The organism is Streptomyces sp. NPDC000880 (assembly GCF_053599675.1).
Genome location: NZ_JBSFMS010000001.1, coordinates 1 through 56,842 on the forward strand (window position 1 = coordinate 1; position 56,842 = coordinate 56,842).

The 56,842-nt window shown below is 69.9% G+C and carries 50 protein-coding genes and 2 pseudogenes (1 of these 52 cut by a window edge); 27 read left to right on the forward strand and 25 right to left on the reverse strand.

Annotation, left to right across the window (positions count from 1 at the left end; all coding sequences use genetic code 11):
* Positions 1-395: enoyl-CoA hydratase/isomerase family protein (locus tag ACWDO5_RS00005; protein ID WP_450526978.1), on the forward strand; the 395-nt coding region annotated here is incomplete at its 5' end.
* A 48-nt stretch (positions 396-443) separates the two neighbouring features.
* Here ACWDO5_RS00005 and ACWDO5_RS00010 read toward each other — a convergent pair.
* Entirely contained in the window at positions 444-2,561 is a 2,118-nt protein-coding gene (locus tag ACWDO5_RS00010; RefSeq protein WP_450526979.1) for a PP2C family protein-serine/threonine phosphatase, read from the reverse strand.
* Positions 2,562-2,758: 197 nt separating this feature from the next.
* Positions 2,759-6,247 carry a phosphodiester glycosidase family protein gene (locus ACWDO5_RS00015; RefSeq protein ID WP_450526980.1) on the reverse strand — a complete coding sequence of 1,163 codons (3,489 nt, stop codon included), beginning with the start codon at positions 6,245-6,247 and terminating at the stop codon, positions 2,759-2,761.
* A 215-nt stretch (positions 6,248-6,462) separates the two neighbouring features.
* Between ACWDO5_RS00015 and ACWDO5_RS00020 the strand changes: the two genes are divergently transcribed.
* From ACWDO5_RS00020 to ACWDO5_RS00045, 6 genes are all read left to right on the forward strand, one after another.
* Positions 6,463-6,606 carry a putative leader peptide gene (locus ACWDO5_RS00020; RefSeq protein WP_450526982.1) on the forward strand — a complete coding sequence of 48 codons (144 nt, stop codon included), beginning with the start codon at positions 6,463-6,465 and terminating at the stop codon, positions 6,604-6,606.
* A 227-nt stretch (positions 6,607-6,833) separates the two neighbouring features.
* On the forward strand, positions 6,834-7,844 hold the full coding sequence (locus ACWDO5_RS00025; protein WP_450526984.1) for an ABC transporter substrate-binding protein: 1,011 nt from the start codon (positions 6,834-6,836) through the stop codon (positions 7,842-7,844).
* 4 nt (positions 7,845-7,848) lie between these two features.
* Positions 7,849-8,658, forward strand: a complete 810-nt coding sequence (locus ACWDO5_RS00030) for an ABC transporter ATP-binding protein (RefSeq protein ID WP_450526986.1) — start codon at positions 7,849-7,851, stop codon at positions 8,656-8,658.
* Positions 8,655-9,554: an ABC transporter permease gene (locus tag ACWDO5_RS00035; protein ID WP_450526987.1), complete on the forward strand. Its 900-nt coding sequence runs from the start codon at positions 8,655-8,657 to the stop codon at positions 9,552-9,554. Before ACWDO5_RS00030 ends, ACWDO5_RS00035 begins: the two co-directional genes overlap by 4 nt.
* Before the next feature lie 10 nt (positions 9,555-9,564).
* Positions 9,565-10,899 carry an LLM class flavin-dependent oxidoreductase gene (locus ACWDO5_RS00040; RefSeq protein WP_450526989.1) on the forward strand — a complete coding sequence of 445 codons (1,335 nt, stop codon included), beginning with the start codon at positions 9,565-9,567 and terminating at the stop codon, positions 10,897-10,899.
* A 37-nt stretch (positions 10,900-10,936) separates the two neighbouring features.
* Positions 10,937-11,833 (forward strand): TauD/TfdA dioxygenase family protein, encoded by an 897-nt coding sequence (locus tag ACWDO5_RS00045; RefSeq protein ID WP_450526991.1) that lies wholly within the window; start codon positions 10,937-10,939, stop codon positions 11,831-11,833.
* A 90-nt stretch (positions 11,834-11,923) separates the two neighbouring features.
* On the opposite strand, the gene ACWDO5_RS00050 is transcribed toward ACWDO5_RS00045, so the two are convergent.
* Both ACWDO5_RS00050 and ACWDO5_RS00055 read right to left on the reverse strand, forming a co-directional pair.
* Positions 11,924-12,580 (reverse strand): LAETG motif-containing sortase-dependent surface protein, encoded by a 657-nt coding sequence (locus ACWDO5_RS00050; protein WP_450526992.1) that lies wholly within the window; start codon positions 12,578-12,580, stop codon positions 11,924-11,926.
* A gap of 246 nt (positions 12,581-12,826) precedes the next feature.
* A complete protein-coding gene (locus ACWDO5_RS00055; RefSeq protein ID WP_450526993.1) occupies positions 12,827-13,321 on the reverse strand; it encodes a DUF6328 family protein in 495 nt (164 codons plus the stop codon).
* A gap of 171 nt (positions 13,322-13,492) precedes the next feature.
* On the opposite strand from ACWDO5_RS00055, the gene ACWDO5_RS00060 reads away from it, so the two are divergent.
* A complete protein-coding gene (locus ACWDO5_RS00060; RefSeq protein ID WP_307665240.1) occupies positions 13,493-13,663 on the forward strand; it encodes a hydrophobic protein in 171 nt (56 codons plus the stop codon).
* A 99-nt stretch (positions 13,664-13,762) separates the two neighbouring features.
* Here ACWDO5_RS00060 and ACWDO5_RS00065 read toward each other — a convergent pair whose 3' ends face one another.
* The 3 genes from ACWDO5_RS00065 to ACWDO5_RS00075 form a co-directional block, all read right to left on the reverse strand.
* Positions 13,763-15,607, reverse strand: coding sequence for a transketolase (locus ACWDO5_RS00065; RefSeq protein ID WP_450526994.1), 1,845 nt, complete (start codon positions 15,605-15,607; stop codon positions 13,763-13,765).
* A gap of 1 nt (position 15,608) precedes the next feature.
* Positions 15,609-16,937: an NAD(P)/FAD-dependent oxidoreductase gene (locus tag ACWDO5_RS00070; protein WP_450526995.1), complete on the reverse strand. Its 1,329-nt coding sequence runs from the start codon at positions 16,935-16,937 to the stop codon at positions 15,609-15,611.
* Between the two features lie 97 nt (positions 16,938-17,034).
* Positions 17,035-17,262: a DUF6458 family protein gene (locus ACWDO5_RS00075; RefSeq protein WP_307665237.1), complete on the reverse strand. Its 228-nt coding sequence runs from the start codon at positions 17,260-17,262 to the stop codon at positions 17,035-17,037.
* A gap of 257 nt (positions 17,263-17,519) precedes the next feature.
* Here ACWDO5_RS00075 and ACWDO5_RS00080 point away from each other — a divergent pair, with 257 nt between their 5' ends.
* On the forward strand, positions 17,520-19,577 hold the full coding sequence (locus ACWDO5_RS00080; RefSeq protein WP_450526996.1) for a phosphocholine-specific phospholipase C: 2,058 nt from the start codon (positions 17,520-17,522) through the stop codon (positions 19,575-19,577).
* 189 nt (positions 19,578-19,766) lie between these two features.
* Entirely contained in the window at positions 19,767-21,086 is a 1,320-nt protein-coding gene (locus tag ACWDO5_RS00085) for an LCP family protein (RefSeq protein WP_450526997.1), read from the forward strand.
* A 21-nt stretch (positions 21,087-21,107) separates the two neighbouring features.
* Here the strand turns inward: ACWDO5_RS00085 and ACWDO5_RS00090 are convergent, their stop codons facing one another.
* From ACWDO5_RS00090 to ACWDO5_RS00105, 4 genes and pseudogenes are all read right to left on the reverse strand, one after another.
* Positions 21,108-22,517: an NADP-dependent succinic semialdehyde dehydrogenase gene (locus ACWDO5_RS00090; protein WP_450526998.1), complete on the reverse strand. Its 1,410-nt coding sequence runs from the start codon at positions 22,515-22,517 to the stop codon at positions 21,108-21,110.
* 93 nt (positions 22,518-22,610) lie between these two features.
* A complete protein-coding gene (locus tag ACWDO5_RS00095) occupies positions 22,611-23,006 on the reverse strand; it encodes a hypothetical protein (protein WP_450526999.1) in 396 nt (131 codons plus the stop codon).
* A pseudogene (locus ACWDO5_RS00100) lies at positions 23,003-23,131 on the reverse strand (NrfD/PsrC family molybdoenzyme membrane anchor subunit); the annotation flags it as partial. The pseudogene ACWDO5_RS00100 and the gene ACWDO5_RS00095, both read right to left, overlap by 4 nt.
* 102 nt (positions 23,132-23,233) lie before the next feature.
* Positions 23,234-23,500, reverse strand: coding sequence for a hypothetical protein (locus ACWDO5_RS00105; RefSeq protein WP_450527001.1), 267 nt, complete (start codon positions 23,498-23,500; stop codon positions 23,234-23,236).
* Positions 23,501-23,761: 261 nt separating this feature from the next.
* On the opposite strand from ACWDO5_RS00105, the gene ACWDO5_RS00110 reads away from it, so the two are divergent.
* From ACWDO5_RS00110 to ACWDO5_RS00120, 3 genes are all read left to right on the forward strand, one after another.
* Positions 23,762-24,067 carry a DUF6479 family protein gene (locus ACWDO5_RS00110; protein ID WP_450527002.1) on the forward strand — a complete coding sequence of 102 codons (306 nt, stop codon included), beginning with the start codon at positions 23,762-23,764 and terminating at the stop codon, positions 24,065-24,067.
* 87 nt (positions 24,068-24,154) lie between these two features.
* Positions 24,155-25,303, forward strand: a complete 1,149-nt coding sequence (locus ACWDO5_RS00115) for a PAS domain-containing protein (RefSeq protein WP_450527004.1) — start codon at positions 24,155-24,157, stop codon at positions 25,301-25,303.
* Between the two features lie 119 nt (positions 25,304-25,422).
* Positions 25,423-26,229, forward strand: coding sequence for a VOC family protein (locus ACWDO5_RS00120; RefSeq protein ID WP_450527005.1), 807 nt, complete (start codon positions 25,423-25,425; stop codon positions 26,227-26,229).
* A 137-nt stretch (positions 26,230-26,366) separates the two neighbouring features.
* Here the strand turns inward: ACWDO5_RS00120 and ACWDO5_RS00125 are convergent, their stop codons facing one another.
* Positions 26,367-26,546, reverse strand: a complete 180-nt coding sequence (locus ACWDO5_RS00125; protein WP_450527007.1) for a CsbD family protein — start codon at positions 26,544-26,546, stop codon at positions 26,367-26,369.
* 35 nt (positions 26,547-26,581) lie between these two features.
* Positions 26,582-26,959: a DUF2795 domain-containing protein gene (locus ACWDO5_RS00130; RefSeq protein ID WP_450527009.1), complete on the reverse strand. Its 378-nt coding sequence runs from the start codon at positions 26,957-26,959 to the stop codon at positions 26,582-26,584.
* 250 nt (positions 26,960-27,209) lie between these two features.
* On the opposite strand from ACWDO5_RS00130, the gene ACWDO5_RS00135 reads away from it, so the two are divergent.
* Positions 27,210-28,001, forward strand: a complete 792-nt coding sequence (locus tag ACWDO5_RS00135; RefSeq protein ID WP_450527011.1) for an RNA polymerase sigma factor SigF — start codon at positions 27,210-27,212, stop codon at positions 27,999-28,001.
* A gap of 61 nt (positions 28,002-28,062) precedes the next feature.
* Positions 28,063-28,767: an ANTAR domain-containing response regulator gene (locus ACWDO5_RS00140; protein ID WP_450527013.1), complete on the forward strand. Its 705-nt coding sequence runs from the start codon at positions 28,063-28,065 to the stop codon at positions 28,765-28,767.
* A gap of 76 nt (positions 28,768-28,843) precedes the next feature.
* Here the strand turns inward: ACWDO5_RS00140 and ACWDO5_RS00145 are convergent, their stop codons facing one another.
* From ACWDO5_RS00145 to ACWDO5_RS00170, 6 genes and pseudogenes are all read right to left on the reverse strand, one after another.
* The gene (locus tag ACWDO5_RS00145; protein WP_450527015.1) at positions 28,844-30,067 is read right to left on the reverse strand and encodes an aromatic acid exporter family protein; all 1,224 of its coding nucleotides are present in this window, start codon (positions 30,065-30,067) and stop codon (positions 28,844-28,846) included.
* A 60-nt stretch (positions 30,068-30,127) separates the two neighbouring features.
* Positions 30,128-30,373, reverse strand: a complete 246-nt coding sequence (locus ACWDO5_RS00150; protein WP_450527017.1) for a DUF5133 domain-containing protein — start codon at positions 30,371-30,373, stop codon at positions 30,128-30,130.
* A 115-nt stretch (positions 30,374-30,488) separates the two neighbouring features.
* Positions 30,489-30,773 carry a gas vesicle protein K gene (locus tag ACWDO5_RS00155; protein WP_450527018.1) on the reverse strand — a complete coding sequence of 95 codons (285 nt, stop codon included), beginning with the start codon at positions 30,771-30,773 and terminating at the stop codon, positions 30,489-30,491.
* A 112-nt stretch (positions 30,774-30,885) separates the two neighbouring features.
* Positions 30,886-31,089: pseudogene (locus tag ACWDO5_RS00160) on the reverse strand (gas vesicle protein GvpG); the annotation flags it as partial.
* Positions 31,090-31,092: 3 nt separating this feature from the next.
* Positions 31,093-31,326: a GvpL/GvpF family gas vesicle protein gene (locus ACWDO5_RS00165; RefSeq protein ID WP_450527020.1), complete on the reverse strand. Its 234-nt coding sequence runs from the start codon at positions 31,324-31,326 to the stop codon at positions 31,093-31,095.
* Complete coding sequence (locus ACWDO5_RS00170; RefSeq protein ID WP_450527022.1) at positions 31,290-31,664, reverse strand: GvpL/GvpF family gas vesicle protein; 375 nt, start codon at positions 31,662-31,664, stop codon at positions 31,290-31,292. Before ACWDO5_RS00170 ends, ACWDO5_RS00165 begins: the two co-directional genes overlap by 37 nt.
* 71 nt (positions 31,665-31,735) lie before the next feature.
* On the opposite strand from ACWDO5_RS00170, the gene ACWDO5_RS00175 reads away from it, so the two are divergent.
* Together ACWDO5_RS00175 and ACWDO5_RS00180 are read left to right on the forward strand one after the other, a co-directional pair.
* On the forward strand, positions 31,736-32,764 hold the full coding sequence (locus ACWDO5_RS00175; protein ID WP_450527023.1) for a PHP domain-containing protein: 1,029 nt from the start codon (positions 31,736-31,738) through the stop codon (positions 32,762-32,764).
* Positions 32,765-32,909: 145 nt separating this feature from the next.
* Positions 32,910-35,180, forward strand: coding sequence for a SpoIIE family protein phosphatase (locus tag ACWDO5_RS00180; RefSeq protein WP_450527024.1), 2,271 nt, complete (start codon positions 32,910-32,912; stop codon positions 35,178-35,180).
* Positions 35,181-35,197: 17 nt separating this feature from the next.
* On the opposite strand, the gene ACWDO5_RS00185 is transcribed toward ACWDO5_RS00180, so the two are convergent.
* Positions 35,198-38,140: a HAMP domain-containing protein gene (locus ACWDO5_RS00185; protein ID WP_450527026.1), complete on the reverse strand. Its 2,943-nt coding sequence runs from the start codon at positions 38,138-38,140 to the stop codon at positions 35,198-35,200.
* Positions 38,141-38,313: 173 nt separating this feature from the next.
* On the opposite strand from ACWDO5_RS00185, the gene ACWDO5_RS00190 reads away from it, so the two are divergent.
* Positions 38,314-39,210, forward strand: coding sequence for a SigB/SigF/SigG family RNA polymerase sigma factor (locus ACWDO5_RS00190; RefSeq protein WP_450527027.1), 897 nt, complete (start codon positions 38,314-38,316; stop codon positions 39,208-39,210).
* Positions 39,211-39,230: 20 nt separating this feature from the next.
* Here the strand turns inward: ACWDO5_RS00190 and ACWDO5_RS00195 are convergent, their stop codons facing one another.
* Both ACWDO5_RS00195 and ACWDO5_RS00200 read right to left on the reverse strand, forming a co-directional pair.
* A complete protein-coding gene (locus ACWDO5_RS00195; protein WP_450527029.1) occupies positions 39,231-39,677 on the reverse strand; it encodes an ATP-binding protein in 447 nt (148 codons plus the stop codon).
* Positions 39,678-39,688: 11 nt separating this feature from the next.
* Positions 39,689-40,069, reverse strand: a complete 381-nt coding sequence (locus ACWDO5_RS00200) for an STAS domain-containing protein (RefSeq protein WP_450527030.1) — start codon at positions 40,067-40,069, stop codon at positions 39,689-39,691.
* A 106-nt stretch (positions 40,070-40,175) separates the two neighbouring features.
* On the opposite strand from ACWDO5_RS00200, the gene ACWDO5_RS00205 reads away from it, so the two are divergent.
* Positions 40,176-40,346 carry a hypothetical protein gene (locus ACWDO5_RS00205; protein ID WP_450527032.1) on the forward strand — a complete coding sequence of 57 codons (171 nt, stop codon included), beginning with the start codon at positions 40,176-40,178 and terminating at the stop codon, positions 40,344-40,346.
* Positions 40,347-40,390: 44 nt separating this feature from the next.
* On the opposite strand, the gene ACWDO5_RS00210 is transcribed toward ACWDO5_RS00205, so the two are convergent.
* Together ACWDO5_RS00210 and ACWDO5_RS00215 are read right to left on the reverse strand one after the other, a co-directional pair.
* Positions 40,391-41,086 carry a hypothetical protein gene (locus ACWDO5_RS00210; protein ID WP_450527033.1) on the reverse strand — a complete coding sequence of 232 codons (696 nt, stop codon included), beginning with the start codon at positions 41,084-41,086 and terminating at the stop codon, positions 40,391-40,393.
* Between the two features lie 23 nt (positions 41,087-41,109).
* Positions 41,110-41,736 carry an RNA polymerase sigma factor gene (locus tag ACWDO5_RS00215; RefSeq protein ID WP_450527035.1) on the reverse strand — a complete coding sequence of 209 codons (627 nt, stop codon included), beginning with the start codon at positions 41,734-41,736 and terminating at the stop codon, positions 41,110-41,112.
* Between the two features lie 289 nt (positions 41,737-42,025).
* Here ACWDO5_RS00215 and dhaK point away from each other — a divergent pair, with 289 nt between their 5' ends.
* The 5 genes from dhaK (at position 42,026) to ACWDO5_RS00240 (ending at position 48,958) form a co-directional block, all read left to right on the forward strand.
* Positions 42,026-43,018 carry a dihydroxyacetone kinase subunit DhaK gene (dhaK, locus tag ACWDO5_RS00220; protein WP_450527037.1) on the forward strand — a complete coding sequence of 331 codons (993 nt, stop codon included), beginning with the start codon at positions 42,026-42,028 and terminating at the stop codon, positions 43,016-43,018.
* A 60-nt stretch (positions 43,019-43,078) separates the two neighbouring features.
* A complete protein-coding gene (gene dhaL, locus ACWDO5_RS00225) occupies positions 43,079-43,684 on the forward strand; it encodes a dihydroxyacetone kinase subunit DhaL (RefSeq protein WP_450527038.1) in 606 nt (201 codons plus the stop codon).
* Positions 43,681-44,091, forward strand: a complete 411-nt coding sequence (locus ACWDO5_RS00230) for a PTS-dependent dihydroxyacetone kinase phosphotransferase subunit DhaM (protein WP_450527040.1) — start codon at positions 43,681-43,683, stop codon at positions 44,089-44,091. The genes dhaL and ACWDO5_RS00230 overlap by 4 nt, the downstream gene beginning before the upstream one ends.
* A gap of 323 nt (positions 44,092-44,414) precedes the next feature.
* A complete protein-coding gene (locus tag ACWDO5_RS00235) occupies positions 44,415-47,708 on the forward strand; it encodes a right-handed parallel beta-helix repeat-containing protein (RefSeq protein WP_450527041.1) in 3,294 nt (1,097 codons plus the stop codon).
* A 44-nt stretch (positions 47,709-47,752) separates the two neighbouring features.
* A complete protein-coding gene (locus ACWDO5_RS00240; protein ID WP_450527043.1) occupies positions 47,753-48,958 on the forward strand; it encodes a S8 family serine peptidase in 1,206 nt (401 codons plus the stop codon).
* 196 nt (positions 48,959-49,154) lie between these two features.
* On the opposite strand, the gene eccCa is transcribed toward ACWDO5_RS00240, so the two are convergent.
* Positions 49,155-53,084, reverse strand: a complete 3,930-nt coding sequence (gene eccCa / locus ACWDO5_RS00245) for a type VII secretion protein EccCa (RefSeq protein WP_450527258.1) — start codon at positions 53,082-53,084, stop codon at positions 49,155-49,157.
* A gap of 265 nt (positions 53,085-53,349) precedes the next feature.
* Between eccCa and eccD the strand changes: the two genes are divergently transcribed.
* The 3 genes from eccD to ACWDO5_RS00260 all read left to right on the forward strand — a co-directional run.
* On the forward strand, positions 53,350-54,750 hold the full coding sequence (gene eccD / locus ACWDO5_RS00250) for a type VII secretion integral membrane protein EccD (protein ID WP_450527045.1): 1,401 nt from the start codon (positions 53,350-53,352) through the stop codon (positions 54,748-54,750).
* A gap of 13 nt (positions 54,751-54,763) precedes the next feature.
* The gene (gene eccB / locus ACWDO5_RS00255) at positions 54,764-56,278 is read left to right on the forward strand and encodes a type VII secretion protein EccB (protein ID WP_450527046.1); all 1,515 of its coding nucleotides are present in this window, start codon (positions 54,764-54,766) and stop codon (positions 56,276-56,278) included.
* Between the two features lie 409 nt (positions 56,279-56,687).
* Positions 56,688-56,842: the 5' portion of a hypothetical protein gene (locus ACWDO5_RS00260; protein WP_450527048.1), read on the forward strand. Its footprint extends 181 nt past the window's final position; only the first 155 of its 336 coding nucleotides appear in the window; the start codon lies at positions 56,688-56,690; its stop codon lies off the right edge, out of view.

Genomic DNA, 56,842 nt, shown 5'->3' on the forward strand with positions numbered 1-56,842 from the left:
GGCACCGCGAGTGGATCGACGACTGTTACGCCGCCGGATCCGTGGAGGAGATCCTCGGCCGGCTGCTCGACTGCGGCGACCCGGCGGCAAAGGAGACCGCGGAGACGATCGTCACCCGGTCCCCCACCGCGCTGAAGGTGACGCTCGCCGCGCTGCGCCGGGCCCGTCGGCTGGGGGCGCTGGAGCCGGTGCTCGACCAGGAGTACCGGGTCTCGTGCGCGGCTCTCTCGTCACCCGATCTGGTGGAGGGCGTACGGGCAAAGGTCATCGACAAGGACCGCAGGCCGCGTTGGTCGCCCGCGGAGCTGTCGGAGGTGACGGACGCGGACGTTGCCCGGTTCTTCGCGCCCCTCGGGGACGGCGAATTGAGGGCGGCCTCCAGCTCGACCAGGTGATCGTGTGCGCTCGCCCCCGGTCATGACTGATCGTGCGGCCCTGCTCGCTCAGACTTCCGGGCGGAGCAGCAACAGCGCCGTGTCGTCGCTGCGTTGACGGCTGCTCGTCGCGTGGCCGACCAGCGTGTCGGCCAGCGCCTCGAGCGGCTGGTCGGCGGTGCTTGCCAGTAGTGCGGCCAGCTCCGCCAGGGCGTCGTCGAAGTCCACGCCGGGCACCTCGATCAGACCGTCCGTGTACAGGACCAGTACGGATCCCGGAGGCAGCGGCACCGCCGTGGTGGGATAAGCGGCCGACGGGTCGACGCCGAGCAGCGGGCCGCCAGCCAGATCGAGGATGTGGACCCGGCCGTCCGGATCGCGGAGCAACGGCTGGGGGTGGCCGGCGCGGGCCAGCAGGGCACGGGTGGCCGGCCGGTCCAGATGCAGATAGACACAGCTGGCCAGCAGATCCGCGTCGAGATCGATCAGCAGCCGGTTGGTGTTCTCCATGACTTTGCCGGGCAGCTGGCCCACCGCCGTGTAGGCGCGGACGGCGGTGCGGACCTGGCCCATCAGCCCGGCGGCGGTGACGTTGTGGCCCTGCACATCTCCGATGACCGCGTCGCCGGTGCGCATCAGGTCGTAGAAGTCGCCGCCGATGTCCATGCCCTGGGTGCCGGGCAGATAGCGCGCGGCGACCTCCAGACCGGGCAGCGCGGGCAGGGAGTGCGGCAGCAGGGCGGACTGGAGGCCGTGGGCCAGCCGGTGTTTGGTGTCGTAGAGCCGGGCCCGTTCCAGCGCCTGGGCGATGAGGCCGCCGAGGCTGGTGAGGACGGCGCGCTCGTCGGTGGAGAAGTGGTGCGGCTCCGAGTAGCTGAGTATGCAGGTGCCGACGGGCCGTCCGGAGGCGATCAGCGGCAGATAGGCCCAGGCGGCCATGCCGTCACGGGTCGCGGAGCGGGCGGGATAGATGTGCTCCAGCTGTGCGCGCGACTCGAAGAAGGACGGCACTCCGGTCACGAGCGCGTGGGCGCCGGGCGTCTGGGCGGCCAGGGGCATGCCGTCGAACCGCTCGACGACCGCCGCGTCCTGGTAGCCGCGCTGGCCCAGGACGCGTAGCCGCCCGGCGTCGGACGCGAGCATGACCAGCGCGCGGCTCCCGACGGCCGGCATGATCTCGTCCGCGACCAGCTCGATCACATCGGACACGCCGACGGCCTCGGTCAGCGCGCTGGCCAGGTTGAGGATGTGGGATATCGCCACCAGGCCAGCGGGCTGCTGCGACGGTACGTCGTCGGGCATCTCCTGGACGGCTCCGTGGGCCGGGGTGATGTGCACGCTGATGCCGCTTCTGCTCGGGTGGAAGCGGAACATCAGCCAGTCCTGCGGCGGGCGCAGCGCCACGAAGGACGTGGCGTGCTGGCTGAGCAGGGCCGCCCGGTAGCGGTCTTCGTACACCGGGTCGTTCAGCCACGGCAGGGCCGACCACAGCAGGTTTCCCAGCAGCCCGGACAAGGGGAGGCCGAGCAGTTCGCCGGCGGCGGCGTTGGCGTAGGTCACCTGTCCGTTCACGTCGAGGGAGCACATACCGTCCGGCATCCGCGCCAGCATGTGCACGGCCTCGACCGCGCCGCTCGTCGCGTGCGTGGCGGAGGGCCCGAGGAAGTCGGCCTCGGGGAAGACGGGACGGCCCTGCTCTGCGGCGCGCGCCAGCCGCAGGGCGAGGCGGTCGCAGGCGGCGGTGAGACGGCCGACTTCGGTGTCGGATATCTCGGGCGGATGGGAGCCGGGCCAAGTCACGAAGACGGCGCCGTACGGGGTGTCGGCGGTCGCGATGGGCAGGGCGGCGAGGGCGAACGGATAGGGCAGGACCACCGCGATGCGCGGATAGCGGCGGGCCATGTCCTCCTCGCCGGAGACCCAGATCAGGCGCTGCAGGCGCACCGCCTCGGCAACGGGGAGGGGCGAGCCGATCGAGACGCGTTCCCAGGGGGCCGCGAAAGCGCGGGGCAGCCCGGCCATGACGGCCATCTCGAGGACCTGCTCGTCGTGCGAGAGCAGGTAGACGGCTCCGGCGTGGGCCTGGACGTCGTCCATCATCCCGGCGAGCGCGAGCGACAGGAGGGGGTGGGAGCCCTCGCCCCCGCCGTCCGGTTCTGCGGCCCCGGAGGCGAGCGGATCGGACAAGGGGAATCACCTCCTCCGCAAGGCTCACGACCAAGGCTGCCCGCTGCGGGGGCTTCCCGCACGGCGAGCGGAGGTAGCTGGTCCGCCCCCGTACAGCCATGCCTCGCCAGGTCCCGGGAGCGGGGGCCACGGCGGGGCCGCGCAGCCGGCCCCGCACCCCCTCGCGTGCGAGGCCGGCTGCGCGCAAGCAGGTCTGTCTAGGCCGCCCGGCCCACCCCCGCTCCCTCCGCCGCTATGCGCACCTCGGTACGTTGCGTCACACCGCCCACCGTCACCGCCAGCGTGACCGTCCCTGGTCGCAGGGCCGTCAGCCGGCCCGTCGTCGGGTCGAACGCCGCCGCGTGACGGTGGCGGGCGTTCTCTGGGGCACCGATGTACAGATTCGTCGAACCCGTCCAGTCCGCGCTCAGCGGGAAGGCCACCGGAACCCTGCGCGCACCCTGAGTGACCGTCGCGCCGGCGTCGTCGCTGTCGCCGGGGCGCAGTGCCGCGGGCGCGTCCAGGGTGAGGCCGTCGACATGTGCGCGGGTCTGGACGGAGACCCAGTCCGGGCCGCTCTCCCACGGCCTGACGCGGCCCGCCGACTGCTCGCCCCGCGAGACCTTGTCGACGCCGACCAGCGACCAGCCGGTGAAGCCGCCCTCGTCCGCCGGGCCCGCCGGATTCTTGCCCGAGTTGCCGTTGATCAGATACGGCACACCGTCCACGTGCTCGGCGTGGAAGACGCCGACATGGCTGCCGATGAGCCCCGCACCCTTGCCCGTCGTACGGCGGAACTCCGCGAGCCACTGCTCGATCAGCGCCGCCTCCTTGCGGTCACCCAGCTGGCTGCCCTTCTGCACGGTCGGGTCGCGCGGCGGCACATGCTCGACGACCATCACCGAGCCGATGTCCGGGTTTTTCGCCGCCACGTCGAGCTGCGCCCGCACCTCCTTGATCTGGTCGAAGCCGCCGCCGCGCAGGGTCAGGCTCGACGTGTCCAGCGTCAGGAAGCGCGTGCCGCGATGGTCGAACGTCCGGTGCGCGGGGCCGAATTCGGTGATGAAGTTTTCTATCTTCCCGCCCATCACCTCATGGTTGCCGGGCACGTAGTACCAAGGCAGCTCGTCCCCCAGCTCTTCGGTCAGCACGCGCCGCGCGAACGCGAGGTCCGCGGGCGAACCTTCGTCGACCAAGTCGCCGTTGACGACGACGAAGTCGGGCCGCGCGCCCTTGATCTCGCGCAGGGTCCGCCGCGCCTGCGCCACGATCGCGCTGTCGGGGTCGCGGGCGACGAACTGCGCGTCGGACATGACCGCGAACTGCCAGTCCCTCCCCTCGGTTTCGGCCTCGGGGTCGATCAGCGGATCGGCCGTACGCGGCTGTTCGGGCAGGTCGACGGCCGGCGGCAGCTGCGCCGTGAGGCCGTCGATCACAATCTTCCCGGTGTACTGCTTGGCGGCAGCGGTCTCGGCCAGATAGAAGCGGTACACCGACAGCGGCGTCGCGGCCCCGGGCGGGACGGCGAAGGTCACCTGCCGCCAGCCGGTCCAGGTGACGTACGGGCCGCGCAGCAACTGGTCGGATCCGGCCGCGTCCTTGAGGTGCAGCGTCGGCCACGCGCCGTTCCCGTCGCCCTTGATCCAGAGCGTGAAGGACTGAGGCCGGCCCGGGACGGCGATCTGCCGCGGGGGGTTGGCGTACGCGGCGCGGGTCGCGGTCGACTGCGTGAAGTCGTAGCTCAGCTCCAGGCCGGTGCCGCTCTGCCCGTCGGGCGTCGCCGCGACCGAACCGCTCGCGCGCGCCTGGCTGAAGGTCCAGGACGCCGCGTCGTCGAAGGCCGACACCGGCTGCTCGGCGAGGCCGACGCTGACGGCGAGGACCGTGGTGACACCGGCAACGGTCGCGGTGATCCGCCCGGCGCCGCCGCCCGTACGGGAAGTGACGGCGAAGGAGCCCCGGCCGTCGTCGCGTATGTCGAACAGCGTGTGGTCGTAAGCGAGTTGCACATCGCCGGGTTCGACGGGCGCGCTGTTGCCCTGCGCGTCGAGGCCGAAGATGCCGAACGTGCCGGTGGCGCTCGTGTCCGCGAGGCCGACGCGCCGGGTGGTCGGCTCGATCCGGGCGAGGTCGTCGAGGACGGTCAGCTCGGTGCTGCCGAGGGCGCCGGCGCGTTCGGCACGTATCTCGGTGGTGCCGCTGTGCCGCGCCAGGAACACGCCCTGGCCGTCGACGCGGCCCACCGAGGGCCGTACGGCGCGCCAACGCGGGGTTCCCGCAGCCGGTCCGTACGTCTCGTCGTATCCGGCGGCGGTGAGCCTACGGGTCAGTCCGGGGAACACCCGCTCGGGATGGCCGCCCCTGACCGGGTCGGCAGTGGGGGCGCTCCCGGCGGAAGTGCGGGTCTCGACCCAGAAGCCGCGCAGCCGTCCGCTGCCGTCTGGCGCGGTGAACGCGACACCGTTGGGGACCGTGCGCTCGCTGCCGTCGGAGGGGCTGTTCTCCACTTGGAGGGCGTCGCTGCCGGGCTCGCGCGCGAGAAGCGTCGACGATCCGCCGCCGTCGAGGTTGAGCGCGCTGTGCGCGCCGGCCTGCTTCATCATCAGGCCGAGCTCGGTGAGGGTGACGCCGCCGCTGTCGGCCTGCCTGCCGTCGACGGTGATGACCTGCATCGCGCTGCCGTCCTTGGAGAAGCCGACGGCGGTGCGGGGGGCGGCGGTGTTGTTGCCCTCGCCCTCGTGATTCTGGGGTACGCCGTCGACGACCAGGAGTTCACGGCCGCCGACCGCAGTGCGCGGGACGGGGCCACTGTCGGTACGCGGCCGGTACTCCAGGGACACCGGGTCGCCGGGCCGCAGCGCGGCGAGGAGTCCGGCACCGGCCTCCCGTCCCGCCAGGACGGTGGTGTCCGGGGCGATCGGCCCGGTGCCGGGCCTGCCGGTGACCGCGACGACTTTGCCGTCCCGTACGAGCGCTTCGGCCACGGGAGTCGCGGCGTCCACGGTCAGGGCACGGTCGGCGGTTCCCCAGGCCGCGGTGTATGCGCCGATGCCGCCGGCCGGGACGTTCGCGGCGTTGTACGCGGTAAGCGGGTGCGCCCCCGACGGCAGCGTCAGGGTGCCGTCGAAGTAGAGCTCCAGGATGCGTCCCGCGCTCCCCGGACCGATACCGACGGCCCGGTTGGCGCCGGTGGCCGGCGAGTGGGTGACCTTGCCGTCCTTGATGCCGGGGCCGTGCGGGGCGCCGGTCTGGTTGATGTCGAAGAAGTCGGCGTTGATGGCGGCGACCGTGCGCCGGCCGGGTCCGGCGTCGTGACCGGCGGCGAGTTCGGAGACGATATGGCGGTCGGCGACCTTGCCCGAGGAGAGGTAGTCGGCCTGTGCGCCGCTGCTGTCGAGATCGACCGAGAGTGCGTCGACCCGCAGCCACTTGTTGGATTCGAGCCGGTCGTACGAGGTGAGGCGGATACCCGGGGCGATCGGCCGGGAGCTGCGCGCGGTCTCGATACCGTCCCCGTCGGCAATGGCTCTGGAACGTCCGGCCGGGGCGCTCGCGGGCGGCGGGGCGATGTGGCGCAGTACTTCGGCCCAGTCACGGGGACGGGGATCGGGGGTGGAATCGGCGACGGCGGGGGATATCGCCCCCGCCGCCAGTGCGGACACCGTCGCGACCAGCACGACGGAACGTCTTGCTCTGCCAAGGCCCACAACTACTCCTGTAGTACGGCTTGTTGGGCACGTAGAAAGCGCTGTCGGCGCACAGCATCGCGGCGCTCGGAGGAACGCACCAGGGGTCACGGGAACACCAGGAAGAACAGGGACTGTCACGGGCGTTGCCGCCAGCACTCGATCTTTGGGGGCCAGGCGGTGCGCGAGGCCGAGGGGCGAGCAACAATCGCGCAAGAAACCCGTAACAATTCACCATGCGAGACGATTTGCGAAGTGCATTGACGTGTCCGGAAGTCGCTGCCATTCTCTGCGGTGTGAGTCAAGCTGACATTCTCGTATCGCGCCTGCACGTCGATCTCCGACGGCACGCCAGCGCACTCTGTGCCGCTGGCCGCTGAAACACGTGCAGCTGACTTCCTTCTCCGCGCCCAGCCCCTGCTCCGGGGCGCTCCCGGCGGGCTGAGCACTCCTTCCCCCGCAGCGCGGTAATTCTTTCGGCAGGACCTTCGCAGAATTCATCTGCCGATTTACACAGACCGCTTTACCTGAATGAATCGCGCCCTTTCCGCATTCTCCATCGCGCGAAGTTTCAGGCATCTCCGCGTATCCCGAAACGGAATGACTGATGACCACATCCCGACGCACCTTCCTTGTGCTCTCCGGCCTCTCCGCGCTGGCGGCCGCCGGCTGCGGCACAGCGAGCGGCACACGCAACACCACGACGCTCCGCTACCAGGGTTCGGCCGGCGCGGTCACCCCACCCGAACTCGCCGCGTCCCTGGGCTACTTGGGCGATCTGAAACTCGACTGGGTGGGGAACACCATCAGCGGCCCGCAGGACATCCAGTCCGCCGCGTCCGGCCAGTCCGACTTCGGCGGCGCGTTCAACGGCGCAGTGGTCAAGCTCGCCGCCCGCAAGGCGCCAATCAAGGCGGTCATCAGCTACTACGGCTCCGACAAGTACGCCTACAGCGGCTTCTACGTCGCCGAGAAGAGCGCCATCCGCACGCCCCGCGACCTCTTCGGCAAGAAGGTCGGCATGAACACCCTCGGCGCCCACCACGAGGCGATGCTCGACATCTACCTCAAGAAGAACGGGCTGAGCCGGGCGGAGGCCGAGCAGGTCGAGCGGATCGTCGTGCCACCCGTCAACACCGAACAGTCCCTGCGCCAGGGCCAGATCGACGTGGCCGTCCTCGGCGGCATCCTGCGCGACAAGGCGCTGGAGACCGGCGGGGTACGGAAACTCTTCAGCGACTTTGAGCTGCGCGGGGCCTTCAGCGCCGGCACCTATGTGCTGACCGAACGCTTCATCAAGCAGAACCCGGAGACGGTGCGGACCTTCGTCACCGGAGTGGGCAAGGCCCTGGACTGGTCCCGTACGACACCCCGCGACGAGGTCGTCGCCAAGATGACCGGGATCCTCGCCAAACGGAAGCGCAACGAGAGCGCCGACGCGCTCAAGCACTGGCATTCCTACGGTGTCTCAGAGCCCGGCGGCCGGATCGCGGAGAAGGAACTGTCGGTCTGGGCCGACTGGCTGACCGAACGCGGCGAAATCGAGTCCGGGCAGGTGCGCGTCCGCGATCTCTACACCAATGAGTTCAACAAAGACCGTGCCAAAACGGGGAGTTGATCCCATGACCACGAAAATCAGCTTCAGGGGCGTCGGCAAGACCTTTCCCGTACGCGGAAAGCAGCAGCGCGTCGTCGCACTGGACAGCATCGATCTCGATATCGCCGCCGGTGAGTTCGCCGTCATCGTCGGCCCGAGCGGCTGCGGGAAGTCCACGCTGCTCGACCTCCTCGGCGGTCTGTCCGAGCCCACCTCGGGGCAGATCCTGCTGGACGGTGAGCCGGTCACCGGACCCGGCCTGGACCGGGGCACCGTCTTCCAGCAGTACGCCCTGCTCCCCTGGCGCACCGCCCAGGGCAATGTGGAGTTCGGCCTGGAAGCCACCCGCGTACCGCGGCGCGAACGGGCCGAGCGGGCCAGGGAGTATCTGGCGCTCGTCGCTCTCACCGGCTTCGAGGACCGGCATCCGCACGAGCTGTCCGGTGGTATGCGCCAGCGCGTCGCCATCGCCCGCAGCCTTGCCTACGACCCCGACGTGCTGCTGATGGACGAGCCGTTCGCGGCTCTCGACGCGCAGACCCGCGAGTCCCTCCAGGACGAGCTGCTGCGGATCTGGCAGCGCACCGGCAAGACGATCGTGTTCATCACCCACGGCATCGACGAGGCGGTCCATCTCGGTCAGCGGGTGGCCGTACTCACCTCGCGGCCCGGCCGGATCAAGGAGGTCGTGCCGATCCGGCTGGGGGACCGAAGCGCCCACGAAGATCCGCGCTCCAGCCCCGAGTTCGCGCACCACCGCCACGAGATCTGGAGCCTGCTGCGCGACGAGGTCAGCCGGGCCCAGCAAGAGGAGAGGGAGGCCGCAACGCCATGAGCATCACAAGCATCACCACCGAGAAAGCGCTCGCGACAGCCGCCGATGTGTGCGGCGCGGTGCAGCGCACCGATCCGGCGCTCGCGGCCCCCGGCCGCACCCGCGCGCTGCCCGCCCTCCTCCGGCGCGCGGGCCGGGCCCTGCTGGGGGTCATCACCCGGACCGTGGCGATCGCGGCGCTGATCGCGGTGTGGGAGACCGCACCCCGGCTCGGCCTGGTCGACCGGACGTTCCTGCCCCCGTTCTCCGAGGTCGCCGTCGCCTGGTGGGAGCTGCTGCTCGACGGACAGCTCGCCGAGCACGCGCAGGCCAGCCTCGGCCGCTCGCTCACCGGATTCGGGCTGGCGGTCGCCGTCGCGGTGCCGCTCGGCCTGCTGATCGGCTGGTACCGGCCGGTTGCGGATCTCCTGAACCCGCTGCTGGAGATCTTCCGCAACACCGCCGCGCTCGCGCTGCTGCCGATGTTCGTCCTGCTCCTTGGCATCGGCGAAACGTCGAAGATCTCCATCGTGCTGTACGCGTGCACCTGGCCGATCCTGCTCAACACCATCAGCGCCGTACGCAACGTCGATCCGACCCTGCTGAGGCTGGCCAAGTCGATGAATCTGCCCGCGCCGAGGATCTTCCAGAACGTGATCCTGCCCGCCTCCGTGCCGACGGTCTTCACCGGCATCCGGCTGGCCGGCGCTGTCGCGATCCTGGTGCTCGTCGCCGCCGAGATGGTGGGCGCCAAGGCCGGGCTGGGCTTTCTCGTCAACGCCTCGCAGTTCAACTTCGCGATCCCCGACATGTACGCCGGGATCATCACCATCTCCGCCATCGGCGTGGCTTTCAACCAGTTGCTCGTGGCCCTGGAACGCCGCTTCACGTCCTGGCGCACCCCGACCGGAAGTTGAGGATCCGACCATGTCCGCCGACACTCCACGCCAGTTCCATCTCAACGCGTTCCTGATGAACGCCGGTCATCACGATGCCGCCTGGCGCCATCCGCGCACCCAGCCCGAGCGGATCACCGATCTCTCGTACTTCCAGGAGCTGGCCCGTACCGCCGAACGCGGCAGGCTCGACTCGCTCTTCCTCGCGGACGGCGTCGCTCTGTGGGGCAATGCTCGCCACAACGCGGTCGGCGGTTTCGAGCCGCTCACGCTGCTCTCGGCGCTGGCCGTCGCCACAGAGCACATCGGCCTGATCGCCACCGTCTCCACGACGTTCAACGAGCCCTTCCATGTGGCCCGCAAGTTCGCCTCGCTCGACCACATCAGCGGCGGGCGAGCCGGCTGGAACATCGTCACCTCCGGAAATGTCGCCGAGGCCAGGAACTTCGGCCTCGAGGAGCATCTGGAGCACGCGCTGCGCTACGAGCGCGCCGCCGAGTTCCTCGACGTGACCAAGGAGCTGTGGGACAGCTGGCTGGACGACGCGCCGGTGATCGACCGTGAGCGCGGCCTCTACTCGCAGGAGGGCGCTGTACGGCCGATCGAGCACCGCGGCACCCACTTCCGGGTCGACGGGCCGCTCAACGTACAGCGCTCGCCCCAGGGACATCCACTGCTGGTGCAGGCCGGGTCGTCCGAGGACGGCAAGGAGTTCGCGGCCCGGTACGCGGAGGCGGTGTTCACGGCCCAGCAGACTCTCGCCGACGGCCAGACCTTCTACAAGGACCTCAAGTCGCGGCTCGCGAAGTACGGCCGCACAGCGGACCAGTTGAAGATCCTGCCCGGCATCTGCCCGATCATCGGCGGGACCGAGGCCGAGGCGCTGGCGCTGGCGGACGAGCTGACAGGGCTGCAGGTCCCGGAGTACGGGCTGCAGCAGCTGTCCGGGATGCTCGGCACAGACCTGAGCGGACTGCCGCTGAACGGACCGCTGCCCGAGCTGCCCGAGGAGCAGGACATCAACGGCAACAAGTCCCGCTTCACGCTGGTCGCGGAGCTCGCCAGGCGCGAGCAGCTCACCATCCGCCAGCTGATCGCCCGGCTCGGCGGCGGCCGCGGCCACCGGGTCTTCGCCGGTACGCCCGAGCAGATCGCGGACCAGCTGGAGCAATGGTTCACCCAGGGCGCGGCAGACGGCTTCAACATCATGCCGCCGTATCTGCCGGGCGGACTCGACGACTTCGTCGACCAGATCGTCCCCCTGCTGCAGGACCGGGGGCTGTTCCGCACCGAGTACAACGGTCGCACCCTGCGCGACCACTACGGCCTTGAGCGCCCGGCAGGCCGGCCGGGCCTTTCCCACTGATCCCCGTTCACTCACCGCCGGAGAAAGGCAGTTCAGCATGACCAGCACCGGTTTCGACATCCGCCGGATCGGCGGCCGTATCGGCGCCGAGATCCTCGGCGTCGACATCTCCGCCGACCTCGACCCCGCCATCGTCACCGAGATCAACGCGGCGCTCATCGAGCACAAGGCGCTCTTCTTCCGCGACCAACAACTCGACGACGCCGCTCAGCTACGGTTCGCCTCGCTGTTCGGCGAGCTCACCACCGCGCACCCCACGGTGCCGTCCGTCGAGGGCCAGCCGCACATCCTGCCGGTCGACGGCGACGAGGGCATCCGCGCCAACCAGTGGCACACCGATGTCACGTTCCTGCGCACCCCGCCCAAGGCGTCCACGCTGCGCAGCCTCGTTGTCCCGCCGTACGGCGGCAACACCCTGATCGCCAACTCGGCGGCCGCCTACCGGGATCTGCCCGAGGCGCTGCGCGAGCTGGCCGACCGGCTGTGGGCAGTCCACACCAACGCGTACGACTATGCCGAGCCGAAGACCGAGAAGGCCGCCGAGCACCGCAGGCAGTTCGTCTCGAGGAAGTACCGCACCGAGCACCCGGTGGTGCGCGTCCACCCCGAGTCGGGGGAACGCGGCCTGTTCATAGGTGGCTTCGCGCAGTCTCTGGTGGGCCTGTCCCCGTCCGAGTCCCGCGACATCCTGCGGATCCTCCAGTCGTACGTGACCCGCCCGGAGAACGTCGTGCGCTGGACCTGGGCGCCGGGCGACCTGGTCCTCTTCGACAACCGCAGCACGCAGCACTACGCGCCCGACGACTACGGCGATCTGCCGCGTCTGCTGCACCGGGTGACGGTCGCGGGCGATGTCCCTGTCGGCGTCGACGGAGGGCTCAGCCGGGTCGTCGAGGGTGACGAGGCGGCGCATTACACACCGGCCGCGGCCTGACAACGAAGCGGGGCGGGTGGGCAGTCTCCCGACGGTCAACCCGCCCCGCTTCGGCGACGCGCCGCGTTCGTCCGCGGCAGCGCGCCGGGGTCAGTGCTGGGCGCTACGGCGCTTGCGCGCGGCCCACATGATGCCGCCACCCGCGACGATGACCGCGGCGGCAGCGCCGGCGATCAGCGGAGTGGAGCTGGAGGAGCCCGTCTCGGCCAGGTCACCCGAGTTGGAGCTCGGCTTGGCCGCCGGTGGCACCTCGGCTGAGCTGGTGGCGGTGCTCGGCGCGCTGCTCGGCGTGGGAGTGGCCGTGGTGGGCGTGTCCGAGGGAGTCGGCGTGGCCGACGGAGTCGGGGTGGCCGGCGGGGTCGGGGTGGCCGGCGGGGTCGGAGTGCTGCCCTCGCAGACCGGCGCCTTCTTGGTCTCGTCGCGCGAGAAGTTGTCGCCGTCGCCGGCCTTCACCACGAGGCGGACGGTGAGCTCGCTGCTGTGCTTGGGCAGCTCGAGCTTCTTGTGGAACTCCTGCTTGAACGTCTCGGTGGGCAGCAGGTCCTTGCCGTCCACGGTGACCCTCACGGTGTTGTCGATCTGGGAGCTGTACTGGGTCAGGTCGATCTGGACCTCGGTGCAGGTCACCGACCACACCGGGGTGTGCGCCTGCGCCGGGCCGGCGCCCAGGCCGACGCCGAAGACGCCGGCCGTCGCCACCGCTACCAGAGCCCCCGAACGGCGCCACGATCTCTTCATTACTGTCACAAAAAATCCTCCACGGTTGCTGCGCCACCACCCATACGGCGGTGCGCGCACAGTACCGTCACGCTCCCAGGGGTTTGCACCCACCCCACCCCTCTCTTACGCCTCCCAACGCGCCGGGCATTCCACGGAGTTGTACCGAAAGCGACCTGGGAGCATTTCGTCCGGTCCGGGCAGATTCCCGCTGAGGACACATGAGGACAGGGGTACACGCGCCCCGCGGCCGTCGGCTCGTCAGCTGTCGACCTGTCAACTGTCGCTCCGATGAGTGGCGCGGGCCCACGCCGGAAGAACCAGCCAGCACAGGACGAACCACACGACCACCCCCACCACCAGCCAGAGCGCCAGCGTGTCGTCGACGACCACGCGCAGGATGAGCAACAGGGCCGACGCCATCGTGCACAGCAGGAGGAACAGTCCGACCACCGTGAGGCGAGAGGCCCAGACGACCGTCTGGGGCTTCAGCCGTTGGCCGGTGACAAGCCGGTGGAAGGACACCGGGCCGATCAGAGCGCCCGTCGTGGCCGCCCCCAGCAGCACCGTGACCGTATAGATCGTCCGATTGGTGTCGGAGAGATCGGCGAAGCGCGACTGGAAGGCGACCGTGAGCAGAAATCCGAAGAGGACCTGCACACCGGTCTGGGCGACCCGCAATTCCTGCAGGAGTTCAACCCACAGCCGGTCCGCCCTTTCCTCCGGTGTTTCGTCCCGACCGCGATCACGCTCTTCGTCGGATTTCCCCATCACCGGACACCTCCATATTGCGAACCGTACTCACACCGAGTCAGCTCCTTATATCGCACTCTCTGGGCCGCGTGCCCACAGTCGCACGCGTCAAACGTGCGTCAACCCTGCGGCTGAACCGACGTGTAAGCAGAAGGATTCCGGGAACCCGATCGCATGGAGGTGCAGAAAATGGTTCCCATCCTGCTCGTTCTGCTTCTGGCACTCATTCTCTTCGGAGCCGGATTCGCCGTAAAGGTGCTCTGGTGGATTGCACTCATAGTGCTTGCCATCTGGCTCCTGGGATTCCTGATGCGGAGCACGACGTCGACAGGGACGAGGTCCCGCTGGTACCGGTGGTAGACGGCGAGTTGAGCGAGAATTCAATACGTCCGCCCTGTGCAGGGCGGCGAGTCGGCGGCCGACGGGGCCACGTCCCCGTCGGCCGCCGACTGTGCCCGCTCAGCGCACCACCGATTGTTCCACCAGCAGCCGAACTCCCGCGGCGATCGACTCGGCGTCGATCCCGGCCACGTGCAGCTGCTCCTCCGGCGTCGCCGACCCCGGCATGATCCGCACGCCCAGCCGCACCAGGCGGGGCATCGGGCGGCCGTAAGTGAAGGCTTCCGCCACCGCGTCCCCGATGCCGCCCTCCGGGCGGTGGTCTTCCACCGTCAGCAGGCACCCCGTCGCATCCGCCGCCTCCTGGAGCGTCACCGCGTCCACCGGCTTTACCGAGTAGAGGTCGACAATGCGCACGTCGATGTCTTCCTGCCCCAGCAGTTCGGCGGCCCGTACCGCCTCATGGACGGTCACTCCCGCAGCGACGACCGTTACCCGGTCCCGGTCCGAGGACCGCAGCACCTTGGAGCCGCCCACCGGAAACTCCTCGTCCGGACCGTAGAGGACCGGCATGTCGCCCCTGCTGGTGCGCAGATAGCTCACGCCGGGCAGCTCGGCCATGGCCGCGACCAGACGGGCCGTCTGGTTCGCGTCGCACGGATAGAGCACGGTGCTGCCGTGCACAGCGCGGAACATCGCCAGATCCTCGAGCCCCATCTGCGAGGGGCCGTCCTGGCCTATCGCGACGCCCGCGTGCGAGCCGACGAGGTTGATCGCGGCGCGGCTGACTGCTGCCATCCGTACGAAGTCGTGGGCGCGCGTCAGGAATGCCGCGAAGGACGACGCGTACGGGACATAGTGGCGGGCCTGCATTCCCACTGCGGCCGCGACCAGTTCCTGTTCGGCGATGTAGCACTCGAAGTAGCGGCTCGGGTGGGCCTTGGCGAAGTACTCGGTGCGTGTCGAGTCGCCGACCTCAGCGTCGAGTGCGACGACGTCACCCCGCGCAGAGCCGAGCGCGGCGAGGGCCTTCCCGTAGGCCGTACGAGTGGCGACCGAGTCGCCGACCTCGAACGCCGGCAGGGAAAGTGGCCCGCCGAGGGTGGTGTGCAAAACCCGTGCCTCGGGGGGCTTGCGGACCTCGACCCGGATGAACCGCGGCCCGCCCAGCTCCTCGATGGCCGCGTCCGCATCGGGCAGTGGCTTGCCGTGCAGGCCTTCCCGGTCCTCGACGTCGGCGACCCCGCGCCCCTTGCGGGTGCGGGCAATGATTGCGCTGGGCTGCCCGATCGTGGAGCCGGCCTCCGCCAGGGCGGCGTCCACGGCGCCGACGTCATGCCCGTCGATCTCGATGGTGTGCCAGCCGAACGCGCCCAGCCGGCGGGCGTATGCCTCCAGATCCCATCCGTGACGGGTGGGCCCGCGCTGGCCGAGCCGGTTGACGTCGATGATCAGAGTCAGATTGTCGAGATGTTCGTACGCCGCGTGCTCGACGGCCTCCCAGACGGAGCCCTCCGCCATCTCGCTGTCGCCCGCCAGCACCCACACCCGGTAGGGGATCTGGTCGAGCCGCTTGCCCGCCAGCGCCATGCCCACACCGATCGGCAGCCCCTGGCCGAGTGATCCGGTGGCCACGTCCACCCACGGCAGCCGCGGAGTCGGATGCCCTTCGAGGCGGCTGTTGAGGCGGCGGAAGGTGAGGAGTTCCTCGTCGTCGATGACGCCGGCCATTCGGTAAAGGGCGTACAGGAGCGGCGAGGCATGACCCTTGGAGAAGATCAGCCGGTCGTTGCCCGGATGGTCGGGCCGGTCGAAGTCGTAGCGCAAATGGTTGGCCAGAAGGACGGCGGCCAGGTCCGCGGCCGACATGGAGGACGTCGGATGCCCGGAGCCCGCCGCGTCGGCGGCGCGAATCGAGTCGACCCGCAACTGCTGTCCCAGTTCCGCCAGTTGATCCTTGCGCATGTCACTCCTCCTTGACGGGCCGGCCCGTCACCCGGGCCAGTTCGGGCGAGGCTGTGTCGAGCGGGACCGACCAGGAGCGGACGAGCCCCAACTGGACGGCCTGGCGCGGCAGCACGGCGTCCAGCAGCCAGTCGGCGGCGACGCGCACCCGGTTTCCCGGCATGGCGGCCAGGTGGTAGCCACGGGTCACGGCTCCCGCGAGCGGCCCGGACAGCGGTACGCCCAGGGGGTTCGCGGCGGCCTGCACGCCGCCGAGGTCGACAGCGAAGCCCATATCGTGGTGTTCGTAACTGCGCTGCTCACCATGGCCGAGGGAGGCGGCGACATTCCGGCCGGCCACCTTGCCCTGGCGCGAGGCGTGCTGAGCTGTCATCGGGGTGTACTCGCCCGGCCTGGTCAGGTCCGGCACGGCAGCCGCGTCGCCGCACGCAAAGACCTCGGGATGACCGGGCACGGTCAGCTTGGGGTCGACGAGGAGCCGTCCGCGTTCGACGGCCAGTCCGACTTCGGAGACCAGCGGGTCGGGACGTACGCCCACGCACCAGACCATCGTCCTGGTCTCGACGAACTCTCCGTTGTCCAGCAGGACCCCGTCGCGGGTCGCCTCCTTGACCGAGGTCCCGGTCCGCACGTCGACGCCGCGCTTGCGCAGCACGCGGTCGGCTGCCGATGACAGCCTGTCGTCGAGCCCGGGCAGAACGCGGTCGGCAACGTCCAGCAGCATCCAGCGCGGGCGCGGGCTCGGGCCCTTGCCCAGGGCCTGCTTGCGGGCCAGCGCATCGGTGAACAGCTGGCCCTGGGCGGCGACTTCGGTACCGGTGTAACCCGCGCCGACGACCACAAAGGTGCGGCGGGCGGCACTGACTTCGGCGGAGGTGCCGGTCGATGCCAGTTCTATCTGGCGGGTGATGTGGTCACGCAGATAGAGCGCTTCGGGGATCCCGCGGAAGCCGTGCGCGTGCTCGGCGATGCCCGGTATGGGAAGCAGTTTGTTGACGCTGCCGACGGCGAGGACGAGGCGGTCGTACGCCAGCTCGCCAGGAGTGCCCTCCGGGTCGGTGTAGTGCACACTCCGTTTGTCCAGATCGACCGCCCCGGCCTCGCCGAGCACCAGGCGCACTCGCGGCAGGGTATCGGGGAGCGAGACGGTCACCCGGCGGGGTTCCAGGATGCCCGCCGCGACCTGGGGCAGCAGTGGCAGATAGAGAAAGTAGTCGGTGGGGTTGAGCACCACCACCTCGGCTTCGTCCCGGACTGTCCGGGAGAGCGTACGGGCGGCTTGGAAACCGGCGAATCCGGCTCCGACGACAACGACACGCGAACGGCTCACGATCGCCTCCGGTGCGGACGAGGATGTGGATCGGCGGAAGGGCTCCCGGGTGCCCCTGCGCCACCAGGCCAAACCCGGTCGCCGGCCGCGCCGAAGCTCACTCGTAGCGGCGGCGGTCCCGCTCCTCGTCGACCAGCGGGGTCGATGGCGGCATGATCACGCGCCGGCGCTTGGCAATGCTGGTGAACGTGGCGACGCCGATGATGCCCACGGCCATCAGGATCAGGCCGATGACGTCGAGGTTGGCGCCCTTCACCTGCCAGTCGGTGGCGAATGTGAGGATCGCCCCGACCGCGATCAGGATGATGCATCCTCCTAAGCCCATACGTCTCACCTTCCCTGCCGTACTGAACAGTGACCACGTCCGGGTACCCCTGTCCGGACCGGCCATGCCTGCGGAACGGACCTGCCTGCGGGCGGCAGGGGCCCGTCCGCGACGGGGCCCTCACACGGCCCCTCCAGGGTGTTCGCGGCGAGTACCTCGCCTTTTCACGCCGGCGTCGCCAACCCTTCCCTTCCGCTCGCTCCTCTTGGACACTCCGCTCACTCCTGTTTCCTCACACCACAGAGGACTCCACACTCATGTCTGAACTCAATCGGCGCCGGTTCCTTCAGATCACAGGCGCGACCGTGGGATTCGCGGCCCTGTCGAACAGCATCGACCGTGCCGCCGCCATCCCCGCCAGTCGCCGCTCCGGCACCATCAAGGACGTCGAGCACATCGTCGTGCTGATGCAGGAGAACCGTTCCTTCGACCACTACTTCGGTGCCCTGAAGGGCGTACGCGGATTCGGCGACCCGCGCCCGGTGACCCTGGCCAGTGGGAAGTCGGTCTGGCACCAGCCGGACGGCGACAAGGACGTGCTGCCCTACCACCCCGACGCCGAGGACCTCGGCTTGCAGTTCATCGATGGCCTCAACCACGACTGGGCCGGCGGCCACAAGGCCTTCAACGAGGGCAAGTACGACCAGTGGATTCCCGCCAAGACCGCGGGGACGATGGCATACCTGACCCGCGAGGACATTCCGTTCCACTACGCGCTCGCCGACGCGTTCACCGTGTGCGACGCCTACCACTGCTCGTTCATCGGAAATACCGACCCCAACCGCTACTACATGTGGTCGGGCCACACGGGCAACGACGGCAAGGGCCGCGGGCCCGTCCTCGGCAACGAGGAGGCCGGGTACGACTGGACGACCTACCCCGAGCGTCTTGAGCAGGCGGGAGTCTCCTGGAGGATCTACCAGGACATCGGCGACGGTCTGGACGCGCCCGGGAGCTGGGGCTGGATCGAAGACGCGTACCGCGGCAACTACGGCGACAACTCGCTGCTCTACTTCGACAAGTACCGCAACGCCAAGCCGGGCGACCCGCTCTACGACAGGGCACGCACCGGGACCAACGCAAAGGCCGGCGACGGCTACTTCGACATCCTCAAGGCCGATGTGAAGGCGGGGAAGCTGCCGCAGATCTCCTGGATCGCCGCCCCCGAGGCCTTCTCCGAGCACCCCAACTTCCCCGCGAACTACGGCGCCTGGTACATCTCCCAGGTACTGGACGCGCTCACGTCCAACCCCGAGGTGTGGAGCAAGACCGCGCTCTTCATCACCTACGACGAGAACGACGGCTACTTCGACCACATCGTTCCACCGTACCCGCCGTCCTCGGCCGCCCAGGGCCTGTCCACCGTGGACACCGCACTCGAACACTTCGGCGGCAACAGCAAGTACGCCTCCGGAGTGTACGGTCTGGGGCAGCGCGTGCCCATGCTCGTCGTCTCCCCCTGGAGCACCGGCGGCTTCGTCTGCTCGGAGGTCTTCGACCACACCTCGATCCTCCGGTTCATGGAGAGCCGCTTCGGCGTGGGCGAGCCGAACATCTCGCCGTGGCGGCGCGCCATCTGCGGCGATCTGACTTCCGCCTTCGACTTCGACCTCAAGAACACCAAGCCGGCCGCGCTCCCGGACACCGACGGGTACGAACCGCCGGACAACGAGCGGCACCCCAGCTATGTGCCGAAGCCGCCGGCCAACCCCGTGCTGCCCAAGCAGGAGAAGGGTTCGAGGCCGGCGCGCCCGCTGCGGTACGCCCCGCTGGTGGACGGAACCCAGGCGCCCTCGACCGGGCGCTTCACCCTCACCTTCAGCGGTGGCGCGAGCGCGGGAGCGCACTTCCTCGTCACGTCGGCGAACCGTACGGACGGGCCGTGGACGTACACCGCCGCGGCCGGCAAGAAGCTCTCCGACACCTGGAACACGGCCGCCTCCAAGGGCGTGTACGACCTGTCCGTACACGGCCCGAACGGCTTCCTGCGCACCTTCAGGGGCACGGGCACGACCGCCGGCCCCGAGGTGACAGCCCGCCACATCGCTTCGAGCGGCCGCCTCGAGCTGACCATGACGAATGCGGGCAGCGCCGACTGCCACCTCACGTTGACGAATGCGTATGGAGGGAAGAAGCAGACGTTCACGGTGCGCCCGGGCGGACGCGTCGTCCACACGGTGGATCTGCACGGCAGCAGGCGCTGGTACGACCTGAGCATGGTGTCCGACACGGACAGAACGTTCCTCCGCCGATTCGCAGGGCACGTCGAGAACGGCCGACCGGGAGTGAGCGACCCGGCGATCGTCACCGGCTGAGCAACCGACCGACCGCCGTCCGAAGGGGCCGCCCGCACTGCTGCGGACGGCCCCGCGCCTGCTCCGAATGGCGCCCGAAGGCCGCCGGTCGACCGACACCTGGTCGGGGATTCGCCGCCAAATACACGCCCGGGCAATCATTCCGTGATTCCGTCGGACAGTTGAATTCCGACATCGGAGGAGTGCTCTGTGCGCAGTTTCACTGTCACGGCTGTTCTCATCGCCTCGCTCGCCTCGGGTGGGTCCCTCTGGGCGGCCGACAGGTCCGCTTCCCGCTCACCTGTCGCCGGTGAGGCCAACGGCACCAATGTCCTCGTCGTCGGAATCGACCGTCGCACGGGCATGTCCGCCGAGGACAAGAAACGACTGCACGTCGGTGGCAAAGAATGTGATTGCACGGACGTGATGATGGTCGTGCATCTCGCCGAGGAAGGTCGGCGGATGAGTGTGGTCTCCATTCCCCGGGATTCCTATGTGGAGTTCGCCGATCACGCACATGCACGGCACCTCGGGAAAATCAATGGCGCCTTTGCGCACGGCGGCGGAGATCTCGCGGTACGCACCGTAGAGAAAGCGACCGGACTGCGCATCGATCACTATCTGGAGACGGACTTCACCGGATTCGCGGACACCGTGGACCGACTCGGCGGAGCGAATGTGTGTACGGACAAACCCCTGCAGGACCTGGGTTCCGGGCTGAAGCTGGCCGCGGGGACACACCAGCTGAACGGCAACGGCGCCCTGCGTTACGTCCGCGCCCGGCACCTCTCGCCACCCGGTGACCTGGGCCGGGTGCGCCGTCAGCAGCGTCTGGTCATCGAGATGCTGTCCCGGCTGAGAGCTGAGGGAGCCTTCGCCAACCCGGTAGCTGCAGTCCGCACGGCCCTCACGCTGCGCACCTCCGTACGCACGGACCCGGACACCAGCCTCATCGACCTGATGAAACTGGGCTCGCACTTGCGTCGTCTGGAAGCGGATCAGACGGAGTTCGCGACCGTGCCCATCTCGGATTTCGATCACCGCGTACCGCAGTGGGGCTCCACGCTGCTCTGGGACAAGGACCGCTCCGCCGCCCTGTGGGCCGCCCTGCGTGCGGACCGGCCGATTGTCGGCGACTCCCGGATCCGGCCCAGCATGGACGTCCCGGTCGAGGTTCCGCCGGCCTCGCTCCGCCTCCGGGTCACGGATCAGGAGGTCGCGAACGCGCTGCGGGCGAACGGCTTCGTCGTGGAGTACGTCCCGCGCAAGCCCAACGAGCCACGCCCCGACGGCCCCACCGCCATCACCTACGACCCGGTCTGGGCCCGCCACGCGCCCACGATCGCAGCCGCGCTCCCCGGCGCCGTCCTGCACCCCGTCGCCGGGTACGGCCAGGTCTTCGACGTCGCGGTCGGGTCCGAGGCCACCGCCGTCGTCAAGGTCGTCCACGACCGAAGCAGCGTGGAGGGAGCGCCTGTCCAGGGCGACCGGCTGCGGTGCGCGACGCCGTCGGACACGCCCGCCGGGTGACCGGGCGCCTGCCTGCCTGGCTCAGCTCTTGTCGTCGGGCTCGGCGCCGTGCCACACCGTGGTCACGTTGCAGAATTCGCGGATGCCGTGGCCCGACAGCTCCCTGCCGTAACCGGAGCGCTTGACGCCGCCGAAGGGCAGCGCGGGGTGGGAGGCCGTCATTCCGTTGAAGAAGACGCCGCCGGCCTCGATGTCGCGGGCGAACCGCTCGGCCTCCGCCTCGTCGCGCGTCCACACATTGGAACTGAGCCCGAAGGGCGTGTCGTTGGCAACGGCCAACGCCTCGTCGGCGTCGGCCACCCGGTAGACGGTGGCGACCGGGCCGAAGGCCTCTTCGTGGTGAATGCGCATGCCGGCGGTGACGTCGACGAGGACGGTGGGCTCGTAGTACCAGCCCTGGGCCGGCTTCTCGGGGCGTCGGCCTCCGCACCGTGCCGTCGCGCCGAGGCGCAGGGCATCGTCGACGAGCGCCTCGATGTCCGCGCGGCCCTGTTCGCTTGCGAGCGGGCCGACATCGGTGGACTCCTCCATCGGGTCGCCGACGGTCAGCTCCCCCATCCCCGCGGTGAAGCGCTCGCAGAAGTCGTCGTAGACGTCCGCGTGGACGATGAACCGCTTGGCGGCGATGCAGGACTGGCCGTTGTTCTGCACCCGGGCGGTCACCGCCGTCCTGGCCGCCCGTTCGATGTCGGCGGACGACATCACGACGAAGGGGTCGCTCCCGCCGAGCTCCAGTACGGTCTTCTTCACCTCGTCGCCCGCGACGGCGGCGACGGAACGGCCGGCCGGCTCGCTGCCGGTCAGGGTCGCAGCGGCAACCCTGCGGTCACGCAGAATGTTCTCGACCGCGCCCGATCCGACGAGCAGCGTCTGGAAGCAGCCCTCCTCGTACCCGGCGCGGCGGAAGAGCTCCTCCAAGTAGAGAGCTGTCTGCGGCACGTTCGAGGCGTGCTTGAGCAGGCCGACGTTGCCGGCCATCAGGGCCGGGGCGGCAAAGCGTACGACCTGCCAGAGCGGGAAGTTCCACGGCATCACGGCGAGGACGACGCCGAGCGGGCGGTAGCGGACGATCGCCCGGGAGGCACCGGAGTCCTTCAGATCGGCGGCGGAAGGGTGCTCATCGGCGAGGAGCTTCTCGGCGTGTCCCGCGTACCAGCGCATCGCCCTGGCGCACTTCGCCGCCTCCGCGCGGGCGGCGGCGATCGGCTTGCCCATCTCGGTGGTCATGGTCCTCGCGATGTCCCGCTGATCCTCGTCCAGCAGCTGTGCGGCGCGGCTCAGCAGGTCCGCCCGCCGGGCGAAATCCGTTGTGCGGTGGCGGGCGAAGGCGTTCACCGCGAGCGCGAGTCGCCGGTCGATCTCCTCAGCTCCCAGCGCATCGAAGGTCTTGAGCGTCTCACCGGTTGCCGGATTCACGGTGGCGATGGGCATGGGACTGTCCTCCTCGAACTCGGTCCTTCGACATCTGGCGCGGTACGGAGGTCCCGCAACGCGGAACGGAGCCGGAGTCCGGCCGGGCTACCGCTACCGGCCTCCGCTCTCCAGCCGCAGCTGGACGTCCTTCTCCTGATCGCCGGCGGCCATGCCCTCTTCGGTCACCTCGAACGCGACGGCGAGTGCGTCCCTCGTCCGGTCCACCGCCCAGTAGCCGCCCTGGACTCCGACCTGGACGGGGGCGGAGAGCCGGGCGGGCTTGTCCGGATCGGGCGCCGGCTTGTCCGGAGCGTGCTCGGGCGCCACGTCGAAGGTCGCGGTCCACACGCTCAGATGCGGGTGGGGCGTGTACTGCGGGGCGTCATCGTCAGCCCGGTCCGAGACGAATGACTGCGCCAGTTCGCGAAAGACGGTGTCGGCGTCCTCCTTCGAGCAACCGCTGAGCGTCACCTCGACCGGCGTCGTGTGCTCCTGTGTGCTGTTCACCTTGGTTCCTGCCTCTCCGAACGCTGTTCAAGTGCCGCCCGCTGGGGGCTGACGGTGTACCGGGGGTCCTCGGCCGAGGCGATGCCTGCGGCGAAGACCCCGAAACGCTCGCGACGGCGGCCGGCCGGCTGCTATGTCCGAGGAGCACGGCGCGTCCTTGCGGTCTTGTGTCTCACAGGGGTGTCACCACCAGACTCCCCCGGTGATCGTCGGTGTGCGACCTGGCCTCAGCCGGAGGGTTCGTCCGGGACCGGCTGTTCGGGGTGTACGCCGCCGCTGCGGGGCGCACCGCGGCGGCCAACCCCCGTCTCGTCCATGTCGGGGATGCTCTGGTCGGGCTCGTTCATCTGCTCGTCGGACCGGTCGGGCTCGTCCAGGAGGGGTGCGTCGAGCGGGTCGCCGCCGTCCTGCCGCTGCTGCTGGTCGGGCGGGTCCCGCGGCACCGGGGGGTCCGTATTCGTGTGGTTCTGGTCTTTCGGCCGGTGGCCAGTCATGGGTCCTCCTCATTCGCGGCAGAGGCACTGGAAGGCGATCCGGTTGCCGTCGGGACTGTCGGCGTCTGCGCGGAGGAGCGAGTGCCCTTCCTGTCGGAAATCAACCCGGCGCCCAGGTGGCAGCCGCCCCGGCGGCGAAGGCCCTGGCGAGCACCGGCGCGGGCCGCGCCGAATCACATGGATGAACGAAAATGAGTAATCGGGGCGAGGGGGGTACGCGATGAGTACGCAGACCGAGGAGGACCTACCGAGGAGGACGTGATGTGGACAACCCTGTACGGCGTTGGGGTCGGGCTGGTCGTGGCGTTGATCTGGCTGGTCTGGTGGGACAGTCGCAGGAGGCGCGCCCAGCCGCCGAGTCTGGAGGAGCAGCCTCGGCGCCCCAAGCACCGTGCGCACATCGACGAAACCCGCGAGCCCGACGATTTCGGGGCGGAGGGCGAACGTCTTTCCCCGCACGAACTGCGTGGCTACGGAAACATGGGTTCCCGGCCCGCCCGCGAGAAGCGGCCGTCACACGATGACGACAGCGGTGGAGCCTTCGGCAGCGGCGGACACCGCGGCTGACCCCCGGCGCCGCAGGCTTTCGGCCCGGTCCATCGGGGCTTTCGGCCCGGTCCATCAGGTGAGCCGCCCGTCGGTTAGCTTTCACTCATGACGCAGACGGATGAGTTCGGCGAGGAGCTTGCGGATTTCGTCAGACGCGTGGGTGAGCTGAGGGCCGCGCGTGGTCTGCCGTTGCAGGAGCAGCGCACCCTTCTTGATGCGGCTCTCTTCGAACTGCAGCATGTCGCCGAGAATCTCTGGCCGAGGTACGAGCGGCTGGCAGCGCAGGGCCGTGGCAAAGCCTCCGCGGACCGGGCGGAGGAGCAGCTGCTCAAGGCCGTGTTCCAACTGCTGCCGGTGCCCGTGGCCCTGACAGGCGGCGACACGGTGGTGAGGCGCATGAACGGGGCCGCCGCAGAACTGACAGGTGTCAGCGCGGGCCATGCGGCAGGCCGGCCGCTGGCGGGCCTGCTGCGCCCGGGCGACCGGGGGGCCCTGCGGTCGCAGGCAGCCGCGGTGGCACGCGGAGAGGGCGACCGCAGCCTGCGGGTGCACCTGCAGCAGCGGCCCAGCGAGCCCCTGCTGGCCACCCTCACCGCTCTTCGTACGCCGAACGAACCGCACCCGGTCGTCCTGGTGGTGTTCCAGAGCGACGCCGTCCGCACCGGGCGGATGGCCCGCTCGGGGGCCGGAGCGCGCCCATCGTTGCCCGATCTGGCCGAGGCGACCAGGCATGCCGAACTGATGGACCTCCTCGACAGCATGACAACGGCTCTGCTGAGCGGCCCGGTCGCGGGCCCGGAGAGCACTCTCGCCGTGGCCGCGCCGGTGCTGGACGGCCGGTTCGCGGACTGGGTGATCGCCGACTTGCTCGCGGACGGCCCGCTCAGACGGACGACGGCGCTCGGCCCGGCCGGAGCCGGGGCCCACGCGCTGCTGAAGGAGATCACGGACCAGGACCCGGCGGCCTGCCCCCTCGTGGTGGAGACCGCGCGCAGCGGATCGGCGGCACTCCAGGTACGGCCGGATGACCTGGAGTGCTTCGGCCGCGACGACACCGGCGCCTCGGTCCTTCTCCAGGCCGAGGTGACATCCCTGCTCTGCGTGCCCCTGCGGGCCCCCCAGGACGGCGCCCCCGTACTCGGCGTACTGACGCTCTTCCGGACCGGCACGAGACTCGCCTTCTCCCTGGCCGAGGCCCGCGTCATCGACGTCATCTCCCACCACATCGCCCTGGCGATGCGACGACCCGTATGACTCCGGGATCCGCATTGGCTCGCGGGCACGGCTGCCCAGGGGGAGGATGGCGCTGGGGGCATAGCGTGCCGGGCGTTTGTGCCCCGTGATGCTCTCCTTCGACCGGGACACTGAGTGAGATGGACAAGGAATCAGCAGCGGCAACGGCCGCAGGTGTGACATCAAGCCATGAGGTGTTCGGCGCCCCGTGCTGGATCACCCTGATGGCACGCAACATGCAGGACGCTCAGGACTTCTACGGCGCGGTCCTCGGGTGGAAGTTCCGGCGAGCGAAACTCGGCGCCGAATTCAGCCTGGCCCTGTCCGACGGCGCGCCGGTCGCCGGTATCGGCGTGCTCGACGCCGCCCTGCAGGCCCCAGGCGGCTGGACTCCGTACTTCGCGGTCGCCAATGCGGATGAGACAGCAGCCCGTATCCGGGAGCGCAGCGCCACCGTCGCGGTGGGGCCAATCAGCCTGTCCGTGGGCCGCGGTGCACTGGCGGCGGACCGGGACGGCGCCGTCTTCGGCATCTGGGAGGGAGAGCTCATCCCCGACTGGCTGACCTGGCGCAAGAATGCGCCCGCCTGGGTGCACCTGCGGACCCGGAACGCCTTCGACGCCGCGATCTTCTACGGAGAGGTCTTCGAGTGGGCGTCCGACAAGACCGGCTGCTGCCAGGTCGACTACGAGGAGGATGAGGTCGTGCTGCGCCACGAGGGGTACGTGGTCGCACGTCTGAGCTCCGGCGCGGCCGAAGCAGCCCCGGACCCCATGATCCGGCCCCGCTGGCACGTCTACTTCCCCGTTGCCGACGTGGAAGCAACCGTCCAGGCGACGCGACACAACGGCGGCGAGGTCCTGGCCCGTCGCTCCACGGAACAGGGCCCGGAGGCGACGCTGCGCGACGCCGAGGGCGCGATGTTCACCGTCACGTCCAGGGTGTAGTCACGTCCAGGGTGTAGCGGGCAGCGCCGGAACTCCGCATCCCGGCCGGGCGGGCGCGCAGCAGCGCCGAGCGGCGCCAGGCTGCTCACCCCAGCGGGAGCTGCGCCCGACCGGACTGCCGCGCCTTCACTGGGCCGTCACTGGCCGGACGATTTCCTGGCCTGTTTGGCGGCCCTCTCCTGGGCCTTGCCCCTCATCTGCTCGCTTCGGCCCTCGGCCCGCATCCGGTCATTGTCCAGGGCTATGCCATTGGCTTCCGTCATCTTGCCCTTGAGCTGCCTGGCCTTGGCCTTGAGGGTTTCCTTCGCGTTGCCCATGTCCTTCCTCCTTTCGACCATCGCCGTCGGGCCGGCTACCGCTGCCTGGCCAGAGCGCTGACGACCTCATGAGCAGTCCGGTACGTCCCTTGCGCCGGCAGCTCGCTGACGAGGTCGATGAGTCGGTCGGGGGCGTGGTGCCGCTTCAGGGCATCCATCAGTTCCCGAGGCGTGGCGGGGAAGGCCGAACGGCCCAGGTGCCGGGCCAGCTCGACCCTCAATGCGTCCTCGGGCCCGAGTGAGCCGAGCGAGGGCACCCGACCCGAGGCGACGTCCGGGTCGTCGTCCGCGGCGGGCTCGGGGTCGTGCCATTCCTCTACCCGGGTGGGGTGTCCTGACCGGAGCAGCCCCTGCAGTTCATGCTTCATCTCGTCGTCCTTGCGGGCACTGAGACGGTCGCTGCCTCGCTGCATGTTTCCCTCCTGGAAGGCTGGGGACTGGTCCGCGTACCCGATCTGCCACCCGTGACACGAGCTGAGCGAGGCATTTCGAGCGAGTGCGCACGTTTCCGTGCCATGGAGGCGGGCAGATGCGTCATGTGCTTCGGACAGGAGGCACGCCCGTGGGAGCGAAGGCTCCGGGCGTGCCCTGCCCGCCCGGTCTCCCACGGTGAGAGCAAGCCCCCCACCGGCGACAGAGACCTCTCAGGGAGCTCCGAGCATCATGCGCACAAACGCACACTCCAAGCACCCGCACTCCGATGCCCCCGACACCGCGAACGCCTTCCGCACGATGGCCGCTCTGCCTGACGGGCCCGAGCGTGACCAACTCCGTCAGGAAATCATCTGTGCCTGGCTGCCCATGGCGGATCGGCTCGCCGGCCGCTTCCGTAACCGGGGAGAACACATAGAAGACCTGAAGCAGGTCGCGGCTCTCGGCCTGGTCAAGGCCGTCGACGGCTACGACCCCGCCCGCGGCAACGCCTTCGAGAGCTACGCCGTGCCGACCGTGGTGGGCGAGGTCAAGCGCCACTTCCGGGACCATATGTGGACCCTCCATGTGCCACGCCGGGTCCAGGACCTGCGAAACCGGGTTCGGTTCGCCCGCCAGGACCTTTCCCAGACGATCCCCGGCCGCGCCCCCACCAACGCCGAGATCGCGGAGCACGCCGGGATGACGGAGGAGGAGGTGCGCGTGGGGCTCAACGCGCTCGACAGCTTCACCGCTCTCTCCCTCGACGCCGAGCTGCCCGGCTCGGACGACGGCTACGCGCTGCGCGACACGCTCGGCACGGCCGACCCGGCGCTCGAGGTGGTCGTCGACCGGGAAGCAGTCAAGCCAGGGCTGAGCCGACTGCCCGAACGCGACCAGCAGATCCTCTACCTGCGGTTCTTCCGCGACATGACGCAGAGCAGCATCGCCGAGAGCCTCGGCATCTCGCAGATGCACGTGTCGCGGCTGATCAGCCGTTGCTGCGACAACCTGCGAGAACAGGTCATGCAGGACGCCGCGTAGCCGGGCGGGGTTTCCCGGCAAACAGGACGGGCAGCCGCATCCCGGAAGGAGGAACTACGCCATGCCGCCCGCACCGGAATTCACAGCCGACCCCGCCTCGACCGCCCGTGAGCTGTCGAAATTCACCGAGCAGGCGATGCACTGCGCGACGGCGTGCTGCGGAGCCGTAGCCACCGTCGTGGACGGCGGCTCCGACCGTCGCTCGACGGCCACGCATCCCGATCTGACGGCACTGCTCTCGGTCGAGCTGGCGTCGGGCCAGGGGCCTACGCCGAGCGCACTGGACGCCGGCGAGCCCGTGAGTGCTCAAGACCTGCTGACCGAGGACCGGTGGCCCGACTACCGCGCCGTCGCCCTCGATTCAGGCATTCGGTCCAGCGTGACGATGCCGTTCAGCCGGACCGAACTCGAGGTGACGCTCAGCCTGTACAGCTTCCAGCCCGGAGCGTTCGCCCAGGTCTCCCACCAACCCGTGTACATCCTCGGTGAACACTTCGCGGAGGGGCTGGTGCGCGACCACTACTACCGGGCCGCTCTCGCCGAGGTGGACCAGCTCGAGGCCGCGCTGCGCTCACGCCCGGTCATCGACCAGGCGAGCGGCATTCTGATGCATGTCATGGGTTGCGGCGCCGCGGAGGCCTTCGGGATGCTCCGTCGGCTCTCACAGCGCAGCAACCGCAAGCTGGCGGAGGTTGCGGAGACCGTCGTACGCAACATGGGAAACGGCCTCGAAAAGGAACTGCCCCGACTGGCCCCGCCCCCGTAGCGGCGCCGGGCGGGAGGCGCAGACACGCAGCAGGTCACACGGCCGGCGCGAGGTCACACGGCAGGCGCACTCGAACTCAGCGGGTGGCCCTGCGACGACGCTTCCCCAGTACCCATTTACGGAACGCTGCCAGCCGGGGATACCGTTCATGCTGTTCACGTGTGACACGGTCCAGCTCCTCCATCAGGCGCCGGGAGCGGTGTTCCGTATCCAGCTCGTCCAGGATCCGGTCGATCTCGGCGAGCAACGCGCCTTTCAGCTGCCACTGGCGGGGGTTCCGCTGAATCTCCTGGAGCAACAGCTGCGCCACCTCCTCCCGTTTGGCGCCCGCTGCGGCGAGCTCCCCGGCCAGCCGGGTCTCCGCTGCCTCGGCGCTCTCGCTCACCTGCGTGGTGACCAGGACCGCGAAGCTGACGAGGGTGTCCGCCACATGGGCGAGCAGTTCCTCGAGGGCGACTGCCACCTCTTGCGAGAACAGGGCTTCCTCTTGGCGTTCCTTGGCGAGATCGGTGAAGGTCCTGGCCAGTACGCGCAGGACGACCGCGCAGATCTCGAGGGTGTCGAGCCCGGTACGCAGGACGACGCGGTGCAGCAGCCCTTCCTTGACCCGGGGGTTGAGCCGGAGGCTGTCCTCCGCCTGACGGAGCGCCGCGTCCACTTCGGCGATGTCGTTGTCGAGACGACGCGCTTCGTGCAGCTGGGCGGCGGCCTGCTCCACCGGGGTGGGGCTGCGCAATTGCTCGCCGATGCCCAGCAGCAGTTGGCGCATACGCCGGGCGAGGTCCTGGATGGAATCGCCGGCCGTTGCCACCCATACCGGGGGCACGAACAGGAAGTTGAACAACAGGCCCACCACGGCGCCGATCAGCGTCTCCAGGACCCGGTCCCAGGCAGTGTCCCCCACCCGGGTCACTCCGAGGACGAGCATGGCGCTGATCGCGACCTCTGGAACGAACTCGCTCACACGGACGATCCGGCCCACGATCAGGGAAGCCAGGATGATCAGGCCGAGGCTCCACCAAGTGAGTCCGACGAGCGCGCTGAAGCCGATGGCCAGCACCACACCGGTGACGACGGAGTTCACCCGCCGGACGCCGGTGGTGAGCGTGGCGTAAAGGGTGACCTGGACGACGAGCAGGGCGGTCAGGGGGGCGGTGAGGGGAGCCGGTTCGCTGCTCAGCTGCAGAGCGACGACGTAGGAGATGGTCGCGGCCGCGGTGGAACGAACCGTCTGGGCGACGGCGGGCTCCCTGGCGAGCTGGGCCAGCCGTACTCTTACTGAATCACGGACATCACGCACCCGTTGGTCCTTCCCGCTCGTCAGCAGGGCAGACCTGCCTGGCTGACGAGCGCGCCCGGGTCAGCGCCGCCTGGAGGTGCCGGTGGGACGCTCGGCGGGCTGCGGGGTCGGCCGTACTCGACCGAGGTGGCGTTCCGCCGCAAGCATCGCTTCACGGGCCGTACGCTCGCCCATCAGCACACACAACGTATAGGCGGTGTCCTCGAAGCGCCTTCGGGCGATCGGGTCGTGCCGGGCGGCCAGAACGAGGTGTTCCTGGGCCCGGTAGCGGACCATCACCCTTGCGATCACATCTGCGTCAGGCATCAACATCAGTGCCCTCCCGGAGTGAGACCACCAGCAGGCAGTCGGGCCGGCACTCATTCTGATCCGCGGTGGTCACGTCCGCCATCCGAATGATTACGGTCAGCGACAAGAGCCTCTACTCGGCCCTGGGGAGCAGCGGTCCCAGCGGCCCGAGGTCGATGTTGAGGTCCCCCGGCTCCAGCCCGAATGTGTCCCGCAGATCGTCCATACGGTCCTCCAGGAGCATCAGGGTCAGTCCGATCCGCTCCTCCTGGTCCTCGCTCAGGCCCCCTTCGTCGACCCGGCGCAACGCCTGGCGTTCCATGAGCTGGCGGAGCAGCTCCACCACGGTCAGGACCAGTTTCGCGAGGTCGCGTTCGACGGTGTCGGGGTCCAGGTCCAGCCTCCGCGGGGCGCTCACAGGGACTCCTCCCACAGGGAGGGAACCCGGGATTCACGGAACTGATGAGGGCGTTCAGGTCGATCCGTACGAGATCGACGAACGCTATCCGCAGGGTGAGGTTCCCGGTGATCACCAGTTCGTCCTCCCGGCGGTCGAACTCGTCATCGTCGATCTCCCCCGCCTCGAACCGCTCGGCGAGACGCGCGAGTTCGGCCGGGACGACCGACGGGTCGTAGTACTGCCGCTCCGCCTCCTCAACCACCTGGCGCAGCACCCAAGCGGTGCCGCGCACAGGGGCTGCGGGCAGGAGGAGCAGCTCTCCCAGCAGGCCCATGGGTCACTCCACGAAGCTGTACGGCGGAAGGGGCCCGGTCACGGTCAGTACGAGGTGCGGCTGTTCTTGCCGCACGGCTTCGACGGCTGCCACGAACTTCGCGATGTGCTCACCGTCCACGAGGAAGGAGAGGTTCGTCGTCCAGCCGGTGCTCTCGGGACCGGCGCTGACCTCCTGGGCCGCGTCTCCCAGCAGCGCCCTCAGCAGATCGGCGTCCTGGGCCTCGCGCAGCCGCACGGCGGTCGCGATCCGCTCGCCGAGCTGCAGCTTCCCTCGTACGAACTTTCGCCGTCGGACTGGCCCGCCTCGGCCATGGCCCGCAGCTCGGGGTCGTCCGCGAGCACCCGGCGCAGGACGGACTGCTCGTCGTGGGAGGCCTTCACGTTGTACTCGGACTTGCCGTCGAGGGCCCGAAGCCGCTCCAGATAGTGGTCCTCGCGCTCGGCGCACCACCTCCAGCGGGCCCAGCTTCTGGGCCGCGCTCTGATTCTTGTTCGCTGTGTTCTCTGATGAATTCGCCATGGCACCTCGGCGCTGCGAGTAACACAGTTGAGGCGTTCCAAACCCCAACTCATGGCTCGGCGTGCCGATGGGCGCCCGGCAAGGGAGAGTGGAAGGACTATGGCCAACCGTGCGGAGGGATGAGATGCGCCCCGTCGCAGCTCTGGAACGGATCGCGTTTTTGCTGGAGCGCGCCGGTGCGGAGAGCTATCGGGCGCGTGCCTTCCGCAGCGCGGCCGCGGCCCTGGCGCAGATGGACGACGACGAGATCGCCCGGCGGGCGGCGGACGGCTCGCTGGAAGCCGTCAAAGGCATCGGCCCGAAGACGGCGCAGGTCGTACGGGAGGCGCTGGCCGGCGATGTGCCGCAGTACCTTCAGCGGCTGGAAGGCGAGGCGGCGCCCCCTGTGCCGACGGAGGGCGGATCGCGGCTGCGTCAGCTGCTACGCGGTGACTGTCATCTGCATTCCGACTGGTCGGACGGCGGCAGCTCCATCGAGGCGATGGGCCTTGCAGCGGCCGCGCTGGGGCACGAGTGGGCGGTGCTCACAGACCACTCGCCCCGGCTGACCGTCGCACGTGGTCTGTCCGCCGAGCGGCTGCGCGAGCAGTTGGACGTCGTGGCGGAGCTGAACCGGCAGTGGGCTCCGTTCCGGCTGCTTACCGGCATCGAGTGCGACATTCTGGCGGACGGTTCGCTCGACCAGGAACCGGAGCTGCTCGACGAGCTGGATCTGGTGGTCGCCTCGGTCCACTCCGAACTGCGGATGAGATCAGACGATATGACGCGGCGCCTGGTCAAGGCCCTACAGAATCCGCTGGCCGATGTGCTGGGCCACTGTACGGGGCGGCTGGTCACCGGCAAGGGGCGGCCCGAGTCGCAGTTCGACGCGGAAGCAGTCTTCGCGGCCTGCGCCGCTCACGGCACCGCCGTGGAGATCAACAGCCGGCCCGAGCGGCTGGATCCCCCGCTGCGGCTGCTCCGCCTCGCGGTGGCGGCCGGGGTCTTCTTCGCCATCGATACGGACGCCCACGCGCCGGGGCAGCTCGACTGGCAGATCTTCGGCTGTGCCCGGGCGGAGGCCTGCGGGGTGCCGCCTGAGCGGGTGATCAACACCTGGGGCGCAACGGACTTGCTCGCCTGGACACAATCGCGCGACCGCCCGTACGTCTGACAGGCCTGGCGTCCGCAGCCCAAGCGTCCGACAGCCCTGACGTCCGAGACCATCGGCAGCGCAGCGCCTGACCACCATGCCGCGCCCTATATGCGAGGGTAGAATCCGGTTCGCGATTGCACGGCCTCCCCGAGCTGGAGCAGTCATGATCATGCCCGAACAGGCGCCGCCCCCCGAGCCCCCGGCCGGGACGGACGACCTCTGTGCCGCGGTCACGGAACTGACCGCCGAGGTCGCGGCCCTGCGAGGCGATCTCGCCCGCCGCCATCTGCTGGATCTGGCCGCCGGAATCCTGGTGGCCAAGCTCTCCACGCCGCCTCCCGACGCGGCTGAGCACCTGGCCCGGCTCGCCGACTCCACCGGGATCGGCCCCGAGGACCTCGCGGCCGACATCGTGAACGCCGCATCCGGCACCGTGGTGGCCCACACCCCGGCCGAAACGGAAATGCCGGCGGACATACGTCGCAGGCGCAGGGCGGAGGCGGCGGCGGAGTCCTACGAGTCGATCGGCGAGGTAGCCGAGGCACTGCTGGACAGCGGCCTGCGCCCGTTCGGCGCAGCGGCCCTGTTCCTGTGGCGCCGTACGACGACCGACTGCCTGCAGCTGGCCGGGCGCGCGGGCGTCTCCGCTCTGGAGGCGTCCCACTGGCGGTGGATCCCCCCGGAGACCAAGGGCGCGCTCCACCGCGTCCTGGCGCAGGGTTCACCCGAGTGGCTGCCCACGGGGCCGGCGCCGGACGAGCGGCTCCCGGGGCCCGCCCCAGACGCTGCCAGAGCCGTCCTGCCGCTCTGGAACCATGGATCGGTCACGGGTCTTGCCCTGATCGTCTGGCCCGGGCCCGCCGACCTCGACGACGCTGTGCGCCCTACGCTCACGGGCCTGATGGACACGGCCGCCCGGATGCTCGACGTGGGTCCCCAGGAGGCGGCCGCCGAACCGCCGCTGCTCGGCCCGCTGCTCGACCTGCTGACCCATCCGGCCATGACTTTGCGCGCCGACCCCGGCACGTCCGTGCTCCGCATCGAGCACCTCAACCCGGCGGCACTGCAGTCCTCCGGGGGAGTTCACGGACCGGTGGGGCGTCCGCTGGCCCAGGTGTTCCCGGCTGCCCACGCCGATCTCGTACGTCTGGTGCACAACGCGCGGACGGGCGCGACGCCGCAGCGTGCGGCGCGACTTCCCGCAAAGCTGCGTCCCGGCGGCCCTGACCCGCTGCTCGACGTCCGTGTACTGCCGGCCGGGCCGGACCGCAGCGTTGTGCTGTGGCACGGGGCAACGGACCCCGGCCTGGCTGTGGTGCGGGTCCTCGATCACCTCGAGAATCTGGGGTCCTTCGAGGACGACCTGGTCAGCGGCGAGTCCCGCTGGACGGACGAGACGTACACGATTTTCGGGCTGCCGCCGGGCGCCGCCCCGATCCCGTTGCGGCTGCTGGGGCAGAGACTCCATCCCGAGGAGGCGGGCACTCTCGATGACCTGCTCATCGCTCTGACCGAGCGCCGGGTGGGTGCGCAGACCGTCGTGCGAACGGTCCGGGACGACGGTGGGCTGCGTTATGTGCGCATCGCCGCCGAGCCGTTGCTGACGGGTGGTGTCCTCACCGGCATCTCGGGCATCTACCAGGACGTCTCCGCGCAGCATCGCACGGAGCTCGCGCTCACCGCCGCGTTCGACCAACTGACCGCCGCCCAGGCGCAGGCCGCGCTGCGCCACCAGGTCGTACTCCAGCTCCAGCGCGCGATTGTCCCGGAGGGGCCGGCGCTGGAGGGGCTGCCCGGTCTCCAGGTCGCGGCCCGCTACCGGCCGGCGGCCCAGGAGTACCGCGTCGGGGGCGACTGGTACGACGTACTGCCGCTGCCCGACGGCCGGATCCTGCTGGCGGTGGGCGACATCGCCGGCCATGGCATCGAGTCAGCCACCGGCATGGTCTCGCTGCGCAACGCACTGCACGGCTTGGCCTTCACGGGCAACTCCCCCGCCCGGCTCATGGAATGGCTGAACGACCTCGCGCTGCACGCGGAGGGCAATCCGACCGCGACCGCGGTGTGCGGCATCTACGAACCGGCGGACCGGTCCCTGTGCTGGGCGAGCGCCGGCCACCTGCCGCCGCTGCTGCTGCGCGACGGTCGCGCACAACTGCTCGACGCCCCGCGCAACATCCTGCTGGGAGCTCTGCCGCGCGCCGTCTACACGCAGACCATGACGCGGCTGCTTCCCGGGGACACGCTGCTGCTCTACACCGACGGGCTCGTCGAGCGCCGGCACGCGGGGCTGGACGAGAGTCTGGCCGTACTGCGGCACGCAGCCGAGCGATTGGCGCCCGGCGGCGTCGACGAGCAGGCGGACCGGCTGCTGAGTCTCGTCACCGGCGATACGGACGACGACACCAGCCTGGTCGTCCTGCGCGTGTCCTGAAGGCTCCGTGCGCGCTGTCAGTCGTCCAGCCACTTGTGGATTCTGGCGATCAGTTCGTCCGCGTCGACGGGCTTGGTGAGGTAGTCGTTGGCTCCGACCGCCAGCGTCCTGGTCCGGTCGCCGGGCATCGCCTTGGCGGTCACCGCGATGATCGGGACCTCGGCGAAGCGTGGCATCTCCCTGATCGCGGCGGTGGCGGAGAGCCCGTCCATACCGGGCATCATCACATCCATGAGGATCAGCTCCACGCCGCCGTGCGCGGCGAGGAGCTCGATGCCGGCTCCGCCGTTGTCCGCGCGCAGGACGCGCATGCCCTCGCGCTCCAGGATCGCGGTGAGCGCGAAGACGTTCCGCTCGTCGTCGTCCACGATCAGCGCCACGCGCCCGGTCAGCGCGGGTTCCTGTGGACGGGGGCCGTCCTCATGCTGCCGCCCACCGGCGCTCGGAGCAAGTTCCTTCGGGCGGCCGACGCCGCCGACCGGCAGGTAGAGCGTGAAGCTGCTCCCTTCGCCGATCCCGCTCCTCACTCCTATCTCGCCGCCGAGGAGTTGGGCCACTTCACGGCTGATGGACAGCCCCAGTCCCGTACCGCCGTAGCGCCGTCCCGTGGCCACATCGCCCTGCTGGAACGCTCCGAAGATCGTCTCCAAGTGCTGTTCGGCGATGCCGATTCCGGTGTCGGAGACTCTGAACGCGAGTGTGGGGCGGCCGCGCAGGGAATGCGCCAGTTCATCGTCGTCGGCGTACTCGACGCGCAGCTCGACCCGCCCCTGCTCGGTGAACTTCATGGCGTTGGAGAGCAGATTGCGCAGCACCTGCCGCAGTCGCGCCTCGTCGGTGACGACGGCTTCCGGCAGGTTGGGCGCCCTGACCACCTGGAATTGCAGGTCGCGTTCGCTCGCCAGGGGCCGGAAGGTGATCTCGACGTAGTCCAGCAGGCGGGACAAGGCGACAGGTTCCGTATGGACGTCCATCTTGCCCGCCTCGACCTTCGACAGGTCGAGGATCTCGTTGATCAGCTGAAGCAGGTCGGAACCCGCGGAGTGGATGACTTCGGCGTAGTCGACCTGCTTCTCCGTCAAGTTGCCCTCCGCGTTCTGGGCGAGGAGCTGGGCGAGGATCAGCAGGCTGTTGAGCGGTGTGCGCAGCTCGTGGCTCATGTTGGCCAGGAACTCCGACTTGTACATCGACGTACGCGAGAGCTGGAGTGCGCGGGCCTCAAGCTCCTGGCGGGCGGCCTCGATCTCCAGGTTCTTGCCTTCGATGTCCCGGTTGCGCTCCACCAACAGGGCGGCCTTCTCTTCGAGTTCGGCGTTGGAACGCTGCAACTCCTCCTGGCCCGCCTGGAGTTCCTGGGACCGGGTACTCAGTTCGCTCGTCAGGCGCTGGGACTGCTCGAGCAGCTCGTCCGTACGGGCGCTGGCGAACAGCGATTTGACGATGACGCCGACCGTTTCGCTGAACCGGTCGAGGAAGTCACGGTGGATGCCGGTGAAGGGCCGCAGCGCCGCGAGCTCCATGACGCCGAGCACCTGGCCTTCGACGACGATCGGCAGCACGATCAGGGTCGCGGGCTCGGCCGAGCCGATACCGGAGGACATCGTCGCGTATCCGGGCGGCAGACCGTCGACGGTGAGCGTACGCCTGCTGCGCGCCGCCTGTCCGACCAGCGATTGTCCGAGCCGGAAGCGGCGCGGAGGCTTGTCCGGGCCATCGGGCCCGCCGTACGAAGCCATCATGACGAGCTCGGTGTCGTGCCCGTCGGGCGTCTCCTGGGCCAGGAAGAAAGCGGCGTAGGGCGCGGAGACCAGCCGCGGCACCTCGTCCATGATCAGCTCGGCGACCGCGGAGAGGTTGCGGCTGTCCTGCATCGATGCGGAGAGACGGGCCAGATTGGTCTTGAGCCAGTCCTGCTCCTCATTGGCGCGGGTGGTCGCGCGCAGCGACTCGACCATCGCGTTGATGTTGTCCTTGAGGTCACCGACCTCGCCCGGCGCCTCCACCGTGATGGAGCGGGTCAGGTCACCCTCGGCGACGGCGCTGGTCACCTCGGCGATGGCACGCACCTGCCGGGTCAGGTTTCCGGCCAGCTCGTTCACATTCTCGGTGAGCCGCTTCCAGGTGCCGGAGACACCCTCCACCTCGGCCTGGCCGCCCAGCCGGCCCTCGCTGCCGACCTCGCGGGCCACCCTGGTGACCTCGGCGGCGAACGACGACAGCTGGTCGACCATGGTGTTGATGGTGGTCTTCAGCGTGAGAATCTCGCCGCGCGCGTCGACATCGATCTTGCGGGTCAGATCACCCTCCGCGACGGCCGTGGTGACCTGAGCGATGTTACGTACTTGATTGGTCAGATTGTTGGCCATGGAGTTGACGTTGTCGGTCAGGTTCTTCCAGGTGCCCGAGACGCCCCGTACCGTCGCCTGACCGCCGAGGTTTCCTTCCGTGCCGACCTCGCGGGCGACGCGGGTGACCTCCTCCGCCATGGTGGACAGCCGCTCCACCATCGTGTTGATGGTCTCCTTCAGCTCCAGGATCTCCCCGCGGGCGTCGACGCGGATCTTCTGGTCGAGATCGCCCCGCGCGACCGCGGACGCGACCTGGGATATCGACCGGACCTGCGAGGTGAGGTTGTCGGCCATCGTGTTGACGCCGGTGGTGAGCTCCAGCCATACGCCGCTGACCTGGGGGACGCGCGCGTGGCCGCCGAGCCGCCCTTCGCCGCCGACTTCGCTGGCGACCCGGGTGACCTGGGACGTGACCAGGGACAACTGGTCGACCATCCCGTTATAGACAGCCGCGATCTCGCCGAGGAGTTCCGCCGCGTCGTCCGGGAGCCGGTGGGAGAAATCGCCGTCACGTACCGCTCTGAGCCCCGCGAGCAGTTTCCGGAGCCCTTCTTCGCTCAATTCCGCCGATGGGCGACCGAGCCGTTCACCGGAGGTGTGCGCAGAATCCATCGCTGACCTCGCCTGCTACGACCGACGACACGTCCACTCTCGCATGTGGAGGTGTGACGGACACCCGGAGCCAGCCGCTCCCCACAGGGGTATAAAGCTTCAAAACGTGTCATTCGGGTAAATATTCGACAGGTGCTCATACGACGATCCCCCAGCAGCGTCGAAGGAGCCTCATGTCCAGCCTCTCGCGCACCCGCGACCCCGCCGTCACCGCCGCGCCCGCCCCACGCCCGGCGGCGCTTCTCGACCTTCCGGAGATCCCGGACCCACGGACGATCGGCACCATGGACGCGCGGGCACTCTCCGTATCGCTGTTCCAGCGGCTCGTATCGCTGGCGGAGGGCACACCGGAGTACGCGTATGTGCGCAACACCCTGGTCGAGCTCAACATCAGCCTCGTCAAGTTCGCCGCGACCCGGTTCTCGCACCGCAGCGAGTCGATGGAGGACATCCTCCAGGTCGGGACGATCGGCCTGATAAAGGCCATCAACCGCTTCGACGTCGAGCGTGAGGTCGAGTTCGCCTCCTTCGCGCTCCCGACCATCGAGGGCGAGATCAAACGCTTCTTCCGGGATGCCAGCTGGGCTGTGCGGGTGCCGCGGCGGTTGCAGGAGCTGCGCATCCGCATCGCCAGGGCGTCGGACACACTCGAGCAGCGCCTCGGGCACCCGCCGACGGATGCCGAGCTCGCCGTCCACCTGGGCGTCGAGGAGGCGGAGGTGCGGGAGGGCCGGCAGGCGGCGAACGGCTACAGCGCCCATTCGCTGGACGCGCCGCTCGAGGACGACAAAGCCCCGGGGCCGGCACAACGGTGCCTCGGCCAGGACGAGCAGGCCTTCGACACGGTGGAGTGCATCGCGGCACTGAAGCCGGTGGTCGCCACCCTTTCCGAGCGGGACCGGCTGATTCTGTCCCTGCGGTTCGTAGAGGACCTGACGCAGCGTGAGATCGGTGAGCGGCTGGGCATCTCGCAGATGCATGTCTCGCGGCTACTGGCCCGCGTCCTGACGCTGCTGCGTGAGGCCCTGCTGCTGGACGACGGTGACGGGGACTGTGGCGACGACGGTTGAGACGGTGGAAGGGGATAGCGCTACTGCCGGCGAGCACCCTGCGAACGGGGGGGCGCTGTCACCTCCACCCACACCGCCTTCCCGGTTCCCCGAGGTACGGAGCCCCAGCTCCGGGCGAGCCGGTCCAGGACGACCAGACCATGACCGCCCGGCACAGCCGCGGCGAACGGGCGCGGCCGAGGGTGAACCGGGCTGTCGTCGGTGACTTCGATCCTCAGCCGGTCCGGTGAGCAGTGCAGCATGAGTTCCTGAGGTCCGTGGGCGTGCAGGCAAGCGTTGGTGACGACCTCGGACACCAGCAGAAGCACATCCTCGACGACCGCCCGGCCGTCCTCGTCCGCGGCGGGAATCCATTTCCAGTCGGTCAGGGCGTCCCGGCTGAAGTCTCGGCAGCGCCCTACGACACCCTCGGTGCCGTACAGGGCGAGCCGACGGGTCTGCCCCCGCGACGGGAGGACGACACTCACGACCTCCTCCTCTACCTCTGTGAACTGTCCGCCAGAGCCTCGTCGAGACTCGCGTGCATACGGAAGACGGCGCCCGCGCCAGTAATGTCGAACATGCGGGCAATCGGCGGTTGGAGGGCGACAAGTTCCAGTCGAATGCCCGCCTCGCGTCCGGCGATTCGACTGTGCAGCAGAGCATTGAGCCCGGTCGAGTCGCAGAACCGCAGGTCCGAGCAGTCGGCCAGAATCCGGCCCGCCCCGGACACCAAGCCGTTGGCAAGGGCTTCGCGCAGCGCCTCGACCGAGTCATGGTCGAGCTCACCCGCGAGTGTCAGCACAAAAGCGTCCCGAGTCGGCACCTGTCGGACGGCGACCTTGAGGCGCCTCTTGGCAGCGTCGGCATGTCCAGCCACGACGCACCACCTCTCGTTCCGCGCCCGTTCCCCTGGCAGCGGGGCTGTGCGATGGCCCTCTTGGGGGACGGGTGCCCGGAATGCACCGTTCTATTCCGTGGCCGCTATGGGCGACAGTCCGCCGAGGAAGCGCCGGCCCCAGCGCCGTGCGGATGCCGGTCGCCCGTCGACGGACGCTCCGGCCAATGCCCGCGACGGTGCCTCGGGTGTGTACTACGGCACCGCGGCGCTGGGCGCGCCCGCGGGTGTCCGCATCGGCCAGGTGCTGACGCCGTAGCCGACCGATGCCGGCCGGCGGCAGTGGACCGCTTGCCCCACCGCCTACTGCTTGCCCGGCGGCTTCTTCGTCTGAGCGACTCCGTTGCCCGATCCGCCCTGCTGCCCCGCGGGCGGCGCGTCCTTCCTGCCGCCCTCGTTCTTGGGCCGGCGTTCCTGCGGCGACGCCTTGACAGGCTGCTCGCTCAACAGCCGCGCACAGTACGCCGCCACGGCGTCCGGGCCACCCGCCGCATCCTCGAGCCGCTGCCAGGCGGTGCCGTCCAGCGCCCCGCCCCGCCCCCTCTTCGACTCGTACGCACGGCAGTGCGCCAGATCATTCTTCGCCGTCGGCGGTCGCTCACCGGGGGTACGAGCGCCGGGTCCGGTCGTCGACGGGGGCTCCGGCTCCCCCGGAGTCCCCGCCGGGCGTGACGAGGGACTCGGCGTCGGCCCCGGCTTGAGGGGCGGCTCACCGAACGGCGTCGGGATCACGCCCCCGGCCATCGCGACTCCGCCCAGCACGGCTCCCGCGACGAGAGCGCCGATTCCCACCCTGATCCACCGGGTTCCGACGCCCGGACTCTTCGGGCGCCAGTCGTCCTCGGGGCGCGTGGGCGCGGCCGACGCACCCTCGTCACGCGCGGCCCGGAATGCGGCCACAGCCCGCACCTCGGCTTCCGCCGGGGAGGGCATGGGACGCGCGGCGGCAGCCAGTAGGTCCTCGAGCGTCGGCGACTGCTGCTCGTGCTCGGGGTTCATGGCACCTCGGGGTGGGTTTTCGGTCATCTCGCCTCTCCCAGCGCACGAGAGTCCGAATCTGTCACGCGCGTGGGCTGAAGCGCGGCAAGGTGTTTCCCGAGCCGCTTCAGCCCGCGGTGCGTGGCGGAGCGTACCGCTCCGGGCCGCTTGCCCAGCACCCGGGCGGCCGACACCCCGTCGAGGCCGATAACCGTCTGCAGGAGCACCGCTTCCGCCTGCTGCCGGGGCAGCTTCGCGATCAAAGCGAGGGCCTGCTCGGTGGAGATGGATTCGAATGCCTCGCCGGCCGTGTCCTGCTGGGCCGGCAGCTCGGCCAGTTCGCTCTCGAAGAGGGTGGCTCGAGGACGGCTCTTCAGCCGACGCAGATGGTCGATGGCACGGTTGCGCGCGATGCTCGCGGTCCACGCACGGAACCCCGCTCCATCTCCACGAAACCGCCCCAGGTCACGAGCGATCTCGAGCCATGCCTCGGACGCCACGTCCTCGGCATCGTCCCCGACCAGACCGCGCAAATAACCGAGGAGATGTGGATGCACCCGCTGATAGGCGGCGGCAAAGGCGCCCTCGTCCCCCTCCTGCGCCCGCTCGACCGCCTCACCCAGCTCCCCGTCGTACGTCTGTGCACGGCGGCCGCCCCCCTGCTTGCCCACTCGTTCCTCTTCATCCCGCTGACACGGCACGCCTGTGCCGACGCCCCCCACAGACCACAGCGTCAGGACTCACAGAAGTGTCACGGCTGTTCGAAGCGATGCCACGGAAGGACCGGGTGCCTCTACCGCCCCAACGAGGTCTGAGCGATCTACCCTCTTTATAGAAGGCGGGCGGAAAGGTCGGCCTGTCGACTACCGCCTGCCTCTACCGAGCGGAGGCGGACATGAAGGCGTCGCCAGGACGGGCCGCGATCTTCACAAGCGCGGCCGCGCTCACCAGGAGGTACTCATGAGGATGCTCATCAATGTGCCGGAGACCGTCGTCGCCGACGCTCTGCGCGGTATGGCCGCCGCGCACCCCGATTTGTCCGTCGATGTGGAGAACCGGGTGATCGTACGGCGTGACACGCCCGTCGCCGGGAAGGTGGGGCTCGTCTCCGGGGGCGGGTCCGGGCACGAGCCGATGCACGGCGGCTTCGTCGGGCACGGGATGCTCTCTGCGGCGTGCCCGGGAGAGGTCTTCACGAGCCCGGTACCGGACCAGATGGCGCGGGCGGCCGCCGCCGTCGACAGTGGTGAGGGGGTGCTGTTCATCGTCAAGAACTACACAGGCGACGTCCTCAACTTCGACATGGCCGCCGAGCTCGCCGAGGACGAGGGTGTCCGTGTCGCCAAGGTGCTCGTCAATGACGACGTCGCGGTGACCGACAGCCTCTATACGGCGGGCCGGCGCGGCACCGGCGCGACCCTGTTCGTCGAGAAAATCGCCGGTGCGGCCGCCGAGGAGGGTGCGCCGCTGGAGCGGGTCGAGGCGATCGGCCGGCAGGTGAATGAGAACTCCCGGAGCTTCGGTGTCGCACTGAGCGCCAGCACGACGCCGGCGAAGGGCAGTCCGACCTTCGATCTCCCGCCGGGCGAGCTGGAGTTGGGCATCGGCATCCATGGTGAGCCCGGTCGTGAGCGGCGCCCGATGATGACTTCGCGGGAGATCGCGGACTTCAGCGTGAACGCCGTACTGGAGGATCTGAAGCCGTCGGGCCCGGTGCTGGCGCTCGTCAACGGTATGGGGGCGACGCCGCTGCTGGAGCTGTACGGCTTCAACGCCGAGGTGCAGCGGGTGCTCGCCGAGCGCAAGGTGCCCGTCGCCCGTACGCTCGTCGGGAACTATGTGACCTCACTCGACATGGCAGGCTGTTCGGTGACGCTCTGTCAGGTCGACGAGGAACTGCTGCGGCTGTGGGACGCGCCGGTGCAGACCCCCGCGCTCCGCTGGGGCCGCTGACCATCCAGGATCTGTGCATGGCCCGCCGACTGGCCAACCCACCCACCACAGGGAGTTCATGTGCTCGACGCCGACTTCTTCCGCCGCTGGATGACGGCCGCCGCGGCTGCCGTGGACCGTGAGGCGGACCGCCTTACCGAGCTGGACTCGGCGATCGGCGACGCCGACCACGGGAGCAATCTCCAGCGCGGTTTCGCGGCGGTGACTGCGGTCCTGGAGAAGGAGGCGCCCCAGACGCCCGGGGCCGTACTGACCCTGGCGGGACGGCAGTTGATCTCGACGGTGGGCGGTGCCTCCGGTCCGCTGTACGGAACGCTGCTGCGGCGTACGGGCAAGGCGCTCGGTGACGACGCCGAGGTGACGCCGGGGCAGCTGGCCGATGCGCTGCGTGTGGGCGTGGCCGCGGTGGCGCAACTCGGCGGGGCCAAGGGCGGGGACAAGACGATGCTGGACGCACTCGATCCGGCCGTCGAGGCGCTCGGCGACTCCACCGCGTCGTTCGCGGCCGCACGCGAGGCGGCCGAGCAGGGCGCGCTGGCGACCGTGCCGATGCAGGCGCGCAAGGGCAGGGCGAGCTATCTGGGCGAGCGCAGCATAGGGCACCAGGACCCGGGGGCGACCTCCTCCGCCCTGCTGATCGCGGCGCTGGCGGAGGTGGCGGGATGAGCACCGACAAGCCGGTCGGGGTCGTGCTGGTCTCGCACAGCGCAGAGGTGGCCGCGGCCGTCGCCGAGCTGGCCAAAGGGCTCGCGGGCGGCGGCGCGACCGCGCCGGTCGCCCCGGCGGGCGGCACTGCGGACGGCGGCCTCGGGACCAGCTCGGAGCTGGTCACCGCGGCGGCGGCCTCGGTCGATGGGGGCGCGGGGGTGGCCGTCCTCGTTGATCTGGGCAGTGCCGTGCTGACGGTGAAGGCGCTGCTGGCCGAGGGCGACGAACTCCCGGACGGGACTCGGCTGGTGGACGCGCCTTTCGTGGAGGGGGCGGTGGCTGCCGTGGTGACTGCTTCGGCGGGCGGCGACCTGGACGCGGTGCAGGCGGCGGCCTCGGAGGCGTACGACTACCGGAAGGTGTGAGCCGGGCCGGGGGCGCCTGCAGCAACTGCGGGAAGGTCCGTGGGCCCGGCCGCCGGCCCGGAGATGCGCGCGGTACGCGAGGTCGGGGGCGGAGCCGGCCGGCGGCGGGGATGACACCGCCGTCGAAGGGCTGTGACCGGTGCCGGAGCCCGCCGCGGAGGTCACTGGCCCACCACAGGGCGGGCCGTCGGCCGCGCCCGAGGAGACCGCGGAGGGAGCGGCTAGGAAGCGCGCGGTAGCTGAGGGCATGATGGGCTCCGCCCTGCCCGGCACCCGGCTCCCCCACCGGAGGACGTGGTGCCCCCACAAGGAGGTCCCCGCTCGTGTCACGTCAGGTACTCCACGTCGACCCTGACCGGTCGGACGCCTACCGCACACTCGGCGAAGCGCTGAGCCGGGCACGCAGTGGCGCCCTGATCAGCGTCGCGCCGGGGCAGTATCCGGAGAACCTGGTGATCACCTCACGGGTGACGATCGTGGCCGAGCAGGCCCGCGGCACCGTGCACATCTGCCCGCCGGAGGGCAGCGCGGTGGTGCTGAAGGCCGACTCCATGATGATGACCGACCTGGTGCTGCGGGGGCGGGACGAGGAGGTCCCCGTGGTGGCGGCGGTCCGGGGCCAGCTGGCCATGGACGGCTGCGAGATAACCGGCGCTGCCTGGACGGCGGTGCTCGCGAGGGACAGCGGCACGCTGGCGATGCGGGACTGCCGGGTGAGCAACCCGCGCGGAGCCGGTGTGGTCGATACCTCAAGTCAGGAGTCCTCAGTGGAGTCCTGTGTCATCGAACACCTGGGCAGCTCCGGCATCGTGCTGGGTGAGCAGAGCCGGATCACGGTGCGGGGCTGCTCCATCAGGGACGCCCGGGGCAACGGTGTGCTGGCGGGCGGTACGGCCCAGGGCTTGGTGGAGGACTGCGACATCTCGTCCACCGACAAGCCGGCCATCGCGCTGGAGGAGAACAGCACGACCCGGGTGCTGCGTACGGTGGTGCACGACACAAGCACCGGTGTGCACCTGTCGAGCGCGGCCCGTACCGAGCTGGAAGAGGTGCGGATCACCGGAGCCAGCGCGGCGGGCGTCGTGCTCTCCAGCGGCACCGATCCGGTGCTGCGGCGTTGCCGGACCGCGCGCACCAAGGGGCCGGGGCTGCTGGTGACGGACCGGGCCCGGGGCACCTTCGAGGACTGCTGGCTGGAGTCGGCCGAGATGGCTGCCCTGCAGGTGAGCGGCTCGGCGGCGCCGGTGCTGATCGGTCTGACGGTGCGGGACAGCGCGGCCGGTGCCGAGTTCTCCCAGGGCGCGGTCGCCGAACTGGACCGGCTGGAGATCCTGGACGCCCGCGGCACGGCCGTCTCCATCCGGGACGGGGCCAACCCCCTGATACGGCGGGCCAGGATCCGCTCGTCCCGCGGTCACGGTGTGGAGGTGGTGCATTCCGGCCGTGGACGGCTCGAGGACTGCGAGGTGGAGCGGACCGGCGCGGCGGCGGTGCGTGTCGCGGACGGCGGCAACCTCTACATCGGCGGCGGCAGGCTGGACGAGTCGGAGGCGCAGGGGCTTCTGGTGGGCGAGGGCGGCGCGGTGACCGTACGCGGCTGTTCGGTCTCCGGGGCGAGGAGCACCGGCGTACGGGTCGACTCGAGCGGCGAACTGACCGCGACCCGGCTGCGGGTGCACGGCGCCGGTGAACACGGCGTGCTGGTGGGCGAGGGCGCCCGTGCCTCGCTCAACTCCTGTGACACCGGCGGCTGCGGCGGGGACGGCTTCCGGGTGGACAGCACCGAACCGGTCTCGCTGGCCGGCTGCTCGGCACGGGAGAACGGCGGCGGCGGTCTGGTGCAGACCCGGCCCGGTGACCGGCTGACCGTGGAAGATCTACTCAGCGCCGACAACGGCGCGCCGGACGCCTGGGGCGACGCGGCGCTGGACGACCTCGACCCGGCGCAGCAGGGCCAGGCCTCCGGACCGCTCGCTGAACTCGACCGGCTCATCGGTCTGGACAACGTCAAGCACCAGGTGCGCACCCTGGTCAGCCTCGCGCAGCTGGCCCGGCGCCGTGCCGAACTGGGCATGCCTGCCCCGCCGATGAGCCGCCATCTGGTATTCGCCGGCCCGCCCGGCACCGGAAAGACCACGGTCGCCCGGCTGTACGGCTCAGTGCTGGCGAGTCTCGGCGCACTGCCCAAGGGCCATCTCGTGGAGGTGTCCCGCGCCGACCTGGTCGCCCAGGTGATCGGGGGCACCGCCATAAAAACCACCGAGGCCTTCCAACGCGCCCTGGGCGGGGTGCTGTTCATCGACGAGGCGTACTCCCTGCTGTCCGACGGCAGGGGCTCGGGCGCGGACTTCGGCCGTGAGGCGGTGGACACCCTGCTGAAGCTGATGGAGGACCACCGCGAAGACGTCGTGGTCGTGGTGGCCGGCTACTCCGACCGGATGGAGGACTTCCTTGCCTCCAACCCGGGCCTGCAGTCCCGTTTCTCCCGCACGATCGAGTTCGAGAACTACAGCGTGCCCGAACTTGTCGCGATCATGGAGAGCATGTGTGCCGCGCACCAGTATGAGCTGGGCGAGGGCACCCGTGAGGCGCTGACCCTGCGCTTCGAACGGATGCCGCGCGACGCGAACTTCGGCAACGGCCGGGCCGCACGGCAGACGTTCGAGGAGATGGTGGACCGGCAGGCGTTCCGGCTCGCCGCCACGCGGGATGCCGAAGCGAAGGATCTGACACTGCTGCTGCCCGTCGACGTCGGCGAGCAGGAGGCCGCCAAGGTCGCCGGTAACGGCGACGCGGATTCCGGCACTCCGATGGAGCGGCTGAACGAGATGATCGGGCTCGCCGAGGTGAAACGCGATGTCACCGACCTGGTCAATCTGCTGGCTACGGCGCGGCGCCGGGAGGCGGCCGGACTGCCCGCACCGCGCATCAGCCACCACCTGGTCTTCACCGGGCCCCCCGGAACCGGCAAGACGACGGTGGCGCGGCTCTACGCCGAGCTGCTGGTCTCCCTCGGGGTGCTGCCCCGCGGCCAGTTGGTCGAGGTGGCCCGTGCCGATCTGGTCGGCCGGTACATCGGGCACACCGCCCAACTCACCCGGGAGGTCTTCGAACGGGCCCGGGGCGGGGTGCTGTTCGTCGACGAGGCGTACACCCTCACCCCGCCCAACGTGTCCGGGGCGGACTTCGGGCGTGAGGCGGTGGACACTCTGCTGAAGCTGATGGAGGACCACCGCGACGAGGTGGTGGTGATCGTCGCCGGCTACACCCAGGAGATGGACGGCTTCCTGTCGTCCAACCCCGGCCTGGCGTCGAGATTTTCACGCCGGGTGGGGTTCGGGCACTACTCGTCGGACGAACTGGTCACCATCGTGCGCCAGCACGCGGCGGCAGCCCACTACGACTGCGCGCCGGGCACCGCCTCGCTGCTGCGAGCCTACTTCGACTCCCTGCGCAGAGACCGTTCGTTCGGCAACGCCCGGCTCGCGCGGAGGGTCCTGGAAGGGATGATCACCCGACAGGCGGGACGACTCAGTGCGATGTCGGCACCCACCCTGGAGGAGCTGCGCACCCTGCTTCCCGAGGACCTGAACGGTCTGCAGGCGCCGGCACAGTGACGGCGCCCGATCACCATCGGAACACCAAGCCTATGATGCGGGCCATGCCTCGCCTCCGTCCCCGCATCCGGCCGGTCCTGACCGGCTGGCTCTCTCTGTCGCTCGTTTGCACGGCGGCCGCCGTGCCAGTCGTTCTGCCGCCCGGCGCGGTCGCGGCCGAAGCGGGCGCCCGGCAGGCCGACCCGGTGAAGCTGCCGGTCATACCGTCCGTACTCGACGACGGGGCGCCATGCACGGCGGGGGCGTCGAAGGTCGCCACGGCCGCGCCGCCGCAGCAGAGAACCCTGGCGCTCTCTCGGGCCTGGCAGTTCAGCCGGGGCGGCGGTGTGAAGGTGGCCGTGGTGGACAGCGGCGTCGCCGGCAGAGCCTCCGGTCTGGCGGGCCGGGTCGTCCCGGTCTCGGGTACCGGCGACTGCGTCGGGCACGGGTCCTTCGTGGCCTCTCTGGTGGCCTCCGCGCCCTCCTCCGGGACGGGGTTCACCGGGGTGGCGCCGAAGGCCCGGATCCTCGCGGTACGCGGTACCGACGAGCGCGGTGTGCCGAGCGCGGCCACGGTGGCCGCGGGGGTGCGGGCAGCGGCCGACGCGGGCGCTCGGGTGATCGTGGTCGCCCCGGCACTGGCGACCGGATCGCCGGGGCTGACGAAGGCCGTGGAGCACGCCATCGACCGGGACGCCCTGGTGGTCGCGGCCGCGGCCCCCGAGTCGGACACGCGCAAGGAGTCCGCGGCCAGGGACTACTGGCCCGCGGCGATGGACGGTGTGCTGTCCGTCCTTGGGGTCGCCGAGGACGGCACTGTTCCCGGCAGCACCGCCGCCCCCCGGCAGGCGGACCTCGCCGCGCCGGGCAGCGGTGTGATCGGCGCCGGCCCACGCGGCAAGGGGCACTTCATTGGCACCGGTTCTTCGCTGGCGGCCGGATTCGTCGCAGGTGCGGCCGCGCTGGTACGCGACCGGCATCCGGAGCTGTCCGCTGCCCAGACCGCAGAGCGGCTGGTCACGACCGCCTATCCCGCCGATGTGCCCAGGCTGGACATCTACGCGGCGCTGACGGCAACGGGCCAAAGCGGCCTGGTCGCTGCGGATTCCGCTCCGAAGCCGGCGCACCTGCCGTCCGACGCGGTTGCCGCGAACGCCACCCGACGGGCGTCCCTGCTGGGCGGCGCGGGAGCGGCCACCGTACTGGTTGTGGTCTGGGCGGCTCTGGCGGTACGCGCCCGCAGTCGGCGGACGGGCGCCACTCCGGCCTGACAGGACCGCACCACAACGCAGGAGGCTTCCGAGCCCGGCTGGACAGTTCATGCTCAACCCCTGGGTGCAACGAAGGCACCGCCCTACTCCAGCCCACCCCCCCCCCGGCTCGGCCGCACGCGAATGCGCGCCATGCGGCCGCCGGTTGTTCACATCACACCGGCAGCCGCACTGCGCCCGCTGCACGCGGAACCGCTCAGGCCGATCCCTCCTCGTCCACCAGGGCGGTCTGCATCAGCAACGGCTTGCGGCGCATGATGTACCTGGCGCGGCCGGGCGGCAGGTTCTTCGGCTTGGTATTGCCGAAGACGTAGCCCTCCGAGGGCGGGCACGACAGCAGCAGACCCGGCGTGTTGACCTCGTCCAGCCGCCGCATCAGCGGATCGTTCAGACCCCGTCCCGCACCGGTCGCCGAGCGGGCCACCACCACGTTCAGGCCGACCTCGTGACCGAGTGCCAGGAACTCGAAGAGCGGCGCGAACGGGTGGTCCATCGAAGTGGCGCCGCCCACCATGTCGTAGTCGTCGGCGAGGACGAACAACCGCGGCCCCTTCCACCAGTCGGCCAGCCGCATCTGGGCCGGGGTGATCTCCTCGCCCGGCAGCCGCAGTTTCAGCGCCCGGGCCGCGCCACCAACCAGTTCGCGCAGCGCGTCCGCCGACACCGCATGCCCGAGCCGGTACTCGCTCGGCACCGCGTCCGCCAGCTCGCGCCGGTAGTCGACGGTGAGGATACGCGCCTCCTTCGCGGTGTAGCGCTCGGTGATCGCACGGGCGAACAGCTTGAGAAGGTTGGTCTTGCCGCTCTCGGAGTCCCCCACCATCATCAGATGGGGAGTACGGCCGAAGTCGTGCCACACCGGCGCCAGAGCTTCTTCGTCCAGGCCGATGGCAACCTTGAGCGCGGCCTGGTCCAGCTGCGGGGCGGGCAGATCCCGCACCGGCAGACGGGCCGGCAGCGTACGCACCGCCGGGGCGGACGGCCCCTGCCATGCTGCGGTGACCCGGGCGACCAGATCGGCGACGCCCTCCGTGAGGTCATCGGTGGTGTGGCGTCCGTCGATACGGGGCAGCGCGGTCAGGAAGTGCAGCTTGCCCTCGGCCGTCAGGCCGCGACCACCGGTGTTGGGCACGGTCTTCGCCTTGCGCACGTCGATGGTGGAGTCCATGTTGTCGCCGAGACGCAATTCCAGCTTGGTCGCCGACTGGTCGCGCACCTGGGCGGAGAGTTCCACCCACCGCGTGGTGGTGACGACCAGGTGCACACCGTAGTTGAGACCCTGGGTGGCGAACCGGTTGAACACCGGGATGAACTGGTCGAAGTCCTGCCTGATGGACTGCCAGCCGTCGATGACAAGGAAGACATCACCGTGCGCCTCGTCGGCGAACTCGCCCTCGGCACGGCGCCGTCGGAAGGTGGACATGGAGTCGATGCCGTGGTCGACGAAGAACTGCTCGCGGTGCGTGAGCACGGCGGTGACCTCGGCCACGGTCCGGCTGATCCGCTCGCTGTGCAGCCGGGCGGCGACCCCGCCCACGTGCGGCAGTCCGGCCAGCTGCGACAGCGTTCCGCCGCCCAGGTCGAGGCAGTAGAACTGGACCTCGCGCGGGGTGTGGGTGAGAGCGAGCGAGGTCACCAGCGCGCGCACCAGGGTGGACTTGCCGCTCTGTGAACCGCCGGCGATGGCGACATGTCCGCCCGCCGCGGACAGGTCCACCAGCAACGGGTCGCGACGCTGGTCGAAGGGCTTGTCCACGATGCCGACCGGCACCCGGAGCTTGCCGGTGCCCGGCCATCCCCCGGCGGCGAGACCCCGCTCCTCGTCGGTCGTCAGCGGGGGCAGCAGGGAGTCCACACCGGACGGCTCGTCCAGCGGTGGCAGCCAGACCTGGTGGGCCGGCGGTCCCGCGTCCCGCAGCCGCTCCACGGCCACGGACAGCAGCGAGTCGGCGTCCTCGTCGGGCTTCAGCGGTTCGGGGTCCGGCAACTGGGCGGGTGTTCTGGGCACTACCCAGCCGGAGGTCCACGGCACGATCTGACTGGCGACCCGGGCCTGGACGGCCGCGGTGCGCCGCTGCTGGTAGGCGCCCGAGACATAAGCGGCACGGAACCGGACAAGCCCGTCGGTGCCGGACTTCAGGTATCCGCTGCCCGGCTGCGGCGGCAGTTCATAGGCGTCGGGTACCCCGAGCACACCGCGGCTCTCGATGGCGGAGAAGGTGCGCAGACCGATCCGGTACGACAGATGGCTCTCCAGCTGGTGCATCCGGCCCTCGTCCAGCCGCTGCGAGGCGAGCAGCAGATGGACCCCGAGGGACCGGCCGAGCCGGCCGATCATCACGAACAGATCCATGAACTCGCGGTGTGCCGCGAGGAGTTCACTGAACTCGTCGACCACCACGAACAGGCTGGGCAGCGGCGGGAGGTCGGCGCCGCCCGCGCGGGCCTTCTCGTACTCCAGCGCCGAGGTGTAGTTTCCCGCGGCGCGCAGCAGTTCCTGCCGGCGGATCAGCTCGCCGTGCAGGGCGTCCTGCATACGGGAGACCAGCGCAACCTCGTCCGCCAGGTTGGTGATTACCGCGGAGGTGTGCGGCAGCCCGTCCAGGCCGAGGAAGGTGGCGCCGCCCTTGAAGTCGACGAGGACGAAGTTCAGTGTTTCCGAGGAGTTGGTCAGCGCCAGCGCGAGCACCAGGGTGCGCAACAGTTCGCTCTTGCCCGAGCCGGTCGCGCCGATGAGCATGCCGTGCGGGCCCATGCCGCCTTCGGCTGACTCCTTGATGTCGAGCTCGACCGGCCGGCCGTCGGCGCCCACCGCGACCGGTACGCGCAGCCGACCGGCGCCGGTGGAGCGCCGCCACAGGGTCGACGGGTCATGCCGATGGAGATCGGGTATGCCCACCAGGGTGGACAACTGCACGTCCATGGCCAGCGGTTCGGAGGTGTCGCCACTGAGGCTCATCCGGTACGGGGCGAGCATCCTGGCCAGCGATTGGGCCATGACCGGCCCCACCGCGTCCGGCCTGCCGAGGAAGGTGGTCTGCTCCTTGCGGGTCTTGTCGGTGCGTACCAGCGCGACCTGTTCCGGCTGAACGTCGAGCCGCAGTGTGGTGCGGCCGGGGCGCCAGCGCAGGCTGCCGGACAGGTCGATCACCACCACATTGCGGTACCCGGCGCCGTCGAGCCGGTGATCCGCCTGTAGTGGCACCCCGTCGATCACCACAATGGTCAGTGGCTCGTCACGGCTGGGGGCGGCGTCCGGATCGAAGACGGGACGCTCGAAGACGTCGCCGCCCAGCAGGTCGTCCAGGTCACCGAAGGCGGAGACGACCATCCTGACGGGCCCCGCGCCGTCCGTGTCATGCGGATGCAGGTGGTGCGGCAGCCACTTGGCCCATTCCCACTCGGAGCGCCGCTCGTCCGACACGCACAGCGCGATCCACAGCTCCTCCGGCGGGTGGAACACCACCAGTTGGCACAGGGCCGCGCGGATCATGGCGCGGGCCGCCGCCTCGTCGCCGCGCAGCAGGATCCTCGACCACGATCGCAGATACAGCGCGATCGGCTGGTTGGGCACCGTCGTATAGGCGCGGACGAAGCGTCGCAGCGCGTGGGCGCTCAGCGGTTCGAGGTCCTCCACCGGCTTGGTGGCCAGCGGAGTCAGCCGCAGGGCGAGCTGCTGGTCACCGACGGCGATCCGGACCTCACCGAAGTCCGCGTCATGGGAGCGGCGTTCCCACAGGCGGGTGGTGCGGACCATGCCGCGCAGCGCGGAGGGCTCCGGGTGGCGCCAGGCCAGGGCGAGCTGCTGCTGGACGACGGCGGCCCGGACCTTCTGCCGGATCTGTGTCAGATACCGCAGGTAGTCGCGACGTTCACCGCGCAGCCGCTGCTTGCGCTCGCCGCTGCGCCGCATCCACTGTCCGACCAGCATGGCCGCTGAGGCCAGCACCATCACGCCGAGCGCGAGGTAGCTGAAGGTGCTGTTGCCACCGCCGGAGCGCATGAACATCAGCATCATCGAGACGGACATCATCGCCATCGGCAGGTACGTCCACACCGCGGAGGTGTCGGGGACGGTCTCCGGCAGGGTCGGCGGCTCCTGCAGGCTCAGCTCGCCGTCCGGCATCTCGGGGCCCCGGCGCCGCGCCGGACGCCGGAAGAGGACCACGCTCAACGCATTGTCTCCTTTAGTGCGGTCGCGGAAAGGCGCCGCCATGGTGGGGACCGGCCCTGCCGAAAAGGGCGTCGGTGAACGAAAGGATATGAACCGGCAGGGATTCAGAACTGACCGAGCCCGTTCAAGGCCGGCCGACCAGCCCCAGTAGTCTGCATCCGATCAACGCACCAATCCAAGCCCGGTCTGATGATGCTCAGAAAAGGCGCTCCCCACCATGACCGAAACCTCGACCGCGGGCCTGTGCCATCTCACCGTCCGCGGCCCCGACAAATCCATCGACCTGGCGGTGCCCTCCGACGTCCCGGTGTCCGATCTGCTGCCGACCGTCCTGCGGTACGCCGGTGCGGAGCTGGAGGAACAGGGCCTGGAGCACGGGGGCTGGATACTCCAGCGCCTCGGAGAGGCGCCCCTGGACGAGGAGGGCACGCTCGCTTCGCTGAATGTCACCGACGGCGAAGTGCTGTATCTGCGCCCGCACTCCGAGGAACTGCCCGAGGTGCATCTTGATGACCTGGTGGACGGCATTGCCACCACGATGGGTGACCATCTGCACCGCTGGGGTCCGCGGAGCACTCGGTTGCTGCTGCGCGGGCTGATGGGCTTCACGGTGGCGATCGGCCTGCTGATCCTGGCCTGGCCCGGCGGTGCCGGCACGGTGCGGGTGCTGTCCCTGGCGGCCACCGGCGCGCTGTTGCTCGCGGGCGCCGCGACGGCGAGCCGGGCCGTGGGTGACGTGGCCGCCGGGGCGGTGCTGGGTGTGTTCGCCGCGCCCTGTCTGGCCCTGGCCGGCTGGCTGGTGCCCGGCGGCGAAATCGCCGGACCCCACGCACACCAGGTGCTCGGCGCCCGGCTGGTTGCCGCGGGCGCGGCGGGAGCGGGTGGCGCGGTGCTGGCACTTGCGGTGGTCGCGCTCTACACGCCGCTGTTCATGGGGGTGACGCTCTGCGCACTGGCCACAGTGGTTGGCGGCGCGCTGATGGCCTTCGCCGGCTTCCCCGTCGAGCAAGTGGCCATGGTGATCGCGGCGTTCGGAGCGGCGGTGGGCGCCTTCGTACCCTCCATCGCCTTCAAACTCGCCGGGATGCGCATGCCGTTCCTGCCGTCCAACCCGCAGCAGTTGCAGGAGGACATCGAGCCCTACTCGGGCCGGGCGGTTGCCGCCGGCACCGAACTCGCCGATGTCTGGATGACGGCGCTCTATGCCTCGACCGGAGCGGTGTCCGCAGCCTGTCTGCTCGTGGCGGCGCTCCGGCCGGACCTGCCGGAGGTGGTGACGGCGCTCGTGCTGTCGCTGCTCCTGCTGCTGCACGGGCGGGGGCTCGGCAACGTCTGGCAGCGGCTGTCTCTCACCCTGCCCGGCGTATGGGGCCTCACCCTTCTCGTCGTTGCCCTGGCGGCGGCCGAACAACCTGATCAACGGCCGGTGCTGGCCGGCGCCACCCTTGCGGTGGCCGCGGTCGTGGCGATCTCGTCATGGGTCCTGCCGGGCCGGCGGCTCGTACCGTACTGGGGCCGGGCTGCTGAACTGCTGCACAGCGGACTCGCCATCAGTCTGCTGCCGCTGGTCCTGTGGGTCGTGGGCGTCTTCGGCGCCCTGCGTGGCCTGAACGGCTGAACGGGGGAAGACTATGCAGTCCAAGCGTGACCAGGTCCAGGCGCACATGTTCGTCATGGGCCGGCTCAACTCCGGCATGCTGCTCGCCGAACCGGACGCGCCGGAGAGCCCGCTGGGGCGTACTACCCGGGGCCTGGTGGTCGGAGTGGTGCTTGCCGTTCTCGTCGGTGCGGGCGCCTTCGTCCTCGGTCTGCTCCTCCCGGGCGGCAACGACTCCTGGCGCGGCGGCGACTCCCTGATCGTCAACAAGGACACCGGTGCGCGCTACCTGTATCTCGGCGGTCGGCTGCGTCCGGTGCGTAACTATGCGTCGGCTCGGATGCTGGGCGGCCAGAACCTCACCTCGGTCGACGTGGGCACGGCATCCCTGGAGGGAACGCCGATCGGCACCCCGGTCGGCATCGAGGGGGCTCCTGACACCCTGCCCGACACCGGCCATCTGGAGAGCGGGGCCTGGCGGGTGTGTTCCGCGATGGACCCTAAGGACGATGCGGCCACGACCGTACTGACGGTGGGGGGTGCCGGCGAGGGGGACCGCTCGCTGGGCACCGGTGAAGGGGTACTGCTGGCCGGCCCCGACAAGACTGCCTACCTGATGTGGCGGGGCAGCAGGCTCCAGTTGGACAAGCCCACCGGTGCGGTGAAGTCCCTCGGATACGGCTCCGCCGCGCCGCGTCCGGTGTCGGCGGCGTTCCTGGATGCCCTGCCCGAGGGCCCGGACCTGGTCGCACGCGATGTGGCGGGCCGCGGCGAGCCGGGCCCGTCGCTGGGCGGAGCGGCGACGAAGGCCGGCCAGCTCTTCCGGGTGCAGGTGCCCGGCGGCTCGCTCTCCTGGTATGTGCTGGGACGACAGGGACTTGAGCCCCTCACCGACACGGCCGCTGCATTGCTGCTCGGCGATCCGCTGACCCGCAAAGGGGCGTACAGCGGGCAGGACCCCGAGGTGCGGACCCTCACCCCGGATGTGCTCGGGGCACACCTGGCGCCGGGCGGCGTGGACGCCGCATCGGACAACCTGCCGGCGTCGCCGCCGCGGCTGGTCGATGTGTCCGAGGACATGACGGCGTGTGCGGTGGTGGAGGCCGGTTCCGGCGGCACCCGGGTGTCGAGCGCGCTGGTGCCGGTGTCCGCGCTGGCACCGCTGGTCCAGCGCGGCGGCACCGGCGGCATCGCCGCGTGCAGCCCGGTCCACGGGACCGTGGTGCGTCCCGGCCACGGCGCACTGGTACGGGTCCTGGGTGCGGGCGGCAACACGATGGGCGACACCACCTACCTGGTCACTGAGGACGGTGTGAAGTACCGGGTGGCCGGCGAGGAGGCGCTGACGGCACTGGGCTACACGGCACAGGACGCCCGGGCGCTGCCCTCGCCACTGCTGGCAATGCTGCCGACCGGCCCCGACCTCAGCCCGGCCGCCGCAAGCGGGACGACCGCCGCCACGACCACCCAGCCGGACTGTTCGGCGGCCGCCGAGCAGGCGGGGCACCGTCCGGCGGGGCGCACGTCAGCCAGGCCGAAGTCAGGGTGAATTGACAGAATCTGAACGGCACCAATTCTGGCGGTGGAATGTGCCTGAATGAATACTGAGAGTCCCGTGGAAGGGTGCATGGAATAGCGCCGGTTGCCCGCCGGCTGCCTTCCCTTGCCCGTTTCACCCATCCGTCTGCCCGTTCCTCACCCGTTTCCCGGGGCGAACCTCCTCGACTGCACCCACTATTTGACACCTCGTCAGATGTTACCGATTGCCTTCGCAGGAAAACATTTGGTTACGGACGGCTCGCTACCTCAAAGAGAGCTCATATTTTCCGAGGACTTCGTTGCTTCACACGTGCACCGTCCTTAGGATCACCAAACCGGAATCGCGTCCGTGCTTCCGTATCCCCAGCGGCACTCGCCGGTTTTCGGCGCTTCCAGCCGTGCGACAGGAAGGTGGACCCATGGCGGCAGTCCAGCAGTCAGCACAACAGGCGACACTCAACGGCATCAACGCGCTGGAGACGGCCAAGGCCGGCGTCACGAGGTGCCGGGAGGACGTGCTCGCAACCCAGGGCAATCTCTCGGCGGGCTACCAGGGCAGTGACGGCAAGGGGTT

Coding starts and splice junctions, on each gene's coding strand:
- ACWDO5_RS00210 (WP_450527033.1), bottom strand. CDS start 41,086: ATGAACCCCGAGCACGAGCAGCAGTCGCCGACGCTCGAGGACCTACTG.
- eccD (WP_450527045.1), top strand. CDS start 53,350: ATGACCGAAACCTCGACCGCGGGCCTGTGCCATCTCACCGTCCGCGGC.
- ACWDO5_RS00205 (WP_450527032.1), top strand. CDS start 40,176: ATGGGCGACAGTCCGCCGAGGAAGCGCCGGCCCCAGCGCCGTGCGGAT.
- ACWDO5_RS00180 (WP_450527024.1), top strand. CDS start 32,910: ATGATCATGCCCGAACAGGCGCCGCCCCCCGAGCCCCCGGCCGGGACG.
- ACWDO5_RS00125 (WP_450527007.1), bottom strand. CDS start 26,546: ATGGGCAACGCGAAGGAAACCCTCAAGGCCAAGGCCAGGCAGCTCAAG.
- ACWDO5_RS00120 (WP_450527005.1), top strand. CDS start 25,423: ATGGACAAGGAATCAGCAGCGGCAACGGCCGCAGGTGTGACATCAAGC.
- ACWDO5_RS00065 (WP_450526994.1), bottom strand. CDS start 15,607: ATGCGCAAGGATCAACTGGCGGAACTGGGACAGCAGTTGCGGGTCGAC.
- ACWDO5_RS00130 (WP_450527009.1), bottom strand. CDS start 26,959: ATGCAGCGAGGCAGCGACCGTCTCAGTGCCCGCAAGGACGACGAGATG.
- ACWDO5_RS00090 (WP_450526998.1), bottom strand. CDS start 22,517: ATGCCCATCGCCACCGTGAATCCGGCAACCGGTGAGACGCTCAAGACC.
- ACWDO5_RS00025 (WP_450526984.1), top strand. CDS start 6,834: ATGACCACATCCCGACGCACCTTCCTTGTGCTCTCCGGCCTCTCCGCG.
- ACWDO5_RS00080 (WP_450526996.1), top strand. CDS start 17,520: ATGTCTGAACTCAATCGGCGCCGGTTCCTTCAGATCACAGGCGCGACC.
- eccB (WP_450527046.1), top strand. CDS start 54,764: ATGCAGTCCAAGCGTGACCAGGTCCAGGCGCACATGTTCGTCATGGGC.
- ACWDO5_RS00190 (WP_450527027.1), top strand. CDS start 38,314: ATGTCCAGCCTCTCGCGCACCCGCGACCCCGCCGTCACCGCCGCGCCC.
- ACWDO5_RS00240 (WP_450527043.1), top strand. CDS start 47,753: ATGCCTCGCCTCCGTCCCCGCATCCGGCCGGTCCTGACCGGCTGGCTC.
- ACWDO5_RS00110 (WP_450527002.1), top strand. CDS start 23,762: ATGTGGACAACCCTGTACGGCGTTGGGGTCGGGCTGGTCGTGGCGTTG.
- dhaK (WP_450527037.1), top strand. CDS start 42,026: ATGAGGATGCTCATCAATGTGCCGGAGACCGTCGTCGCCGACGCTCTG.
- ACWDO5_RS00185 (WP_450527026.1), bottom strand. CDS start 38,140: ATGGATTCTGCGCACACCTCCGGTGAACGGCTCGGTCGCCCATCGGCG.
- eccCa (WP_450527258.1), bottom strand. CDS start 53,084: ATGCCGGACGGCGAGCTGAGCCTGCAGGAGCCGCCGACCCTGCCGGAG.
- ACWDO5_RS00055 (WP_450526993.1), bottom strand. CDS start 13,321: ATGGGGAAATCCGACGAAGAGCGTGATCGCGGTCGGGACGAAACACCG.
- ACWDO5_RS00035 (WP_450526987.1), top strand. CDS start 8,655: ATGAGCATCACAAGCATCACCACCGAGAAAGCGCTCGCGACAGCCGCC.
- ACWDO5_RS00075 (WP_307665237.1), bottom strand. CDS start 17,262: ATGGGCTTAGGAGGATGCATCATCCTGATCGCGGTCGGGGCGATCCTC.
- ACWDO5_RS00045 (WP_450526991.1), top strand. CDS start 10,937: ATGACCAGCACCGGTTTCGACATCCGCCGGATCGGCGGCCGTATCGGC.
- ACWDO5_RS00020 (WP_450526982.1), top strand. CDS start 6,463: ATGCGAGACGATTTGCGAAGTGCATTGACGTGTCCGGAAGTCGCTGCC.
- ACWDO5_RS00170 (WP_450527022.1), bottom strand. CDS start 31,664: ATGAGTTGGGGTTTGGAACGCCTCAACTGTGTTACTCGCAGCGCCGAG.
- ACWDO5_RS00135 (WP_450527011.1), top strand. CDS start 27,210: ATGCGCACAAACGCACACTCCAAGCACCCGCACTCCGATGCCCCCGAC.
- ACWDO5_RS00105 (WP_450527001.1), bottom strand. CDS start 23,500: ATGACTGGCCACCGGCCGAAAGACCAGAACCACACGAATACGGACCCC.
- ACWDO5_RS00150 (WP_450527017.1), bottom strand. CDS start 30,373: ATGCCTGACGCAGATGTGATCGCAAGGGTGATGGTCCGCTACCGGGCC.
- ACWDO5_RS00175 (WP_450527023.1), top strand. CDS start 31,736: ATGCGCCCCGTCGCAGCTCTGGAACGGATCGCGTTTTTGCTGGAGCGC.
- ACWDO5_RS00040 (WP_450526989.1), top strand. CDS start 9,565: ATGTCCGCCGACACTCCACGCCAGTTCCATCTCAACGCGTTCCTGATG.
- ACWDO5_RS00060 (WP_307665240.1), top strand. CDS start 13,493: ATGGTTCCCATCCTGCTCGTTCTGCTTCTGGCACTCATTCTCTTCGGA.
- ACWDO5_RS00115 (WP_450527004.1), top strand. CDS start 24,155: ATGACGCAGACGGATGAGTTCGGCGAGGAGCTTGCGGATTTCGTCAGA.
- ACWDO5_RS00230 (WP_450527040.1), top strand. CDS start 43,681: ATGAGCACCGACAAGCCGGTCGGGGTCGTGCTGGTCTCGCACAGCGCA.
- ACWDO5_RS00030 (WP_450526986.1), top strand. CDS start 7,849: ATGACCACGAAAATCAGCTTCAGGGGCGTCGGCAAGACCTTTCCCGTA.
- ACWDO5_RS00140 (WP_450527013.1), top strand. CDS start 28,063: ATGCCGCCCGCACCGGAATTCACAGCCGACCCCGCCTCGACCGCCCGT.